The organism is Brevibacterium otitidis (genome assembly GCF_042429315.1).
Classification (GTDB): Bacteria; Actinomycetota; Actinomycetes; order Actinomycetales; family Brevibacteriaceae; genus Brevibacterium; species Brevibacterium otitidis.
Genome location: NZ_JBHMAU010000025.1, coordinates 1 through 55,653, shown reverse-complemented (window position 1 = coordinate 55,653; position 55,653 = coordinate 1). Strand labels below are relative to the sequence as shown.

Sequence of the window (55,653 nt, the reverse complement as noted above, 5' to 3'; positions counted from 1 at the left end):
CCAGGGAGAGCGCATCGACTGGGTCATCGGCCCCGCGTCCGAGGCGGTGCAGCCGGCTGGCTGCGTCACGGGAGTCGGTGTCGGTCACCTAGACAGGATAACCGCGGCCGTACCGTGCCGTGTCCGCTGCAGGATTCCGTGTTTGCGCGCGGTGTGCACCAGGACGTCCAGCAAGCCGACAGGTGGGCCTCGTAGGCTGACATCGTCGATGTCCGGGCCGATGAGTATCGTGGAGATGTGATGACAACTCCGAACCCGCCGAGCGGCCCGTCCGCGGCCGCTTCAGCGGCGCCCCACCGGCATCCGCTCGCCTCGCTCGTCCCGCTCGGGCTCGAAGTCGGCGCGTGGATGCTGCTGCTGACCACCGGCGCGATCTCCTTCGGCCTCGCCGGCATCATGGGGTTCTTCGACACCGGCCTGCCGGCTGACCTCTACAGCGTCCAGCCGGTCTGGGACGTCGGCGAGTTCAGCATCCGCCACGGCGCCATCGCCCTGACCGTCCTCCTCGTCGTCGCAGCCGCCGGCCTGTTCCTGCCGACCTCGCTGCTCGGCTCGCGGCTGTCGACCATCGGCGGGATCGTGCTGTCCTCCTCGGCTGCCGCCGCCGGCGTCTCAGGACTGCTGCTGTTCTTCTCCCCCTCCGTCTGGCTCGCCTGGCTCACCGGCCTGCTGCTGGCCGTCATGGTCGCACTCCTCGTCCGCCAGGCACCGGGCGTGCACCGCAAACCGTGGCGCTCAGTCGGCGTGGCCGCCGGCCTCGGCCTGTTCGTCACCTACATCGCCCAGATCGCCTCCGGTGTGGCCGCCGGCGTGCCCGCCCAGCGCTGGCTGCTGCTGGCCGCTGCGGTCATCATGCTCGCCTCGGCGATCGCCTCCTTCGCACTGCCTGTCGCCGCTGATGCCGTCGACCCGACCACCGGCGCTTTCCCCGCCCAGCATCGCGGCCGCGGCGAAGCCCAGATCACCCGCCCGTGGGCCTGCTACGTGCTCTTCGGCGCCCTCGGCGTCATCGTCGCCCTGCCCCAGATCGTCGTCGCCGACCTCGCCTTCGGGCAGGCCGGCACGTACGCGATCCTGTGCGCCGCCCTCGTCGGCTGGGCCGCCGGCTTCGAAGCCGGCCCGACCTTCGCCCCGGGCATGACGCGCCCGCGCCTGACCGCCTTCGCCGTCCTCATCGTCGGCGTCCTCCTCGTGCTCATCGGCGCGCTCAAAGAACTCTCGGGCACCGCGATCCTCTCCGGCGCGGCCGCCTTCGTCGTCGGCGTCGGCGTACGCGCCCAGCCGTACGCGTTCTCCCGCCGCATCGGCTTCGGCATCGGCGCGTTCGTCGCCTTGCTGCTCACGTGGCTCGGCACCGCCCTCGACGTCCCGGTGACCGACTTCGCCGTCTGGGAGATCTCCACCACCGAAGTCGCCTACACCGTCCCCGGCCTGCTCACCATCATCGCCGGCATCATCGCGATCGTGACCTTCTCACCGCTGGGCGTGCGCGGCCTCGGCGTCGACCTCGTCCACGCTTTCCGCGCCCCGGCGGCCCGCACCACCACGCCTGAGGCGCCGGTTCCCGCTCCCGAGGCGGTGGTCGCCTCCCAGCCGCGCGGTGTCGATTCTGCCCGCAGGCTAGCCGAGAACGGTCTGTTCATCGCCTTCGAAGGCGGGGATGGGGTCGGCAAGACGACCCAGATCCGCAAGCTCGGCCAGCATCTGGCCGCCCGCGGATTCACCGATGTGCACACCACCCGAGAACCCGGCGGCACTGAGGCCGGCCAGCGGATCCGCGAGGTGCTGCTGGCCGATCGCGGAGTGGCAGAACGGGCCGAAGCACTGCTCTTCGCCGCTGATCGCGCCCACCATGTCGCCGATCGCATCGACCCGCTGCTCGCCGCAGGTGGTTTCGTCATGACCGATCGCTACATCGACTCCTCGCTGGCCTATCAGGCCGCCGGCCGGCAGCTGTCGGTCGACGAGGTCGGGGCGATCTCCCGCTGGGCGACCACCGGTCTCATCCCGCACCTGACGATCATCCTCGACATGGATCCGGCGGCAGCGAACGCACGCACCGAATCCCGCGGCGCGGCCAACCACCTCGACCAGGCCGGCCTCGAGTTCCATTCGCGGGTCCGGCAGGCCTTCCTCGACATGGCCGCGGCAGAACCGCAGCGCTACGTCGTCATCGACGCCGACCGCGACCCCGATGCTGTGGCCGCCGACATCGCCGCAGCCGTCGACCGGACGCTGGCAGCCCAGGGCATCCGCCCCCAGCCGCCGACAGTCAGTCAGTCCCCGGCGGTCAGTCAGCCCCCAGCGGTCAGTCAGCGCCCGGCTGGCGGCGAGCAGCAGGCAGCCAACCGGCCCGCGGCCGCCGCCGAGCCGGAAGCTGAGTCGTTAGCTCCCGACGAGGACGCCACCACGGTCCTGCCCTCAGCCAGCAGCGGAACCGGCAGCCACGCAACCGGCGAAGATGACGATGACTTGGCCACGACCGTGCTGACACCCCAGGGGGGAGCCGAACCGGATCCCGGTGACGCCGAGACGACAGTGATGCCGCGCCAACAGCTGCACAACTCCTCCCGCCAGAAGCTCCATGCTCAGGCGGAGATCGAACGCCAAGCCCGCGAACGCCTGCGCGAAACCCGCATGCGCGGCATGCGCCGAGGAGACCCGCAGTGACCGGCGTGTGGAGTGAGCTCGTCGGCCAGGAAGCGGCGATCGATCAGCTGCGCCGGGCGGCGCACGCTGCCGGGCAGATCGCAGCAGGCCAGACCCAGGGCACCGCTTCGATGACGCATGCCTGGCTCATCACCGGCCCACCCGGATCCGGCCGATCGAATGCCGCCCGCGCCTTCGCCGCCGCACTGTTCAGCCCCTCGCACGGGGATGAGCTCGACGCCGAATCCCATCGCGCGCTGGCCGGCACGCACGAGTCGATGACGGTGATGTCGACGCAGAAGTCACTCATCTCCATCGACGAGGTCCGTGATCTCGTCTCCCAGGCGCACTCCGCGCCGGTGAATGCGCCGTGGCGCGTCATGATCATCGAAGACGCCGACCGCATGGCCGAACGCACCTCGAATGTGCTGCTCAAAGCGATCGAGGAACCGCCGCCGGCCACCGTGTGGATCCTCTGCGCCCCGAGCGCCCAGGACGTGCTCACGACCATCCGCTCGCGGTGCCGCAATGTCAATCTGCGGATCCCACCGACCGAGGCGATCGCCGAACTGCTCATCACCCGCGACGGCGTCGACCCGGACAAGGCGACGTGGGCTGCGGCGGCCGCGCAGAACCACATCGGCCGCGCCAAGCGCTTCGCCCTCAACGAGGCCGCAGCAGCCGAACGGCAGCGCACCCTCGACATCCCCTCAAGGCTCACCTCGCTGGGCACCACCGTCCGGCTGGCCGGGCGGGTCGTCGACAGCGCTGCCGAGCGCGCCAAGGAGCGCACCGAAGAGCGCAATGCCGCCGAACGCGAGGAGCTGCTCACCACCCTCGGCGTCGAACCGGGCAAGGCGGTCCCGCCGGCCGTTCGCGCCCAGGTGCGCCGGCTCGAAGAGGAGCAGAAACGCAAGAACGTCCGCGCCCGCAACGACGAGATCGACTCGATGTTCCTAGAGCTGCTCTCGCTGTACCGCGACGTGCTGCTGTGCCAGCTCGGGCTCACTGACGGCTGGATCAACAAGGGTGAGGACAACCGCATCCGCGCACTCGCCGACGGCAACACCGCGACGAGCACGCTGCGCCGCATCGACATCCTCACCCAGGCACGCCAGCGGCTGGCGACGAACATGGCTCCGCTGCTCATCGTCGAAGCCGCTTTCATCGGGCTCGTGAACCCCTGGCTGCTCGACGACTAACATGCTGATCGAGTCTTCTAAGGATTGTCGGCGTCATTCGCCGCACTCTCCGACTAGATCGATCGAGTCTAGGCTGCGTCGGATCGATCTAGGGACTTTGTGAGTTGCGTCTCCTGTCTGACCGTAAGCGCTGAAATATGCGATAGTATTCCGAATGGACATGCAGTTGCGAACCCCTGATAGCAGGGTTGCCCTGGGGGATCAAGGAGAGCTTTTGATGAAGACTGGCATCGTTGGATTATTCGTCACGTTGGCGGTTCTTGTCGCGGGCATAGCTCCAGGCATTGGGGTGAGTGTTGCATCTGCTGTGCCAGTTGTTGACCGTTCATCCTCGAATGCGACTGTCTCCGATATTTCGTCCCCTGAATTCCGTGAAGACTTACTCGAGTCGGGTTATAGACCCGATACGCGGCTTAGTGAGTTGCAGGCCGAATTTGACTCAGCATGGGATCAAACTATATCCTCGTATTGTTCTACGCCGAAGTGGCTCAGCCCTCTTGCGAAAAGGCATAATCGGATATTTAATTCAGCCTGCAAGACCCATGATCGGTGTTATAGTGCGGCATCGCGCACGGATCGACGTACGTGCGACGCTCGCTTTAAACGAGATATGCGCGCGCTATGCGTGAAGAAGTACAATAACAAGACTCAGCATCGGTTGAGGGAGAGCTGTTTGGACGCATCGACATCGTATTATACCGGGGTGCGCATCTTTGGGGGGTCCCGGTATAAAGGGAAGGGTAAGAACAACTGATGGAAATCCAACGTACGATGAGTCATCGTGTCCTGCTTGCGATCACGATTGCGACTTTCATCTTTTCGGCAGTTCTTACGGCTGGAGCCCTGATCGCAGAGGATTCCTGGCGCAGCTACGCATATGTGGCGGTCCTGACGTACCCGCTACTGGCGATTCTGTTACTCATCACCGTTCTCGCCGAGGTTTCCTACCGACGGCTGCGAACGCAGGGGCGTTCCGGACGCTGATGCTTTCGGCCCTCGCTTAGTGGCGCGTCTGAGTGACTTTACGGTTGCGTGATGCAATTCGAGGATTGTGACTCGACTTCAGTGACCTACCGATGCACGTTGGGATCGGATTGACGGTTGATCGCCCGCCCCCACACGAGGAAAGCGCGGGAGTCCTTCTCTGACCTCTGTCGACCGATCGGGGGAATCGTCTCGAGGTGCTGGACGGCTACCGCGAGGCGTCATTCACCTTAGGCCTCCCAATCGCCGTGGCGGTGAGTCACCGAAACTGCAACGGCCTTGGCTGCTCTGCGTACACTCAGCAGTGAAGAAGCTTGGCGAGCTGATTTGGCGAACTGGACATCATGTCTCGGACGGACGTTGTGTTCAGCGCCTTCAACGCTTGGCTGGGTGGCGCATCAAACACGTCGTAAGCAACCTCAGCTGTCGAGCAGATCTTCGACGAGATCGCGGACGAGTTCGACGCGCCGGGGAATCCACGCCGCCACCGCATGCTCGCTGTCGGCGTGCGACCCGCCGCCGATCGTGCCGAGACCATCGAGGGTCGGTACACCGATCCCGGCGGTGAAGTTCCCATCCGAACCGCCGCCCACACCGATCGAACGCAGCGGCGGATGCCCGAGCCTGCCGGCGATGCGCTGGGCACGGGCATAGAGGTTCATCGAATGCTTCGTCTCGAACGGCGGCCGGTTGATGCCCCCGCGCAGCAGCAGCTTCGCGCCCGGATGCTTCGGCGTGAGCATCCGCAGCGCGGCATCGACCCGACGCTGCTCCTCGGCATTGGCCGCCCGCGAGTCGATGCCGACCTTCGCCGCCGCCGGCACCGTGTTCGTCGTCGTGCCTGAGTGCATGACCGTCGGCACCACCGAGGTCCCAGCCTTCCGGTCGCCGATGGTGAGGATGTCGAGCACCTGGGTGGCCACCTCGGCGGTGGCGTTGATGCCCTTCTCCGGTTCGACACCGGCATGCGCCGCCCGCCCGCGCACCTCGAGTTCATAGATCGCCACGCCCTTGCGCGCGATCTTCACAGCCCCGTCAGTGCCACCGGACTCGAAGACGAGAGCGGCCTTCGCACCTCGGGCCTCCTCCTCGATGAGCGAGCGCGAGGTGATCGATCCGAGCTCCTCATCACCGGTGATGAGCACCGAGACGCCGTCGAGATTCCCGCGGCGCTCCAGCAGCTGGCCGAGGGCGTGGAAGATGATGAGGTCCCCGCCCTTCATGTCATCGGTGCCGGGCCCGCGGATGATCCCGTCGATATGGGAGAACGGCAGCCGGCGGATCGTGCCCAGCGGCCACACCGTGTCATGGTGGCCGATGAGGACGACCTCGCGCGGTCCCGTGCCGAATCGCCAGAGTGCGTGGGTGGCCGTGTCGATGCGGATGAGTCGGGCACCGGTCCCGAGGTGGGAGGCGCCGATCTTCGAGACGAGCCGGGCGCTGCGGGCAACCGCATCCGGATCCGAGGACGGGGACTCGCATTCGATGAGCTCTTCGAACTCGCGCAGGAAGCGATCCATATCCACGGCCACGTTCTCTCCAGATCCTTTCGTCTCTCGCAGGGGCCAGTCAGCGGCAGCGGCGCTGACCAGCAGCGGTGTGCTGCATGGTTCACTGTATCGCGCCGGCTGCATGAGGCCGGGCAACGCGCTTTTGACGCTCCGCTTCGCCACCGGCTATCCTTGACCAGGTTGCCTCCTTAGCTCAGTCGGCAGAGCGTCTTACTCGTAATAAGAAGGTCGCCGGTTCGATTCCGGCAGGAGGCTCACAGGAGCCAAAGCCCCGTCGCCACCCCCAGGCGACGGGGCTTCGCCCGTTTCCAGCCAGTGCAGAGACACCCCAGTGCGCGACGACCAAGCGCGGAGAGTTAGTTGCCTCGGCTTCGACCTGCCGCCTTCGAGCGCGCTCACGGAGGTGCGCGAGATGCCGATCTCGCTTGCAAACTCGCGCTGCTCTAACCCCGTCAGCTCACGCGCAACCCGTAGCCGCTGTCCAATTGTCAGCTCGGGAACAATTCCCATATCAATACTTTGAGTCATGCCTCAATCTTCCCATGTGCAAAGTGTGAGAGCAACGCTGTCGCGCTAAACGATGCGTGTGCACAGTTGACATCGAATGACAAGCGTGTAACTCTTGCACCATGCAAAGTACGCGGTTTATGAACACTTCTGGCGCGGCCGAGCTGCTTGGCCTCACCCCAGCCGGTGTTCGCTATCTAGTCGAGATCGGTGAACTCACGGTCGAGCGGCTTGGGCCTCGCACTTGGGTATTCGATCGCTCTGAAGTCGAGCAACTTGCCGCCAGTCGCGCCGAAGCGAAGCGCGCAGCTGCTCGGGAGGTGTCGGCGTGATGTGTGAGCGTGTTGCGCCTCCGGAGGGGTTTGCTTACGAGTTCGGGGACGTGATTGAGGCGTTACGCGTGTTGGGGATTGATCCGCGCTATGTCACCCGTGTTGTGATCGAGCCGCGCGCTGTAACCGTGACCGAGCACGTGCCCGATCATGGTTACCGCGAGTGGACGGCTCGGCAGGTCAGGACTGGAAGCGGTGCTCGCCGCGACCGTAGTAGCTCTGCCACCGAATCAGGTAGGCGTCCGTCGCCGTCGCGAGGGTCGGAATGACGGTCACGATCTGTGAGTCCCCGTCTTTGAGCGCCCCGACTCGTTCGATCACCGTCTCATCTGGTGTCAGGTGCGGATCGGCGATGATCCGCACGTCTGTCGCGTCGACACCGGTGTTGTTGAGCACCTCGTATGTGTTTTTCGCGATTCGCTTGGCTTTCATTCTTGCTGCTTCCTTTCGTGGCGCTGTGCGTGCAGGAGCGCCTGACTGCGCTGGCACGAATGCGACTCGTGTCAGCGGTTCCGAGGGTAGCGGCAAGCACGGACACCCAGCTTCCGGTGTTCGTGCGCGGTGCGGCAGGCCGTCGATCCTGCCGCACCGCACCACTTCCGCCCCGCGTGAGGAGTCCCAATGACCAGTGATCCCACCGCTTCTGAGCGGATCACCCAAGCGTTCGCAGACCAGTCTGCTCACTCCCGGGATAGCGAGTTCCGCCGCCTGCGCGACATCCTCGATGCAGCTCCCGAGTGTGACCTCGGGTTCAGCGGTGACGTGCTGGCGCAGCTCCGCGCCGCTGACCGTCGTGCTCAGCGTCCTGCTGCTTGGCACCGTCGTCCTCGCCGCCCTTGGCCTGTGGTGGCGCTCATGAGCGCGGGTATCGTCACCGCCCGGGTGCGCACCACTGGCGAGCCTGTGCGCGTCATCGTGTTCGACGGCTCCCATCAGTCCATGATCGACGTGATCCGCGCCTGCGATGCTGCAGGCTGGTTCACCCTCGAATCCGGCATGACGCTGCGCTACTGCCTCCCAGGTGTCCCGACAGCTCGCCGCGCCGAGGTCGGCGAGGCGTTCGTCGTCGACGACGAGGGCAAGGCCCGCGACGTGCTCGCAGCGGGCTACTTCGCCCGGCACTACGAGGTCGACGCCGATGACTGACCTCAACCGGGCTGCCTGCCGCGCGGTGCCCCTCGACACCGCAGACGCGATGTTCTTCGACCCGTGCAACGAGGCTGCTGCACTGACCGTCTGCCATGCCTGCCCACTCATTGACGCTTGCCGCTCGGCTGCCCTCGACGTGGAGGGCAGCACCTCGGTCTATCACCGCTTCGGTGTCGTCGGCGGCATGACACCGCTCGACCGCGCACTGGCTGCTGGCGTGCTCCGGCACGGCACCGCCGCCGCATGGCGTGCAGGCTGCATGGCGTGCAGGCTGCATGTGCAGTACGTGTGAGGCGGCGAAGCCCGAGGGTGCTCGCCGCCAGCGCCGACCCTCTCAGACTTCCAACGCCGCTGCTGTCGAGGCAGGTGAGGCCATGGCCTGACCCCTGGCAGTACACGCGCGCCGCAGCGTGGCACCAATGCGGCCCCGGTGGAGCCAATACGCGCGACCGGGTCACCAACTCAGCGGCCCGATGAACCCCCGCCGTAGCGGGCGGGTGCCCTGCTCGGGAGGGGATACCGCACAGCGAAGCCTGATCAGCCGCCTGTGACGGTCTACGGCTAGCCGCGTCTCCACTTGGAGGCGGGGCTATGAGTCGTGGCTGTCTCGGCAGATCGTGGCACCGAGGGCGAATCGCTGTGGGGAGAGGGCACCGCGCGGGAAACCGTGCGCGTAGCGCTCCGCACGGGGACACCCAGCCACAAGCACACCCAACAATCGAACGAGAGGTAACCACCATGACACCCGAGCAGCGGCTCGCCGACGCTCTACACCACATCACCAAGCAACTCACCGAGAACCTCGCCGCCCACCGGCTCACCCCTGTCGAGCGAGTCCACCTGTCCATCCTCCACCAGGATGGGCACTCGCTCACTGCCACGGCGTCACCCTCGACGGATGGCACCGAACTCATCTGGATGGCGCAGACCCGCTCCGCTTCGATCGAGGGTGGCCCCGCTGTTGAGGGTGGCCGGTCATGAGTGCCCCGCCCCCGACGAAGCCGGTGCCCCTTTGGACTCCCGCCCAGGTAGCCGAGTACCTGGCCGTGCCCGAGGACAGGCTGGCGCGCTGGCGGTGCGACCGAGTTGGCCCGCCGTTCGTGAAGATCGGCCGCAGTGTCCGCTACCACCCGAGGCAGGTGGCCCGGTGGCTGCAGGGACAGACGAGGAAGACCAATGAGTGACTACACATCGCTGAGCTCACGCAAGCGCAGGCAGCTGCTCGACGCGTCGATCGCTGCTCATGGCTGGACGTGCTGCATCTGCGCGACCGCGATCGAACCAGGTGACGAGTCGCTGCAGCATGTGATATCGCGATCGAAAGGCGGAACAGACGAGCTCACCAACCTCCGACCGGCGCATAAGCGGTGTAACTATGCGCTCGGCGATCGGGAGCTTGACGAGCGGTTCATCGTCGTCGGCGGCGAGTCGTTTTTCTGTCAGTGACCGCCCGGCCACCCCGCGGCCCCATGGACTTCTCTCCCCCGAACGCGAGCAAAAACACCCCCAGGAGGGCGGGACAAAACCGCCCGGCCCACACCCCCGAATCGACCCCGGAAAGGAGGCCCCAAAATGGCCGAAATGCTCCCAGGTTTGGATGACTTTCGCGCGAAACCCAAGGAAGTCGGCCCGTTGGAGGCGTCGACGACCAAAACGATCGACAAGCTGCGTGCCGGTGGCTGGATCACCGACGAGAACGAACACCTCGCCGCCCTGGCGATCGGCACCGCCCGCGACTACGACCACATGGAGCGCACCAAGGCCTACGGCGTCGCTCAGATGACTCAGGCAGTCGCCAAAGTGTTCGAGATGCTGCCCGCGCCCGAGGCTGCCGGTGCCTCGTCTGAGTTCGACAAGCTGCTTGAGACCATGAGTGGGATCGACGGTGATGCCTGACGCGCCGCCGCCTGGCATCCGGCCAGGAGTCCCGACCTACGCGACGCCCAGGGATCCGGCATGGCGCACCGAGGGCGGCAAGATCGCCGCTATCGCCAAGGCCCTCGGCAAACCGCTCATGCCTCATCAGCGGCACATCGTCAACGTCGCAGGCGAGTACGACGAGCACGGATACCGGTACCAGACGATCGTCGTCACCGTGCCACGGCAGTCCGGCAAGACCACTCTCGTCGGCCCGGTGCAGGCCACCCGCGCGCTCATCCACCCTGGCCGCGAGCTGTTCTTCACCGCTCAGACCGGCAAGGACGCCCGCCGCCGCTTCGCCGACTTCACCAAGCTCTGGGTCAACTCCCCGCTAGCCCCGATCGGCAAGGTGCGCCGCAGCGCGGGCAGCGAGGGCCTGATCCTCCCCGAGAACGGCAGCGCCGTCAACGTGTTCGCCCCCACCGACACCGCCCTGCATGGCGAGACCCCGTTCACCGTGACCGTCGATGAGTTCTGGTCACTCGACGAAGCCGAGGGCAACACGCTCAAGGGCGCGATCGAACCCGGCCAGATCAGCCTCGGCAGGTGGTGTCAAACATGGTGGATCAGCACAGTCGGCACCGAATCGTCGACGTTCATGAACCAGATGATCGAGACCGGACGCGCCGGTGCAGACCCCAGCATGGCGTACTTCGAGTGGTCGCTGCCTGACGGCCTCGACCCCTGGGACGAAACAAACTGGTGGTTCCACCCCGCGCTGGGCCACACGATCACAATCGACGCGCTGCGCAGACAGGCCGACCGCATGGCTAACGCGCCCGCCGAGTGGGAACGGGCGTTCATGAACCGCCGCCCGAAGCACGAGGACACACCACTGATCCCGGACTTCGACACCCTGAGAACCGACCAGAAGCCACCCGGCGGCCAGCCGGTCGCCCTCGGGTTCGACATCGCTATCGGCGACGCCTACTCCGCGATCGTGGCTGCCTGGATCGACGAGGACGAGAACTCGAACATCCGCGTGGTCAAACAGGCACCCGGTTCATGGTGGCTGCCTGGCGAGGTCGAGCGCCTCGCCGAGGTGCTCCGGCCCGCCGTGATCGTCGCCGACAACGGCGGCCCCACGAAATCGGCGATCGACGCGCTCGAACGCCGCGCCCGAATCGAGCTGACAACCCTGAGCATGTACGACCGCTCCGTCGCCGACATGGACTTGATCCACGCCGGGCGGATCACCCGCGACCTCATCCACGACGGCACCGACGCCCTCGCCCACGCGTTCGCCCTGGCCCGCTCCCGCACCACGAACGGCGTCGAGACGATCAACCGCGATAAATCACCCGGCCCGATCCCCGCCGTCATCGCATCCTCGGCAGCACTGTGGGCCGTCAAGCACCTCGACACCCGACCCAAACTGCAAATGTGGTGACATCCAACAGCACCTCATGACACCGACCAGGCTGCCCGGCTTCACACTCCGCCCGCTGCTGGTCTGTCATGGCTGCATGAGCTTCACACAGTGGATCATCGACCGGATCGCAGGCGGCGCACTCACCCGCGCTGCCGAATCGGTCGCCACACCGCCCGGCGTGCTGCCACCGCCGCGCAGGGCTGCAGGCTCCACCGTCACATCAGCCGAAGCCACGAGCGTGCCCGCCGTCTACCGGGCCGTACAAATCCTGGCCACCAGCGCAGGCCAGCTGTCCCTCGACGTGGAACGGCGCGGCTCCGTCATCGCCGAGACGACCTCGCTCGTGCGCCGCCCCAACGTCGACATGAGCCGTGCCGAGTTCATCGAATCTGTCGTGATCAGCCTCGCCCTGACCGGTAACGCCTACCTCATGCGCCACACCCACGCAGGCGAGACGATCAACCTCGAACCGCTCAACCCGCACCACGTACACGTCACCGTCGACGATCACAAGCGCGTCACCTACCACTACGAGGGCAAGACCTACGACCGCACCCGTATCCAACACCTCAAGCTGCTGCCGGGGCTGCCTGGCACCCTGACCGGCCTCGGCCCGATCCAGGCCGCGCAGTCCACGCTGCGTTCGACCCTCGACATGCGCGAGCACCTCAGCCGGTGGTTCGTCGACACCGGCCAGCCGTCTGGCATCCTCACGTCAGATCAGGCGATCACCGGTGACGAGGCAGCCGCGATCCGCAACCGGTGGAACGGCCTCGACGACGACGGCCAGCCCCTCGACCAGACCGCCAACCCGACCGGCATCAAAACCCTCGGCAAGGGCTTCGACTACAAGCCGATCCTGCTCACCCCCAAGGACGCGCTCTGGATCGACGCCCAGGCGTTCTCCGTGACCGAGGTCGCCAGACTGTTCGGCGTGCCCTCGTCGCTCATGCTCGTCACCCTCGACGGCAACTCCCAGACCTACAGCAACGTCGAACAGGACTGGCTGGCGTTCGTCCGCTTCACCCTCATGGCCTATCTCCGCCGCATCGAGGACGCCCTGACCGAGTTCACCCCCCGCGGTCAGACCGTGCGCTTCAACATCGAAACACTGCTGCGCTCGGACACCAAAACCCGATACGAAGCCCACCAGCTCGCCCTCACCGCAGGGTTCATGACCGTCGACGAGGTGCGCGCGATCGAGAACCTGCCCACCCTCGACCCCGCCGACCTGCCGACCGCAAAGGACATCAGCAATGCCTGACACCCTCACCCGCGACCAGATCGGCGCACGCCGCGACATGGACGTCCACATCCGCGCCAAGGCTGACGGGCGCGGCTTCACCGGCATCGGCGTGCCCTACGGCGAAGAAATCGAGCTGTGGGGACTGCGTGAACGCTTCGAACCAGGCTGCGTCGAACTCGACATGGACGGCGTGCCCTCCCTCGTCCTGTGGCGGCACGACGAACCCATCGGCAAGATCACCGCAGGCCGCGACACCGAGACTGGCTTCGAGATCGAGGCCAGCCTGTCGGCCACCGAGCGAGGCCGCGAAGCCGCGATGCTGCTCGACGACGGCGTGATCACTCGCTTGTCGATCGGGTTCGTGCCGATCGAGTGGCGCATCGAGCACGACGAGGACGCCGACACCGACGTGATCGTCCACACCAAGGTAAGGGCGCTTGAGTTCTCACTGGTGCCATTCCCCGCCTACGCCGGTGCCACCGTTCAATCCGTCCGCCACCGCCCCACACCACCCGAACAGTCTGAGAGGACATCCGCAATGCCCGAGACACTCACCCGCGACGACATGACCGCAGCCCTCACCCCACTCACCGAGGGCCTCGACGACCTCGAACGCCAGCTCAACCTGCTCGCCGCAGGTGGCAGCTCGGCCCCGAACCCAGGCCGCAACTGGCGATCCATGGGAGAGTTCCTCAAGGCCCTCGCCTCCGGTGACGAGTCCGCTGCCGAGTTCCACCGCGCATTCACCGGCGCGACGACCGCCGACGACCTGACCAAGGACAACTTCGTCGGCAACTTCATCAAGTTCGTCGACGAGCGCCGCAAGCTCATCAACACGTTCGCCCGCGACACCCTGCCAGCCCAGGGCATGACCGTCGACTTCGTGCGCCTCGAGGGAGACACCCTCAAGGCGGGCAAGCAGACCAAGGAGGGCGCAGACCTGCCCGGCCCCGGCAAGGTCAACCTCAAGGCCGACAACGAGGCGATCGACACGTTCGGCGGCTGGACTGAGCTGTCCCGGCAGCTCATCGAACGCTCGACGGTCAACTACCTCAACCTCGTGCTCAAGGCCCTCGGCATCAAGTACGCCAAGGCCACCGAGGAGGCGTTCCGCGCCAAGCTCACCGAGGTCATGACCGCCCGCGACTCGGACGCGCTCACCCTGCCCGCCAAGGCCGACTACACCGACTGGCTGACCTCGATCGTCGACGCGGGCCAGGCCTACGAAGAATCGGGAATGGAGCTGCAGGGCCTGCTCATGTCCCCGGACTGGTTCAAAGAACTCATGACCGTCGAGGCTGCCGACGGCCGCCCGATCATGAGCGTCTACGGCCAGGGCACGAACGTGATCGGCCAGGTCGACCTGCCCAAGGGAGAGGGCAACCTGACCAGCGTGCCAGTCAAGGTGCTGTGGGGAGAGACCGGCAAGGCCACGTTCTTCGACTCCGCTGCCCTGCAGACCATGGAATCGCCCGGCGCTCCGGCACAGCTGCAGGACGAGAACATCGTCAACCTCACCAAACAGTTCTCGATCTACGGATACGCCGCGTTCATCGACCCGTTCCCGCAGGGCATCGTCCCGGTCAAGAAGACCTCAGCGGGCGTCCCATGATCACCGCTGACCGGCTGCTAACCCACGTCAACGCCTCGGCAGGCGAACACGCGTTCGCCGCCGAGTGCGTCGACCAGGCTGCAGCACTCGTCGACGCCCGCGTCCGGGACTATCCAGTCCCGGAAGCGGTCGCCGACCGCGCCCGCCTAGAGGTGGCAGCCGACCTGTTCTACCGGCGCACCGCCCGCAACGGCATCACGTCGTTCGATCAGGCAGACGGCCCGGCCTCGACCGTGCGGATCAACCGCGACCCCATGGCTGCAGCTAACCCGATCCTCCGTCCCTACCTGCCACCGGCGATCGGCTAACGCATGGACTCCCACGCCGCAGCCGAACTCGCCACCGAAGCCGCCGACGCCCTCGACGACACGGTGACCGTGACCACCGACTTCACCGTCGCATCGAACACGGTCACCGCAGGCGGCACCGCCGTGCTCATCGACCCGCCACAGATCGAGTTCCCCACGACCTCGGCAGCCGAAACCACATGGACGCTCTGGATCGCCTCGGGACGGGCCGACCACGCCGAGGCATGGCAAGACACCGCCGACACCCTCACCGCTCTCGTCAAGGCCCTCGGCATCGACGACGCACGCCCCGGCACGTTCAAACCGAACCACGGCCCCGGCGTCACCGCCTGGGCAGCCACCCTAACCCGGTCATACGACCTCATCTGAAAGGACAACCATCATGGCAGTCAAGGCAGACCAGCTCGGCCCCGGCATCCTCAAGTTCGGCACCACCGGCAGCGAGGGCGAGTTCTCAAGCCAGGTCACCAAGGTCGAACTCGCCCCCGAGTTCGACCAGGACGACAACATCCCCGTACTCTCCGGCGAGGAGGTCGCCGGTGACTCCACCGAGTCCTACACCCTCACTGGCGAGTTCCTGCAGGACTACTCCGGCATGACCTCGCTGCTCGTCTGGTGCAAGAAGCACGCCGGGAAGCAGATGAAGTTCGAATACGTGCCCTCCAAGTCCGGCGGCCTCAAGATCACCGGTGAATGCGTCATCCGCCCCGTCAAGATCGGCGGCGACGTCAAGAAGCGCAACACCACCGAGTTCGAGTTCAAAGGCGTCGGCGACTGGACCCCGGCAGCCTACACCGGCGACTCCAAGCCAGAATAATGGCTGGCACCCCGCCCCTCGTCAAGGTCGAGGGCGCGCGTCGCCTACGCGCCACGCTCAGGCGTGCAGGCGACGACTTCAAAGACCTCAAGGACGCCCACGCCAAGGCTGCCGCGATCGCCGCCGACGCCTCAGCCGCGCTGGCCCCGGTGCGCGAGGGCACGCTGCGCGAGACGATCCGATCGTCTGGCACCAAGACGGCAGGCATCATCCGCGCCGGTTACGCCAGCGTGCCATACGCCCCGCCGATCCACTGGGGCTGGCCCGCCCGCTCCATCACCGCCCAACCGTTCCTGTCGGACGGCGCGCGCGACTCCGAGGGCCGCTGGCTCCCGGTCTACATGCGCACCGTCGACGGCATCATCAACCGAGTCGAAGGACTCTGAAAGGACACACCATGCAGAAGGTCTACAGCGTCGTCGAGCTACAGGACGGCTCGATCCTCCCACCCGAACGCATCACCCTGCCCGATCGCATCCGCTACGAAACCGCCGCCCGCGCCAACGGCTGGAACGCCGAGACCACCCCGGTGACCGCTCAGGCGTTCCTCGCCTGGGCCGCAACCGAGCGCGCCGGTCACCACACGCTGCCCTGGGACGAGTTCATCACCACGGCAGTCGAAGCCACCGCCACCCAGGACGAGGAACAGCCGACCGTCCCCCCTACGCATCCGGCACCTATCGCCGGTTCCTGATCGCGCTCATGCTGCGCACCGGCCTGCCGCTGCGCGAGCTTGAGACGCTCGACGACGCCACCATCGCCACGATCGAACAGCTGCTAGAGGAGGAAGCCGAGGAATGAGCAAAACCGCGATCCTCGCCGTTCGGATCATCGGCGACGCCAAGGGCGCAACCCAGGCGACCCAGGCCACCTCCGCGGCCATGGACAAAATGAAGATCGTCGCCGCTGCTGCAGCGGCGGCGATCGGCGTCATGACCAAGAAAGCGATCGACAACGCTGGCGACCTCGAACAGTCCACCGGCGCAGTCGAGGCCGTATTCAAAGATCACGCCGACGCCGTCAAGGGCTGGGCATCCGAGGCCGCCACATCACTCGGGATCACCCGCAACGAGTACCAAGAACTCGGCACGCTCATCGGCTCCCAGCTCAAGAACGCGGGCGTGGCCATGGACGAGCTAGGCCCCAAAACGAACGAACTCATCGGCCTCGGCGGTGACCTGGCAGCGATGTTCGGCGGCACCACCCGCGAGGCCGTCGAGTCGATCAGCTCGGCCCTCAAGGGTGAACGTGACCCGATCGAGAAGTACGGTGTCAGCCTGAAACAGGCCGGGATCGACGCCAAGGCAGCCGAACTCGGGTTCAAAAAGGTCGGCGGTGCGTTCGACCAAGAGGCGCAAGCGGCGGCGACGCTGGCGCTCATCATGGAACAGACCGGCGACGCACACGGCGCGTTCGCCCGCGAGACCGACACCTACGCCACCCGCGTGCAAATCCTCAAGGCCCAGATCGGAGATCTATCGGCAGCCTACGGCCAACTACTGCTGCCCGCCGCGACCGCAGTCGTCGGCTACATCTCCGAACAGATGATCCCCGCCCTGCAGCGCCTCGTCGACGCCGCAGCCCTACTCCAAGACGGCGCATCCACAACCGACATTGTGGCCGCCCTCGGCCTGTCCGACACCTCACCGATCGGCGCTGCCGTCGCCGGTATCGTCGACTGGCTGCGCGGCCTCGGCGACACGATCAGCAATCTCACCGGCGGCCAGATCGGCGGCCTGGTTGCGGTCATCGCTGGCCTCGTGCTGCGCTTCACCCCACTGTCCGGGATGCTCGCCGGGTTCGCCGGTGCCCTAGCCGGTCTGCTGACGCCCGTGAACCTCATCATCGGTGGCCTAGCCGCGCTGTACCTCGGCTCCGAGACGTTCCGGGACTCCGTGAACGACCTCGCAGGCGTACTCGGCGGCGTCATCGGAGACCTCGCCACCCAGCTCGGCCCCATCGTCGCCGACCTCGCCACCCAGCTCGGCCCCGTGCTCTCCGGTATCCTCGGAGGCCTCGGCGACGCCCTGGCCGGGCTGCTCGACCAGATCGCGCCCGTCGTCTCCGAGCTAGCCGGCACCCTCGGCCCAGCCCTGGCTGAACTCGCCTCGACCGCGCTGCCGCCGCTGCTCGACGCACTCACCACCCTCGCCCCCGTCATCGGGGAAGTGCTCGGCACCGCCCTATCTGCAATCGGCGACATCATCACCACCCTCGCCCCGGTCATCGGCGAACTCGCATCTGCCCTGGCCCCTCTCATCGGCCAATTCGTCGAACAGCTCGCCCCGGTACTCACCGACCTCGCATCGGAACTGCTACCGGTCGTCTCCCAGCTGCTCCAAGGACTCGCCCCTGTCGTCTCCGAGCTGCTCACCGCGATCGCCCCGCTCGTGACCGAACTCATCGACGCGCTGGCCCCGGTCCTCGAACAGCTCGCCCCGCTCGTGACCGAACTCATCGACGCGCTCACGCCGGTGGCCGAATCGGTCGTGCCCACCGTCATATCCGTCATCAGTGCGCTCGTGCCGATCGTCGCCGCCCTGGCCCAGCGCTTCATCACGATCGTCGAGGTGCTGGCCAGCCTGCTCGTGCCCGCCCTGCAGATCGTCGTCGGTGCCGTGCAGGTCGTCGCCGGTGTCCTCACCGGAGACTGGGCTATGGCCTGGGAGGGCGCAAAGGGCATCGTCACCGGTGCCGTCGACCTGATCAAGAACCTCGTCGTGGGCCTCGTGCGCCTGTTCATCGCCGAGGCCAGGCTGCTGCTCACCCCGATCGCCGACGCTCTGCGCAACGGCTGGCAGCGCGGCGTCGACGCCACCCGCACCGGCATCGCCCGCGTACTCGACTTCGTGACCGGGCTGCCCGGACGCATCACCTCGGGACTCGCCCACATCGGCAGCGTCATGGCAGGCATCGGCCGCGACCTCATCGACGGACTCACCGGCGGAATCCAAGACATGGCCCAACGCGCCGTCGACGCCGTCTCCGGCGTCGTCGGCGACGCGATCACCAGTGCGAAGAACCTACTCGGCATCGCCTCGCCCTCACGCGTATTCGCCACGATCGGCAACCAGACCGCCGCAGGCTACATCAAGGGCATCACCGGGATGACAGGCCGCGTGCAAAGCGCAATGGCCGACATGATCGCCCCACCAACCCCGGCAGCAATCAAGCTGCCTGCCGTCACCACCCCGGCCACCCGGCAAGGACAGGCAGCCGCAACGAGTGGCCCAACCGTTGTGTTCGAGCCAGGCGCGATCACCGTCACCGGCGCGTTCGACCCCGAAGAAACCGGCAGGCAGCTCGTCGACACCCTCGACGTGTTCTTCCGCAGGCGCGGGATCGCATGGAGGCCAGCATGATCTGGCCGAACATCACCCTCGGCGGGCAAGCATTCTCATACGCAGCCAGTAGCACCCGCCCCTACGCGATCGGCCCGATGACACTCACCGTCAACAACGGCACCGCGATCGGCGCAGTCCGAGACCTCACCGCCACGTTCAGCTTCATCGACGAACGCGGCGCTCAAGACTGGCTCCACGAAGGCGCCGCCGCTGCCGTGGATGTGCAGATGCCCGGACACACGGTGCAAGCGCTGAGAGGCACCATCACCGAAATCACCGTCACGCGCGCCCCGGCCACCCGCCGCAACCCGCAGCGCCGAGGCATCCGCGCGACCGTGAGCTGCTCAGTAGGATCGCCAGCGATCCGCCACATGCACAGCAACGGAGAAATCGCAGCGCTGCCCCTCGGATTCTCCGGCGCAGCCTCGAATGTCCGAGCGATCATCGCCCGGATCACCGGCCAGTCCTGGTCGCTCTCAATGCCATCGAAACCGCTCATGGATCACGGCATCCTGGCCAGCCAGCTCTCAGACGGGCAGACGCTTCACGAGCTCATCAGCTTCGTCGCCGAGGCCAACGGACACCGCGCCTGGGTTCAGGTCACCCCGACCAGCCGCCGAATCGGGTTCATGCTCGCCCGCGCCAACGCCCCGGCATCGCACCGAATCCCGGCGAAATACGTCGAGGACGCTGGCGAGATGTTCACCAACAAGCAACGCACCACCCCGAACATCGTCACCGTGACACACGTCAACGACCAGCCCAGCGGTGACCCGAACGACAACGGCACCAAAGTCCACGAAGTGCGCTTCGAGGACGGCCCCGCTGTCAAAAAATACGGCGCGATCGTCGAGAACCACGCCGTGCGCCTGTTCGGACGCAAATCAGCAACCTCACTTGCCGGTCAGCTCATCCAGCGCCCGCGCATCCGGTGGACACTCGACAAGATCAAGGTGCTGCTCGATCCCGCCCTCGACGCAGGCGAACCCGTGCACACATGGCTCAAGGCCATCTTCGCATTCGGCCACGAGCTGCCAACATTCCACGTCGCCGGTATCCCGTCCCTGGCCGGGCTGCCGACACTCGTCGGCGGAATCGCCGACAAAGCGGTGCTGACGATCAACCCTTCCCCGACACGCTCAGGCCCCCGCCGCGCCGTCCTCGAACTCGACCTCGGAACCGGCGACGTCTTCCCTACACCCGGCAACTTCCCGCCCGAACCTGAACCGCCACCCGCCTCGACCTGGGCACGGCACACCGGCACCTGGCAAGCGACAACAACCGAGTGGAGAAACTCATGAGTGGAACAATCGGCACCGTGCCCTACGTCGAGGGCACTGACAAGATCAGCGCCTATCCTGCGCTATCCAAGACAATCGCTGAACGCATCAACAGCTCAATCACTGCCGCCACCAAGGCGCAAAGCGAAGCATCTAGCGCCGCCAGAGTTGCCGGTCATGCAGCACTCAGAGTCAAGAATCTTGAGCCAGTCGATTCGCAAGGAGTTTTCGGAGCCGCGTTCGATCTTGACTCCGTGACCGAACCCGGTGAGCGGTTCGGCGGCGTCGCAAAGAGTGCCAAGCTCGCAACTCAGGTCGCCATGTGGACGCTACGCACATATCGCGGGCATGACTTCACGATCCAAGTGCTTGACGGCATCCCATACTCAGGCACCGGGCAGTCCTCTGGCAGGCCGAAGCGGTGGCACCGCTTCGTCGTCGCAAGCACTGGCATCGCCGCCGCGACCTGGCAAGAGTTCGTCTGAAAGAGGAGAAAAGAACATGGCATGGCACCTAGCTCCATCCCTCGCCCAGCTGCGCGCCGAGGTCAACGCCCGCTGGCCGAACCGCTCCAAAGCCAGCGACGGCACCATCGGAGACCGAGCACATGCAGCCCGCAAGTCGGATCACAACCCCAACAGCCGGGGGAGCGTGAACGCGATCGACATCACCGCCAAGGGAATCGACACCGGCGCGCTCATCGCCGCCGCCAAACGTCACCCCAGCGTCCGCTACATCATCTTCGACCGGCAGATCATGAACCGCGACATCGGCAACTGGCGGCCGCGCCGCTACAGCGGATCGAATCCGCATACGCAGCACGTCCACATCTCGATCTATCAGCGTGCCTCGGCCGAGAATGACCGCCGCAGCTGGGGAATCGCCGACGCCGAGGCACCGCAGCCTCAGCCGAAGCCGCGGCCGAAGCCCGCGGGGACAGCCCCGGCGTTCCCGCTGCCACGCGGCCACTGGTTCGGCGTCGAATCCCGCGACCCCCGCAACCATAGCGGCTACTATGCCCGCGACCGGGACGGCATCAGGCAGCTCCAGCAACGCCTCAAAGACCGTGGCTGGCGCATCAGCGTGGACGGACGCTACGGCCCCGCCACCCGCGACGTGGTGCGGAAGTTCCAGCACGAGAAGCGGCTGCGCGTCGACGGCGGTGTCGGCGCCCAGACCTGGGCAGCCCTGTGGGAGGCACCGATCACGTGACAGCGACGATCGACGATGTGACCGCGCTGCTCACGGCGCTCGGACTGCTCATCGGCGCACTGTCCGCCACCGCCGGGCGGGCCGCACAGTGCCTCTCGGACATCCGCCGCCAGAACGCCCGCCTGCAGTCCACCGCGACCAAGACGGAGCGCCGCCAGGTCGACGTGAACCAGAAGATCGACCGACTCAATGAGCTATTGCTCGACCACATCACCATGACCGACAGCCGCGCCGGGCGCATCGTGACCCGGCTTGACCACCAAGACGCGCGGTTGACCCGCCTCGAGGAGGAGAACAGGAAATGAGAACCCCATCACGCACCGTCACGACCGGATCGACCGCAGGCGCGCTCACCGTCATCGTCGTGTGGGCAGTCACCGCGATCTGGCCGTCCCTCGACATACCGCCCGAGGTGTCCTCGGCGTTCACGCTGCTTGTCACCGCCGCCGCCGCGTGGATCGTGCCCGATCCCGAGCGCCGACCCGCGCACTAGGGCGCGGAAGTCGTCACCGGCCCCTAGACCGTGATCGGCGCGCGCCCGCGCGTGACCATCGATTGCGCGGAGACGCAACTGTGGAAAGCTACAAAGAAAATCCGACTAGCACACGTGTCAAAGTGTGATTCCATACAATTAGATGAAACATCAACCACCGCGTTCGGTGCAGCGTGCTCGTCGTGGTCTCGGCAGCGGGGATGACCTCGGGGATGACCTCGGGAACACGACAAGGCCCCGGCTCATTGAGCCGGGGCCTTGTCGTGTGGGATCAGGCAGCTGTCGGTAGTCGCAGTGCGTCGATGCCCGCTTGCCGTGCGGCGGATGACACACGTGTATAGCGCACCGTCGATTGGATTGACTCATGGCGCATCAGCTCTTGAACGATGCGCAGATCGACTCCGGCGTCAAGCAGACTCGTGCCGTACCAGTGCCGGAGCTGGTGGGCGGTGCCCTCAATCCCGGCGCGCTGCATCGCGCGGCCGATGAGCGTGCCGACCGACCCCGCCCGCACATGTCCGCCGGACGCAGACGGGAACCACCATCCGCGCGCCGGGAAGTCATGAATGTGTGCGTGCTCTGAGATCGCCTCATGCACCGGGATCATGGCCGTCTGGTTGCCCTTGCCGGTGACGATGAGCGTCCCAGCCGCCAGGTCGACGTCCTGACCGCGCACCTGCGCGATCTCATGCACACGCAGCCCAGCTGCCGCAGCAAGCAGAATCATCATGCGGGTGCGAGGCCGCTGCGCAGCGGCGATGAGCTTCGGCAGCTGGTGATCTGCCAAGGGCCTGGCCTCCGCTTTCGGGCGGCGCGGTGAGGGCACCGACCGCATCGGGTTCGAGGTGCGAAGTTCGACGGTTTGCAGCCAGTCGAAGAACGCTTTGAGGTGGCCGAAGTATGTGGCGCGGCTGGCGGCTGAAACGTCGAGGTCGGCCAGCCAGCGGACGATCTCATCTGCGGTAATGCCGTGCCACGTGGACGCAGTGGCACTGAGGCAGGCAGTCGTTCGGTCTACACGCTCTTGGATCGTCCGTGGCGATAGTGAGCGTGCCGTCATCCACGCGGCCCACATCGTCATGACTGAGTGTAACTTGAGGTCTGACATGGGGCGATGCTATGCCGCGCGATGATGGAGCTGGGGACGAGCGTCCAACTTGTAATAAGAAGGTCGCCGGTTCGATTCCGGCAGGAGGCTCGAAATAAGGCCCCTGACCAGTGGAAATGCTGATCAGGGGCCTTCGTGTTGATGCTCAGCAGGACTGCGACTCTGCTGATGTTGACTGTGACACAGTCGGAATATTTCGGCGGTCGAGTCTGCTATGGTCATCACCGTCCGCAGTCACCGGACTCTCAGATGGTGCGGGACCGCCCGCACCCTGCTCACCACGCTCGTCAGAAGGGAGAACCGCCGCGATGTTCCGCCTGCACCTGTTCTCCCGCCGCGTCATCGATCTGATGTACGTGTGCACTTCCGGCTGTCGTTCCTGACATCTCTACGCCGCCCCGGCATGCCGGGCACCGCTGTGCCCGCCCCGGGCAGGATCCATCTGCCCTCCGTCGCCGCCCGCGGCTGTCTGTTGCGCCCCTGATGCGCTCTGTCAGCAACGCCGAATCACCTCAGCTCACACTCAGCCCACCGCCGCCGACTCCTCGGCGGCAACCGCTGTGCTGAGCTGCCTCCTGCGACGCTGCAGTGCCATCCGGTGACCGCGACACCGAATCCTCTCCCACTCCGCCGAACCGCCGGCCGCACATTCAGCAACGGCCGTACATGGCCGCACGCCACACTGGCCGCACATGCCCCGTGCGCCCGACAGACCAGGCCAGCTGGCGCCTCGGCAACGGATCAAAGGACTTTCATGATCATCACCGGACTCATCGTCGGCCTCGTGTTGGGCTTCGTGTTCCAGCGCGGCCGCTTCTGCGTCACCGGCGCCTTCCGCGACGTCTTCCTCGCCGGCAACACCCGCTGGTTCTCCGCGTTCATCCTGCTCATCGCCGTCCACGCCGTCGGCCTCATGACCCTCAACACCCTCGGCATCATCACCCTGGAATCGAGCCCGTTCCCGTGGGTGGGCTCGATCGTCGGCGGCTTCATCTTCGGCTCCGCCATCATCCTCGCTGGCGGCTGCGCCACCGGCACCTACTACCGCTCCGGCGAGGGGCTCGTCGGCAGCTGGTTCGCCCTCATCTTCTACGCCCTCTTCTCCGCCATCATGAAGGGCGGCCCGCTGGCCGACTTCACCGAGCGGGTCCGCGACATCACGATCAAACCCGGCGGCCTGCCGCAGACCTTCGGCGTCTCCCCGTGGGTGTTCGCCATCCTGCTCGCCGCCGTCGCCGCGGTCCTCGTCGCCCACCACCAGCGCAAGTCCAAGACCCCGCTGGCCACCCTGCCGCCGCGCAAGACCGGCCTGGCCCACCTGCTGACCGAGAAGCGCTGGAACCCGTTCGCCACCGCCGCGGCCATCGGCGTCATCGCCACGATCGCCTGGCCGCTGTCGGCTGCCACCGGCCGCAATGCCGGCCTCGGCATCACGACCCCGTCGTCGAACCTCGTGCAGTACCTTGCGACCGGCGATGTCGAGCTCGTCGACTGGGGCGTCATGCTCATCCTCGGCATCCTCGGCGGCTCCTTCATCGCCGCGAAGGCCTCCGGTGAGTTCCGGCTGCGGGTGCCCGACGCGCCCACGGTGCTCAAGTCGATCGGCGGCGGTGCACTCATGGGCGTCGGCGCTGCCCTCGCCGGCGGCTGCACCGTCGGCAACGCGATGGTCGAAACAGCCCAGTTCAGCTACCAGGGATGGGTCTCGCTCATCTTCATGATGCTCGGGACCGGGCTGGCAGCCAAGCTCACGATCAAGCCGGCCAGCGCCTCGGCCCCGGCTGCGACCGTCGCCGCCTGACCCGGCTGCGCAGTCTGCACCGGCCGCGAGGCCGCACCCACACACCTCAACCACACACTGACAACCACGCACCGACACAAGGAGAGAGAACCATGCAGCATGTGCTGGAGACCGACGGACTCGTCTGCCCGTTCCCGCTCGTCGAAGCCAAGGACGCGATGAGCGGCCTGAACGACGGCGATGAGCTCGTCATCAACTTCGACTGCACCCAGGCCACCGAGGCGATCCCGCAGTGGGCCGCCGACAACGGCTACCCGGTCACCAACTTCGACCGGACCGGGGATGCCAGCTGGACGATCACCGTCCAGAAGGCCTGAACCGCCTCGGGCCCGGCTGGGGCTGTCAGGTGCCGTGCGCTCACGCCACCTGACAGCCCCGCTGGCTGTCCGCTTGCCTCACCGACCAGCCCGCCCGCTAGCCCGCCCGCTCTGTCCGCCGGCGGTGCGACGCGGTAGGGTACGCAGTGAGTGAGTGAAACCGAGGCAGGTGCGATGCAGATCAACGGCGACATCATTGTCGGAGTCGACGGCTCCGAAACCTCATGCGAGGCTGCGGCCTGGGCGCTGAAGGAATCGCGCCGCTCCGGCCAGCCGCTGCGCCTGGTCTCCGTCGCCTCCGCCGCCCACCCCGCCTCCGCTGACCATGCCGCCGCCCGCACCGCCGCCGAGGAGGCGCTCGCCTCCACCGGTCAGCGGCTCACCGAGCTCATGGCCGGGCAGGAGCGCCCGGCCGCCTTCAGCACCGAAGTCCACGACGGCGACCCTGCCGAGGTGATGGCCGAGCTCAGCGAAGAGGCCGGCCTGCTCGTCATCGGCCACCACGGCTCCGACCAGCCGGCCACCGGACGGATCGGCACCGTGAGCGCCGGCGTGCCCGGTCATGCGCTCAGCCCCGTGCTCATCCACCGGGCCGTGCGCGGCAGCGAATTCGACTCCGTCGACGTCCACCCGCGCGGGGAGACCGGCGTCGTCGTCGGCCTCGACACCTCCGACTACTCCGGGGTGGCCGCCCTCAACGCGGCCAGCTATGCGGTGGACACGAACGCGAACCTGCACATCATCGTCGGCACCGCACCGCTCGACGGCGATGAGCTTGCCCGCGCGCAGACCGAGCTCGATATGACCTGGCTTCGTTCGCACTTCCCGGGTCTGCGCGTCGACGCCGCCTACCACGATGCCGAGCCGGTTGAGCTGCTCATCGAGCAGTCCCGGACCGCCGATATGCTCGTCATGGGCAAGCGCGGCCTGGGCCGCTTCGCCAGCATGCTCGCCCAGCTCGGCCGCACCACCTCCCGCGTGCTGCCGGCAGCGGAATGCTCGCTGCTCGTCGTGCCGTTCCGCGACGACCCCAAGCTCGCAGACCGCCGCATCGCCGACTGACGCCCCGCGCGGGCGGAGTAGCGAAACCGCGCGGACGGGCAGGAACCCGCCGCGCGCAGGCGGGCCCGCGGTAGTCTGGCCTCATGCTCACGAGCCTGCACCTGCCCAGCTCACTGACACCTCGGCGCCGGGAACCGGCACCCGGGCCGCTCGCAGCGAAGCTGCAGGCCGCCTACACTCGGCTCGCCTCGGGTCTGCCGGAGGAATACCCGGCCGAGGCGCTGGCCGAAGCCGAGGCGGCGGTCGCCGAACTCGGCGACGACCCCTTCGCCACCGGCCGCGACGGCATCACTGCAGAGCGCATCGACCTGCGCGAGATCCCCTTCGTCACGATCGACCCGAAGGGCGCGACCGACCTCGACCAGGCCATGCACCTGAGCGTGCTCGGCGCAGGTGCGCAGGCGCCCGCAGACGGCCCGGCGTTCCGGGTGCGCTATGCGATCGCCGATGTCGGACGGTTCATCACCCCTGGTGGGCGACTCGACCGGGAGACCCATGCGCGTGGGCAGACGATCTACCTGCCCGACCGGCGCATCCCGCTGCACCCGGAGATCATCTCCGAAGGCGCTGCCTCCCTGCTGCCCGGCGTCGACCGGGCTGCCTATGTCTTCACCGTCGAGCTCAACGCCGACGGCACGATCCACAGTCAGGAGCTCGTGCGCGCGGTTGTGCGCTCACGCACCCAGCTCGACTACGACGCCGTCCAGGCGGATCATGATGCCGGCCGAGCCCTGCCGGAGACGATCGCCTGGCTGCCCGAGATCGGCGCTGCGCTGCAGGCAGACGAAGCAGCCCGCGGCGGCATCGACCTCGCGATCCCGGACCAGGACGTCGTCGAGGCCGATGGTGACTATACGCTGACCTACCGGCCGCGGCAGGGCATCGAAGATGCGAACGCCCAGATCAGCCTGCTCGCCGGGCGGGTCGCGGCGAATCTCATGCTGGAGGCCGGGCAGGGCGTGCTGCGCACCATGCCGCGGCCCAAGGATGAGACGATCGCCGACTTCCTCGCGATCGTCGCCGGCCTCGGCTTCCCCGCTGATGCGCCGTATCAGGACGTCATCCGCAGCATCGGCCACCAGGAGCGCAATCCGCGCGCGCTCGCCGTGCACTACGCTTCGCCGTCCCTGTTCCGCGGTGCTGGTTACACGCTCATCAGCGAGGATGCTGCCGACAGCGAGCTGCTGCAGGCTGCTGTCGGGGCGCCGTATGCGCATACGACCGCGCCGCTGCGCCGGCTCATCGACCGCTATGTGCTGCCGCTCGCCGAGGCCGCCAGCCGCGGAGCCGAGCCGCCGGCCTGGGCGCTCGCCGGGCTCGAGGAGCTGCCGGAGGTGATGCAGAAGTCCGGGCAGCGCGCCAGCCAGATCGACCGGCAGGTCATCGAGTACACGGAGGCGATCCTGCTGGCGGAGCGGATCGGCGAGGCGTTCGACGGGGTGTTCGTCGGCTCGCGGACGACGAAGAGCGGCACCCGGCTCGTCGAAGTGCATGTGCCCGAACCTGCCGTCGTCGTGTGGGCTGAGGGCGAGGCGCCGGTCGGCGAGCCGGTGCGGATCCGGCTGCGCGCAGCCGAGCCCGAGGCGGGCAAGCTGTTCTTTGACGTCGTCTGACCTGCCGCCGGGTCAGGCGGAGCCCGCCAGCCCGAGTGCGGCGCGTGCGCCAGCGAGCAGCTGAGAGCGTACGACGGCGTGGTCGATGCGCCGGGCGACATACGGCGTCGAGTTGATCATGCCGAACACCGCATGCACGCGCACCGTCGCGGCCTCCGGGCTGAGATCCGGCTCCAGGCCGGTGAGCTGCTCGGCCCACAGCGTGACGTACTGACGCTGCAGCTGCCGCACGCGGTGCCGTGCCTCATCGGGCAGGGCCGTGAAGTCGCGATCCTGGATGCGGATGAGCTCAGGCTCGCGCACAGCGAAGTCGACATGGAAGTCGATGAGCCGGCCGATGAGATCCGCCGTGCCCGAGGCGCCGGTCGCCTCGGCGAGAAGCGCGCGCCCGCCAGCGTGCAGGTACTCGGAGATCCCGACGAGCAGCTCGGTGAGGATCGCTTCCTTCGAGGCGAAGTGCCGGTAGACCGCCGGACCGGAGATCCCCGCCCCGGTGCCGATGTCCTCGATGCCGACGGCGTGGAACCCGCGCCGGGCGAACAGCCCCTTGGCCGCCTGCAGGATCGCCTCCCGCCGCTGTGCCTTGGCAGCAGCGCGCGCACCTACGGCAGGGGAGGCGGCAGTCGGGACGGCCGAAGCATTCATGGCCGACAGCCTAACTCAGTGAGTCGCCGCTAACCGAATCGTTCCGGCGGGCCTGCTGCAGGCTGGCGAAGGTCGCCGCGTTGATGCGTCCGCGCTCCAGATCGATGCGCGCGCGGGCCTGCGGGCTCGGATGGGTGAGCGCGGCGCTGAGATCGAGGGCAGCATCGGTGCGGCGGCTGAGTCGGTGGAAGCCGATGACGAGCATGACGGCCGCGATGATAAGCGGCAGGGCCACCGCAATGATGCCGGCGATCGCCAGCACGGGATGTCCGGCGGTCATGAGCGTGGTCGCCACGAGCCCGCCGACCATCGCGATGATGACGGCGGTGGCGTAGTGCATCCGGGCGTCCCCGGTGCTCAGCGATGCGCTCGTCGGCAGCCCGTCGAGGCCGCGCTCCAAACGCCCGGGCTTCCGTGTGGCCCATTCGAGAGCGGCGGTGAGGACGACGCGCTGCCAGCGGGCGGTGCCCCACACTGCGGCTACCCGGATGACGGCGGCCAGCATGAGCAGGCAGAAGCCCACGGCGACCGCCGCGCCGCCGAGCATCCGCGTCTCCACCGCAAAGAGGAACGGCGGCACCTCGGGAAGGTAATGCTCCATGAGCGCGAGGGACACGGCGCCCGCCATGAGCAGACACCAGAGGATCGCGACGCCGCCGAACGTGCGGCGCAGGAGGCGGCTGCGGCGCTCGTGCCTGCCGGCGACGGCGGCGAGCACGGCCTGCAGCTGGCGCGCCTCCGCCTCGCGCAGGTCATCCGGACTCGGCGCGGCCGCCTCGGCGCGGCGCGCCTGCGCCAGCTCGGCGACGGCACGCGTTCGGTCGGTATGGCCGAATGCGCGCAGCAGCTGAGCGTCGCTGAGAGCGGCGACGACCAGCTGTGCATCGGCGTGGAAGATGTCCATGGCTCCACACTATGGCGCACCGGCAGTGTCAGCGGATGCACCCCTGTGGCAGGACTGTCACAGAGCGCCGCCGCCCGGTTTCCGCGCGGGTCAGGGTGCGGCGGTCAGGGGTGTCAGCTCGACGATGCGGTCGGCGCAGGCGGTGATGAGCTCGCTGTCGTGGGTGATGACGATGACGGTGCGCCCGGTGTCGGCGAGGCTGCGCAGCACGCCGGCGACGCGCTCCATATTGCGCAGATCCAGACCTGAGCTCGGTTCGTCGAGGATGATGACGGAGCGGTCCTCGGCGACGGCCTGGGCGATCGCCAGCCGCTGCATCTGCCCGCCGGACAGCGACTGCGGGTGCCGCTGCGCATAGTCTTCGAGACCGAACTCGGCTAGCGCGGCATGCGCCCGCTGCTCATCGGCGCCGAGGGTGAGCTCCTCGGCCGCCGAGGAGGTCAGCAGCTGACGGTGGACTTCCTGCATCACGAGTGCGGTGCGGGCGCGCCGCCGCCGAGGCGGTTGCACCTGGCCGTCGATGCGCACCGTGGCACCGCGGGTGCGCAGCAGCCCGCACACAGCGTGTGCGAACGTCGTCTTGCCGGCGCCGTTGGGTCCGACGAGCGCGTGGACGCGCCCGGGCGCGAAGTGTGCGTGAGCGATGTCGAGGACGCGCCGACCGCCTCGGGACAGGCGCAGATTCTCCACCTCCAGGCCGCCAGGCTGCTGGCCGCCAGGCTGCCGGTCACGGGTAGTGGCAGGCGGCTGCGCTGCAGCCGGTGCGTGCAGCCGGGCGCGGGGCAGGTCCGGCAGGGTCGGTGACGTCAGCGTGCGCAGCCCGAGGCGGCGGCGCTGCGTCGTGTCCTGCGCCCAGAACTGCTCTGCTGTCATCTGCTCGATGATCTGGCCGTGGTCGACGACGAGGACGCGGTCGATGAGCCCGCGCAGGAAGTGCACCCGATGCTCGGCGATGAGGAAGGTCTGCCCGCGGGCGCGCAGGCGGCGCAGGTGCTCGGTGAAGCGCTCGATCGCCAGCGGGGAGAGGTTCGACGTCGGTTCGTCGAAGCACTGGACTGCCGGGGATTCGACGAGGGCGGCCGCGCAGCACACGAGCTGCTTCTCACCGCCGGAGAGCTCAGCGGTGCGGCGCTCGAGCAGGTCGGAGATGCCCGACTCCGCGGCTGCGGCCACGACGTCGTGGCGCAGCTGGTCGGCCGGCCGGCCCTGATTCTCACCGGCGAAGGCGAGTTCGGAGGCGACTTCGGTGGAGAAGAACTGCGCGCGCGGGTTCTGGAACACCGTGGCGACATGGGCGGCGGTCTCATACAGCGGGCGCTGGGAGACGTCATGGCCGTCGACGGTGACCTCGCCGGTGAAGCGTCCGGAGTGGAACTGCGGGATGAGACCGCTGAGCGTGCGCAGCAGGCTGCTCTTGCCCCCACCGGAGGGGCCGCAGATGAGCACGCCCTCCCCGGCCTGGATGGTCTCGCTGATGCCGTTCAGGCACGCGACGTCCTCTGAATGCGCAGCGCTGGCAGGTGCGTCGTCGGTGAGCTCAGCGTAGGCGAACGACACATCCTTCCACACCACCGCCTCGGGGTCGGAAGGCGAGTGCGCATGTGTGCCGGCAGCGCCGTGCTCGGGGACGCTGGGAGGGGGCGGCGAGGCGCTGATGGCGAGTTCCTTTCAGTCGGTGCGCTCAGACGGTGAGCATGAGTGCGGCGGGGATGAGCCCGAGTCCGGCCCACAGGAGGTCGGCGCCGGTGAAGCCGATCGGCGCGATGCTCGTCGGACGCACCGCCGTACCGTCGGCCGGCCGGCGGGCGCCGAGGCCGCGGGTCAGCGATGCGGCGGTGAGCTCGTCGCCGATGCGCAGCACGGAGGTGATGAGGGGAGCGAGGACGTATTCGAGTGCGGTGAGCGGGCCGAGGCGGCTGCCGCCGCGGAGCCGGATCGCGGCGATGATCGCCCGGCCCTCGGCGGCCACGGTCGGGATGAACCGGTAGGTGACGGCCACCGGCAGCACGAGCGCCTCCGGCAGCCGGAGTGCGCGCAGTCCTGCGATGAGCTCGCTGCCGCGGGTGGAGGCGTAGAAGACGAGCGCGAGCCCGACCGGCAGCGTGTACTTCGCCGCGACGAGCAGCCCAACTCCGATGGTCGTGGCGACCGGATGGGCGAGCAGCACGAGCCCGGCACCGGCTGCGCTGAGACCGATGTACGCCGCCGTGAGGCCTGCGAGCATGCCCCAGCTGCGGAACCAGGCGAGCCCGGCCGCGCACAGGACGAAGATCGCCGCGGCCACGGCAGCCGGTCCCGGCATGAGCGCGAGGATGCCGAGGACCATGAGCAGACCGAGCTTGGTGCGCGGATCCGCATTGCCCAGGCGGCGCTGCATCAGGCCACGACGCCGGCGCGGCGGAAGTGCTTGCGGGTCATGCGCACACCGAGCCAGCCGCCGAGCAGCGCACAGACGAACATGAGCCCGGCCAGCGCGGCGACCATCGGAGCCGAGAACAGCTCGCGCATGCCCGCAGCGTACTCCGGGCCCATCTGCGCGGAGATCTCATCGAAGTACGACTGCGAGTTCCACACGATCGGCAGCAGTGCGCCGTCGTTGAACTGGCTGAAGACCCCGGCTGAGACGATGACGCCGGCCGTGCTTGAGTACTTCGTCGCGTACATGATCGCCTCGCAGATGACGGCCACGACCACAGATGAGGCGAGCGTGAGCGCCGAGTGCCCGGAGATGAACATCAGCAGCCCGAGGACCATGACGAGGATCGAGATGAGTCCGGGACCGTGCACGCGGGCGAGGAAGACCGCGAAGATCAGGCCGTTGGCGATGGCCATCAGCGGCAGCGAGACGAACATCGCAGCAGGTGAGAACACGCCGAGCATGCCGATGCCGAAGGAGCTGACGAGCAACAGGGCAGCGAAGATGCCGACCGAGATGAGGTCGCGGGGGTGGAACGACACTATGAATCCTTACGCATATTAATTGATAGGTGAGTCTTACCTTAGCACCGCAGATGCCGGTGGCCTCGTCGGGGTCCAGGGCTGGCTGTTGTGTTGTCCCTCACGTCCAAGGTTCGCTACCATAAGACTCGGTTAACGATCATTAACTGAACTGTCGGGAGATCACATATGCCAGTCATCGGCTCACCGGTCAATCCCGCCACCGCAGAGGCCAACGCGTCCGCCCACGCCGAGCTCATCGCCGAGCTGCGCCAGCGGATCGAGGCCACTGCCCGCGGCGGCTCTGAGAAGTCACGCGAGAAGCACCTCGCGCGCGGCAAGCTGCTGCCGCGTGACCGCGTCGAGAACCTCCTCGACCCCGGCTCGCCGTTCCTGGAGCTCTCCCCACTGGCCGCCGGCGGCATGTACGACGATGCGAGCCCGGGGGCGGGCATCATCACCGGCATCGGCCGGGTCGCCGGCCGCGAATGCGTCATCGTCGCCAATGACGCCACTGTCAAGGGCGGCACCTACTACCCGATGACGGTCAAGAAGCACCTGCGCGCCCAGGACATCGCCCGCGAGAACAGGCTGCCCTGCATCTACCTCGTCGACTCGGGTGGTGCGAACCTGCCGAACCAGGACGACGTGTTCCCCGACCGTGAGCACTTCGGGCGGATCTTCTACAACCAGGCGACCCTCTCGGCCGCCGGAATCCCGCAGCTGGCCGCCGTCATGGGCTCGTGCACCGCCGGCGGCGCCTACGTCCCGGCGATGGCCGATGAGTCGATCATCGTCCACGAGCAGGGCACGATCTTCCTCGGCGGCCCGCCCCTGGTCAAGGCCGCCACCGGCGAGGTCGTCAGCGCCGAAGAGCTCGGCGGCGGCGCCCTGCACTCGCGCACCTCCGGTGTCACCGACCACCTGGCCGCCAACGACTCCCACGCCCTGGAGATCATGCGCGACATCGTCTCCACCCTCGGGCCCAAGGACGCCCCGGCCTGGCAGCGCACCGCGCCCGAGGCGCCGGTTCACGACCCAGCCGAACTCACCTCCATCGTGCCGACCGACTCGAAGGTCCCCTACGACGTCCACGAGGTCATCGCCCGGATCGTCGACGGCTCGAAGTTCCACGAGTTCAAGGCCGAATACGGCACCACCCTCATCACCGGCTTCGCCCGCATCGACGGCCACCCCGTCGGCATCATCGCCAACAACGGCGTGCTGTTCGGCGAATCGGCGATGAAGGGCGCCCACTTCATCGAACTGTGCGACCAGCGCGACACTCCGCTGCTGTTCCTGCAGAACATCTCCGGGTTCATGGTCGGCCGCGACTACGAAGCCGCCGGCATCGCCAAGCACGGCGCCAAGATGGTCAACGCCGTGGCCACCGCCCGCGTGCCGAAGTTCACCGTCGTCATCGGCGGCTCCTACGGTGCCGGCAACTACTCGATGTGCGGGCGCGCCTACAGCCCGCGGTTCCTGTGGATGTGGCCCAACGCCCGCATCTCCGTGATGGGCGGTGAGCAGGCCGCCAGCGTGTTGGCCACCGTCCGCCGCGACGCCCTCGAAGCCCGCGGCGAGGAGTGGCCGGCCGAGGCCGAAGCCGAGTTCAAGGCCCCGATCCTCGACCAGTACGAAGCCCAGGGCAACCCGTACTACTCGACGGCCCGCCTGTGGGACGACGGCATCATCGAACCCGCCGACACCCGCCAGGTGCTGGCCCTCGCCCTCGAAGCCTGCCGGTATGCGCCCCTTGCCCGCCCGATCGACGCGCCGGGCTACGGCGTGTTCAGGATGTGATGACCGTGAAGCTCTTCGACACAATCCTCATCGCCAACCGCGGCGAGATCGCCCTGCGCGTCATCCGCACCTGCCGGAAGCTCGGCATCCGCACGGTCGCCGTGTACTCAGATGCCGACGCCGAGGCGGCGCACACCCGGGCGGCCGATGTCGCCGTGCGACTGGGCCCGGCTGCCGCCAGCGAGTCCTACCTCGTCATCGACAAGGTCATCGCTGCAGCCCAGGCCACCGGCGCGCAGGCGATCCATCCCGGCTACGGATTCCTGTCAGAGAACGCGAAGTTCGCCCGCGCCTGCGAGGAGGCTGGCATCGTGTTCCTCGGCCCGACCGCTGAGGCGATCGAGACGATGGGGGATAAGATCACCGCCAAGCAGGCCGTGGCCAGCCACAATGTGCCGCTCGTGCCCGGCGTCTCCGAAGGCGGGCTGAGCAACGATGAGCTCGCTGCCGAGGCGGTGAAGATCGGCTTCCCGGTCCTCATCAAGCCCTCGGCCGGAGGCGGCGGCAAGGGCATGCACGCCGTGTTCGAGGAATCCGAACTGGCCGACAGGCTCGTAGCCGCCCGCCGTGAGGCGGCCAGCTCGTTCGGCGATGACACCCTGTTCCTTGAGCGCCTCGTCGCCACTCCGCGCCACATCGAGGTGCAGGTGCTCGCCGATGAGCACGGCAACGTCATCCACCTGGGCGAACGCGAATGCTCCCTGCAGCGCCGCCACCAGAAGGTCATCGAGGAAGCGCCCTCGGCGCTGCTCGACGAGACCACCCGCGCCCGGATCGGCGAGGCGGCCTGCAACACCGCCCGCTCGGTCGGCTACCGCGGTGCCGGCACGGTTGAGTTCATCGTCGCGGCCGATCAGCCCGATGAGTTCTTCTTCATGGAGATGAACACCCGCCTGCAGGTCGAGCACCCGGTGACCGAGGAAGTCACCGGCATCGACCTCGTCGAATGGCAGATCCGGATCGGCGCCGGCGAGGAGCTGACCCTCAGCCAGGAGGACATCAGCCTGGGCGGCCACGCGATCGAGGCCCGCATCTATGCTGAGGATCCCTCCCGCGGGTTCCTGCCCACCGGCGGGAAGGCGATCGACGTCGTCTTCCCGGAAGGGGAGGGCATCCGCGTCGATGCCGGCCTGGAGGCCGGGCAGTTCATCGCCTCGGACTACGACCCGATGATCGCCAAGCTCATCGTCCACTCCCCGGACCGCACGAGTGCCGTGCAGAAGCTCTATGACGCCCTCGGCCGCACAGCGGTGCCCGGGATCGTGACGAACATCGACTTCCTGCGCACCCTCATGAGCCGCGAGGACGTCAAGAACGGTGACCTCGACACCGGGCTCATCGACCGGATGAGCGATGAGGAACTCGCCCACGCCCCGGCAGAACTCGATCTGCTCTTCGCAGCCGTGGCGATCATCGACCGTGCCCAGCGGGCGGCCACCGCTGCCGGGGCGGCGACCGTCGACGGTGCCGACCCAGCCGGCGCCTCGGCGTGGGACCGGCCCACCGGCTGGCGCACCTCGCGCCCGGTCGAGGTCACGGTGCCGCTCGTGCACGCCGGAACCGACTACGAGGCGATCTGGCGCGGCGAGCAGGCGCGCTGGTCTGCAGACGGCGAGTGCCGCCTCGTGAGCGGCGGGCAGACCCACCGCGGGCGGGTCGCCACCGCCGGGGACACCGTATGGGTGATGAGCGAACGCGGCATCTTCGTTTTCACCCGACCGCAGGCCGACACCGCGCTCGATCCCGGTGCCGCCGGGGCGGACATCACCGCCCCGATGCCGGGCGCGGTCATCGATGTGCGCGCCGCTGACGGTGACGAGGTGTCCGCCGGCACCCCGGTCGTCGTCGTCGAGGCGATGAAGATGGAGCATGTGCTCACCGCCCCCGCCGACGGGATCGTGCATTTGAAGACCCAGGTCGGCGCCCAGGTCGCACTCGACGAGGTGCTTGCCACCATCGTCGACGCCGAAGCAGAAGAAGACAGCCAGGCAGAGAAGTAAGGATTCATCATGACGCAGACATTCACCCCCGGCATGCTGCCCGAGGAGTATGAGGACCTGCGCCTGCAGGTCGCCAAGTTCACCGACAATGAGGTCGCGCCCGTCAGCGCCGAGCTGGATGAGAAGCGCGAGTTTCCGTACGCGCTGGTGAAGAAGATGGGCCAGATGGGCCTGTTCGGCCTGCCGTTCGACGAGGAGTACGGCGGCATGGGTGGCGACTACTTCGCCCTGTGCCTGGCGATCGAGGAGATCGCCCGTGAGAACCAGTCGCTGGCCATCACGCTCGAAGCCGGCGTGTCACTCGGCGCGATGCCGATCTACCGGTTCGGCACCGAAGAGCAGAAGCGCGAATGGCTCCCGCAGCTCACCGACGGCTCCGGCCTGGCCGCCTTCGGCCTGACCGAGCCCGAGGCCGGCTCGGACGCCGGCGGCACGAAGACGAAGGCGACGCTGGCCGACGGCGAGTGGACGATCAACGGCGGCAAGTGCTTCATCACCAACTCCGGCACCGACATCACCCGGCTCGTGACCGCCACTGCGGTCACCGGCACCCGCACCGGCCGCGACGGCACGGAGAAGCCGGAGATCTCGACGATCATCATCCCGTCGGGCACCCCGGGCTTCACCGTCGAGCCGAAGTACGACAAGGTCGGCTGGAACTCCTCTGACACCCACCCGCTGACGTTCGAGAACGTCAAGGTCCCGGAGGAGAACCTGCTCGGCGAGCGCGGCCGCGGTTACGCGAACTTCCTGCGCATCCTCGATGAGGGCCGCATCGCTGTCGCTGCACTGTCGACAGGTGCCGCGCAGGGATGTGTCGACGAGTCGGTCAAGTACGCCAAGGAGCGCACCTCCTTCGGCAAGCCGATCTCCGAATACCAGGGCATCTCCTTCAAGATCGCCCGCATGGAAGCCCGTGTTGTCGCCGCCCGTGCTGCCTACTACCTGGCCGCCTCGCGGATGATCGCCGGCCTGCCGTTCAAGAAGGAAGCCGCGATCGCGAAGATGATCGCCGGTGACGCCGCGATGGACAACGCCCGCGACGCCACCCAGATCCACGGCGGCTACGGCTTCATGAACGAATACCTCGTCGCCCGCCACTACCGCGACTCGAAGATCCTCGAAGTCGGCGAAGGCACTACTGAAGTCCAGCTCATGCTCATCGCCCGCGATCTGGGGCTGTGAGTCTGACAGGTCAGTGAAGCAGGCAGGCTGCGGCTGAAGCCCAGCAGACAAGCGGGGTCGCGACGAATCGTCGCGGCCCCGCTTCGTCGTGTCAGCGCTACGCGGAGCGGGTGGAGTCCGTACTGGCATGGGCGGAGGTTGTCAGTGCATCGTACGAAGCTTGAGGAAAGAGGGTTGAAAGAGAAACGCTTTACTACAGGAGGAGGCGGACATGGCTGTCCAATCACTCGCTCACCCGAACGGAACTCTCAGGCAGCGGCTCGACGAGATCGACACCGCGGTGTCGATGGTCGTCGTCTACGACATCGTCAAGGAAGCTGGCGATTGTTTGGCCGGTTACTGCTCTCGCCGTGGACTGTGGCATACCGATGATGAGCGTGAGAAGGAATACTGGACTGCTCGGTATCTGCTTGTGTGTGCTCAGATTGACCGCCTCGACCCGAACGACCGCCTGGGCCTCATTGTTCAAGGCGACGCGTGGCTGGATGAGCTGGCGGAACTGCAACGGCAGTTCCGAAGCTGAAATTTACTCAGCAGCGACAAACTAAACCCGTGAGCGAAGAAGCTCGCGGAGCTCAGGGATGTCCTACCGATCTTGTTCCATTCCTTGAGGAGATGAGTATATGAGTACTATGCCCGGATCGATCAAGGCGATCACCATCGGCTTGCTTGCAACAGTTGGGCTTCTGGTAGCGCTCTACGCTGCGGGAGCGCCGGTGTGGGGACAGATCGTGCTCTTGGTGTTTGCGGCGGTCCAAGCCATCGCATTGTTGCTGTGGATGAATGATCAACGACGGAGGCGGACACGATGACCGAGCGCTATCTGTGAGCTCGTCGAGAAGCTGACAGCCGGCGGCGACGTGCGGTTAGCAGGCGATGAGGCGACGCCGGCCGAGGACCGCTTCGGGCGCCGACTGGCCTATGTGGAGGCTGGCGGGAAGGATCTCGGCGCCGAGCTGCTGAAGGCAGGTCTCGCTGAGGTGTATGAGGCCGAGGACGATATTGCGCGGTTTGATCAGTACCGCGAGCTGCGCGCGGCGGCGCCGCTGCCGCCGTGCGCTCAGTAGTAGATCAAGGGAGGGAAACAGGAGATGTCGAGTCGGAACGAAGATCTGATGGCCGAATGGGCGCGTACTGCTAGGACAGGGTTGCCAGGCGGCACCGGACATCGCCCGGTTCGCGGAGTATGAGCAGATCCGTAAGAGCGTCCCGCAGCCTGAATGGGCTCGATAAAATGAAGCAACGACAGGAAGGTGAAATGCCATGACTGAGTATCTGGATATTGAGGCACGATGGCCGGAGCTGTTCGAACAGCTCACTGACGTGCAGCGCGAGAGCGTGGTTCAAGCGTTCGCTGATGCGTGGCATGAGGGGTGGGAACCGAACCGAGAGGACGTGGAGAACCTGACGGATCGGGCACGCGGGGCCATCGACCGTGACGAGTATCTGCGACGAGCTGATGAGGCGGCTGAACGCCACCGGAAGGCGAGGGCAGCGGCGAGCTGATGGCAGCACAATTCGATACGTGGGAATCATACTTCTACCCCGAGACCTATGACCCCGTCGCCGGTCAGGGGACACTGAAGAATCTCCTGGGTGAACGCGCCCCGAGCGTCCTTCGACAAAAGGAGTACGCGCGGGTCGCTGACCGTGCACGAGAATTGCGGGCCGGCGCCGTCCAGATTGAGCGCACGTTCGATGCCGAGCACGTCAAGGCGCTACACCGGCACCTGTTCCAAGACGTCTACGAATGGGCTGGACAGTACCGGAGCGTGGACTTGGTCAAGGGAACCCCGTTCGCATTCGTTGACGACGGTTCGATTGGCCGGCACTTGGAGACGGTGAAGGATCTTGTGGCCGGCTCTCAGTGTGAGAAGCTTGGTCAGACTGATTTCGCACTTCGTGCTGCCGAAGTGTTCACGCATTTGAACCAGGCCCACCCGTTCCGTGAGGGCAATGGGAGAACGGCGAAGGCTTTCATGCACCATGTGGCCGATCAGTCGCCGTTCACGCTGGACTTCAAGAAGACGACCCCGGATATTTGGAATGACATGTCGGCACGGTCTCGGATGCCGTCGGCGGCCGGCGACGTTGATCCTCGGCCGATGTTCTATGTGTTCAACGAGATTGCTGTTGAGCGCAAGGGACCGATCCCGAGCTTGGGGCAGCCAAGAGATCGAGCGGCGCAGCAGAAGCAGATTCGGGAGCGCGTGGCGGAGAAGCTGCGTGAGAACAAGTTGCGTCCGCCTGGGCAAGGGCCGCCTACTCAGTCGGGGCCGAAGCTGTAGTTATCGACTGTGACATGAGCGTGTGGTGTACTGGAGATCAAGTCACACACCAGAGGAGCTGCCATGTGGATCTTGGGAATCATCGCCGCGAGCATCGCGACCGCGCTGATCATCATGCTCCTCAAAGGCGGCATCCGACTCGTGTTCAAAGTGGTTGGAACGGTCGTGTCGAGCATCTTTTGGGCGATTGTATATATTGCCGGAGCGGCGCTGTCGGGCACCCTGTGGCTCCTCGGAGAGGCTGTAAAACTCGGCAAGTCTCTCCACGCAAAGCTGACGACTCGGGAGACTGACGTCGACGAGTTCACGACGTATTCGTGGATGAAGGATTCCGAGATTCGCGACGACTGATCGGATGTGACGAAGGGCCTCCACCAGCGCTGGTGGAGGCCCTTCGTGCGTGCCGGTCCAGTACGTTGCCGCTGCACCGGTGAATGACTGCTCCGGCGCGGTCTCCGCTTCGCACTTCGCCGCCGGTTTGCGGGGCGGCATCAGTGCTCGCTTCTCCTGGGAGGTCAGCTCGAAAGTCGTGGTGACATCGGCTCGTGAGAGCCCGTCGTGGGTAAGGACGTCCTCGATGGCTGAGCGGACCTCTTCGATGCTCTGCCGCGCCGCCGCGACCTTCTTGGCGAGGTTCTGCAGGCGCGAGCGCTTGGCCTTGAGCGCTTCTTCATCCGTCAGCGAAGTCGCGGAACTTTTAGAGGTGCAGCCCGCGACTCTCTCGCGGTACAAGCTGCCAGAACCCGATGCACTGATCGGCCGCACCCGCGGCTGGCGACGAGAGACGATCGTCGAATGGAATGCGTCCCGGCCCGGTCGAGGCTGGCGCAAGGGACAGCCCGACAGCCAATAACCGGCCGCAGTTTTTAGCGGTCTGGAGAGTAACTACCTCCGGCGCTGGAGGCCCAGGGCCTGATGTCGGAACTTCTGTTGTCCTGCGTGCTCAACCCCAGAACACGAAGGCCTCACCATGGTCGATACAGCGCGGCGCCGCGTTGATGTCTGTGCTGGGCGTGAAGAGGTCGTAGTAACGCCAGCGCAGGTTCATGCCCATCCAGTAGATCGACCATTCGCCGCGGCTGGCGGTGTACCGCAGGCGCGCAAACGTCTCTTCTATCCAGTCGGGGTCCTTGCCTGATCTGCCGGGCCATAGATTCCATAGGCTGATGGTGACGTGGAGACGTGAGACGGTGCAGGTGACGTATGTCTGCTGCCGCAACTCCTCCGGAGAGTGCCCGCGGCACCACTCCTCAATGCGACGGACATCCCGTTCCGGTATCGCCATGCTGTCACGGCAGCAGGCTGGCGCGGTTGAACGCTGATGGCGAGCCGGTCAGGAGCCCTTGAGATAGCCGACGAGCAGCGCGGCGGTTCCGTGTGCGTGCTCGAGTGCGGCGGTCTCGGCCGCCATCGGATCCCCGCCCATCACAGCGTCGAGAATCGTGTGGTGCTGTTCATTGGAGTGCGCAAGGTTCGTCGTGATCATCGGGATGCGATCGAGCATCGCGTTGACCCGGTCGCGCACCTCGGCGGTCGCCTTGTGCAATGACGGGATGCCTGTCAGCTCAGCGATTGCGAGGTGGAATCGAGAATCGAGCTGGCGATACTGGCCCGGCTCGGCTGTGTCGCAGGCATCGCAAGCTTCGCGCAGGTGCCGACGCTGCTCGCCGGTCAGCGGCGCCTCCGCGGCAAGTCGAGCGGCCGCGGCATCCAACACTGCTCGGAACTGCAGTGCATCGTTGAGCTCGGATTCGTCGATCGGTCGATGCAGTTCATGGTCTGCTGGCAGCCCAATAACGAATGCACCACCGTAGCGTCCGCGCTTGATGTCAAGGACACCTGTCTCCTGCAGCTCGTGGAGGACGTCGCGCAGCGTAGCTCGTGAGACTCCAAGGCTTTCAGCAAGCTCCCGTTCGGCAGGGAGCTTTTCACCCACCATGTATTGGCCGAGGCTGATGGCGCGCAGTAGGTGGGAGAGCGTCTCCTCGAAGACGTTGCCGGTGCGTACCGTGCGGATGCTGCTCACCTATGTCTGCCCCTCTTCCGACGTGTCTGCCTCTCAATGAAAGTATACGGAACCCTTGACACCGGTACGTGATCGGGATTACATTCTCATCAGTTCAATGGTTTGTAAACAGACCAATAAAAGCATTTTTGGGCAGGGGTCCTGATGAAGCAAAGAGTTGAGTACGGCAGCGTCGCCGACAACTACATGGAGAAGCGCCAGCTGCGCAGCGGAGCAGCCGGATGGATCCTGCTGGCAGGTCTGGGGGTCGCATATGTGATCTCCGGTGACTTCTCCGGCTGGAACCTGGGCCTGGCCGAAGGAGGCTGGGGCGGTCTGGCCATCGCGTTCTGCCTCATGGGCCTCATGTACGTGTGCATGACCCTTGGACTGGCAGAACTGTCTTCCACGCTGCCGACTGCGGGGGCAGGTTACGGCTTCGCGCGGAGGGCCCTTGGTCCACTTGGAGGTTTCGCAACCGGAACCGCGATCCTCATCGAATACACGATGGCACCTGCGGCCATCTCCACGTTCATCGCAGGCTACGTGCAAGCCCTCGGAATCCTCCCGGAAAGCGTCGCCAACTGGATCATCTACCTCGTCGCCTATCTCGTCTTCGTCGGCATCCACCTGTGGGGAGTGGGCGAAGCGCTGCGGCTGATGTTCGTCATCACCGCTATTGCGGTCATCGCCCTCCTCGCCTTCGTTTTCGGCATGATCTGGCACGTAGAACCGGCCAACATGTTCAACATCGCCCCTGACGGATCACTCGGATCCAGCGAGTTCCTGCCCTTCGGAGTCTCCGGGGTGCTGGCATCGCTGGTCTTCGGCATCTGGTTCTTCCTTGCCGTTGAAGGTGTACCGCTGGCCGCCGAGGAGTCCGCCAACCCCAAGCGCGACATGCCGCGGGGCATCCTCACCGCGATGGGACTGCTCGTCGTCTTCGGTGCGCTCATGCTCATCATCGTCCCCGGCACGGCTGGCGCAGACGCGATGGCCGTGTCCGATAACCCGCTGCCGGAAGCAGTGCGGACCGTGTACGGAGAGAACTCGGCGCTGGCCACGTTCGTCAACTGGGCCGGCCTTGCGGGTCTGATCGCCAGCTTCTTCTCGATCATCTTCGCCTATTCGCGTCAGCTCTTCGCTCTTTCGCGCGCTGGCTATCTGCCGAAGTTCCTCTCCCTGACTGGTAAGCGCAAGACGCCCTACATGGCGCTCATCATCCCGGGCACCATCGGGTTCGCTCTCGCTGTCGCGACCGGTGGCGATGGCGGAATCCTGCTGAATGTGGCGGTGTTCGGTGCCACGGTCTCCTACGTCCTGCTCAACCTCTCCCACGTTGTCCTGCGATTCAAGGAACCGCATCTTGAGCGGGGATACCGCACACCCGGCGGAGCAGTCACCACGACCATCGCACTGGTTCTGGCTTCCGTCGCTGTCGTCGCAACCTTCTTCGTCGACATCGTCGCTGCGGGAATCGCTGCCGCCGTATTCCTCGTCTTCCTCGCATACTTCTGGTTCTACTCGCGCCACCACCTCGTGGCGAAAGCTCCGGAAGAGGAATTCGCCCAGATCGCCGAAGCCGAATCGGGTCTGCACTGACGATCGGCACACCTCGACACACTGACCAACCCACGGAAGGATCTCAATGACCGCGCCCACAGGATTCGGGGACCCGCAGCGGGTCACCACCGGTTCGAACCCAGCACCAGCCCTCACACGCGAGGACCTCATCAGCCTCGTCGACGAAGGAACGATCGACACCGTCGTCGTCGCGTTCACCGACGTCCAGGGGCGGCTGCAGGGAAAGCGGCTTGGAGCGCGCTTCTTCGTCGACGATGCCATCGACCACGGCTCCGAGGGGTGCAACTATCTGCTGGCCGTCGACGTCGACATGAACACTGTCGATGGCTACGAGATGTCGTCGTGGAGCACCGGCTACGGAGACCTCGTCATGAAACCAGACCTCTCGACACTGCGGCTCATTCCGTGGCAGCCGGGAACCGCGCTCGTCACCTGCGACATCGAATGGACCACCGGCGAGCCCGTCGTCGCCAGCCCGCGGCAGATCCTCGCAGCCCAGGTCAAGCGACTCGAAGAGCGCGGTCTCACGGCGTTCGCCGGTACTGAGCTGGAGTTCGTCACCTTCGACACCAGTTACGAGGAGTCCTACAACCGCGCCTACCGCGACCTCACCCCGTCGAACCAGTACAACGTCGACTACTCCCTGCTGGGCACCGCCCGCATCGAACCGCTGCTGCGTGATATCCGCAACTCGATGGCAGGGGCCGGCATGTATGTCGAAAGCGCCAAGGGCGAATGCAACCTCGGCCAGCACGAGATCACCTTCAAGTACGACGAGGCGATCCGGTCGTGCGACAATCATGCCGTGTACAAGAACGGGGCGAAGGAGATCGCCTCCCAGCACGGCAAGGCCATCACCTTCATGGCGAAGTTCAACGAACTGGAAGGGTCCTCCTGCCATGTGCACCTGTCCTTCCGCGGACTCGACGGCGAGCTCGCCATGGCCGGTGACGACGAGCACGGGTTCTCTCCGCTCATGGGCCAGTTCATCGCCGGCCAGCTCGCCTGCATCGAGGACTTCATTTACTTCCATGCCCCCAACATCAATTCCTACAAGCGCTTCGTCGAAGGCTCCTTCGCCCCGACAGCAGTGGCCTGGGGCTTCGACAACCGGTCGTGCGCCTTCCGCGTCGTCGGCTCAGGCCCGTCGCTGCGCGTCGAGTGCCGCGTCGGCGGCGCTGACCTCAACCCGTACCTCGCCGTCGCCTCGCTCATCGCCGCTGGCATCTACGGCATCGACAACGAACTTGAACTGCCACCCATGACAGACGGCAATGCCTACGCCTCGGATGCCCGCCGGCTGCCGACGACGCTGCGCGACGCCCGCGACCGCCTCGCGGAATCCGAGATCGCACGCGAGGCATTCGGCGAGGACGTCATCAAGCACTATGTCAACGCTGCGAATGTCGAGCTCATGCAGTTCGAGGCAGCCGTCACAGACTGGGAGCGCTTCCGTGGCTTCGAACGGCTCTGACGCGCCCGAGGCGGTCGTCCCGCCGCGGATCGGAATCACGACGTACATGCAGCCAGCTGACTGGAGTCACTGGCGCGGCGTCGAGGCAGCGCTCATCCCGGCGGAGTACGTGCGCATGGTCACCGCTGCCGGGGGAGTGCCGATCCTGCTGCCGCCGCATGGCACCCACCCGACGATGCTCGACGCGGTCGACGGGCTGCTCATCTCCGGCGGAGCAGACGTCGGCCCGGACACCTACGGGGCTGACGCCCACCCGACGACCGCAGCCCAGCCGTGGCGGGACGAACATGAGTTCGCTCTGCTGAAAGAGGCCCGCGAGCGGGGCATGCCGGTGCTCGGCATCTGCCGCGGAATGCAGGTCATCAACGCGGCATTCGGCGGCACACTGCACCAGCACCTGCCAGAGATTCTCGGCCACTCCGACTATCAGCCTGCCCCGGGCGTCTACGGCGAGGTGACCGTTCAGATCGAACCGGGCTCCACGGCTGCCGCGCTGCTCGGAACCGAGACGACGGCACCATGCTTCCACCACCAAGCCGTCGACCGCCTCGCCCCCGGACTGCACGTCACCGGGCGGGCCGCCGACGGGACGATCGAGATCCTCGAGCCGGCCGCCGCCTCGGGAACGGGGGAGCAGGCAGAGCAGGCCACGTTGCCCGGCAGCGGCTGGCTGCTCGCCGTGCAGTGGCACCCCGAACACAACAGCGCCGACGCGCGCGTCGTCACAGGACTCGTCGCCGCCGCCCGCAGCTACCGAACCCACCCGTCCGGAGGAGGACAATGAGCACCTACGAGGTCATCAACCCCGCCACAGCCGAAGCGATCCGCACCGTCGAACTGGCCGATGTCGCAGCCGTCGACGATGCGATCGAACGCGCCCAGCGGGCGTTCGAGCAGTGGCGGGCCGTCGCGCCGAGCGACCGCGCCCGCCTATTGCGCCGCTTCGCCGCCGTGGTCGACGAGCACATCGACGAACTCGCCGAACTCGAAGTGGCCAACTCCGGGCACACGATCTCCAACGCCACCTGGGAAGCCGGCAACGTACGCGACGTGCTGGAATACTCCGCCGCCGCCCCCGAACGCCTCTTCGGCCGGCAGATCCCGGTCGACGGCGGCATCAACATCACCTTCGCCGAGCCTCTCGGCGTCGTCGGCGTCATCGTGCCGTGGAATTTCCCGATGCCGATCGCCGCATGGGGATTCGGCCCAGCGCTGGCCGCCGGCAACACCGTCGTGCTCAAGCCCGCCGAGGTGACCCCGCTGACGGCTATGCGGATCGGTGAGCTCGCACGCGAAGCCGGCATCCCCGAGGGCGTGCTCACGATCCTGCCGGGCAAGGGCTCGGTCGTCGGCGAGCGGTTCGTCACCCATCCCGGCGTGCGCAAGGTCGTCTTCACCGGGTCGACCGAAGTCGGCAAGCGGATCATGGCCGGCTGCGCCGACCAGGTGAAGAACCTGACCCTGGAACTCGGCGGCAAGAACGCCAATATCGTCTTCCCCGACGCCGATCTCTCAGCTGCAGCCGCCGCAGCACCCGGCGGTGTGTTCGACAACGCCGGCCAGGACTGCTGCTCCCGCTCCCGGCTGCTTGTCCACGCGGACGTGTTCGACGACTTCCTCAGCGAGCTCAAGGACGCTGTCAGCGGGTTCCGGTGCACTGACCCGACAGACCCGGACGCGGACATGGGGCCGCTTGTCACCGCCGCCCACCGCGATTCCGTCGCAGCCTATGTCGACGGTGCCGAGGTGGCGTTCCAGGGTGAGTGCCCGACCGGCCCGGGCTTCTGGTTTCCGCCGACGGTCATCACCCCCGATGACATCACCGCCCGTGACTTCAACGAGGAGATCTTCGGCCCCGTGCTGTCTGTGGTGCCGTTCCGCTCAGAGTCCGAGGCAGTCTCGATCGCGAACAACACCGAGTACGGACTCTCCGGTTCGATCTGGACTCGTGATCTCGACCGGGCGATCCGCGTCTCCCGGTCCGTCGAAGCCGGCAACCTGTCGGTCAACTCCCACTCATCGGTGCGGTACTGGACGCCGTTCGGCGGCTACAAGCAGTCCGGCCTCGGCCGGGAGCTCGGCCCCGATGCGGTCGCCGCCTTCACCGAGACGAAGAACGTCTTCATCGCAGTCGGCCCAGCCGCGGACTGACGGCGCTGACCTGATCCCAACAGCATTCCCTGACAGAAGGAGAACTCCGTGAACACACCAGTCGCCGGCCGGATGGACGGCAAGGTCTGCGTCATCACCGGCGGAGCCTCAGGCATCGGTCTGGCCAGCGCTCGCCGGCTGGCCTCCGAGGGCGCCACCGTCGTCATCGCCGACCTCGATGAGACCCGCGGCCCGGAGGTCGCCGAGGAGCTCGGCGGCCTGTTCGTCCGCACGAACGTCGCCGACGAGGGCAGCGTCAAGGCACTGTTCGAGCAGACAGTCGCCGAGTACGGCCGCGTGGACGTGGCCTTCAACAACGCTGGCATCAACCCGACCGAGGACAACTCGATCCTCACCACCGGGATCGAGGCGTGGGCGAAGGTGCAGACCGTCAACCTCACCTCGGTCTACCTGTGCTGCAAGTACGCCCTCGAGCACATGGTCAAGCAGAAGTCCGGCTCGATCATCAACACTGCCTCCTTCGTCGCCCTGCTCGGCGCGGCGACCTCGCAGATCTCGTACTCCGCCTCGAAGGGCGGCGTGCTGTCGATGAGCCGCGAACTCGGCGTGCAGTTCGCCAAGGAGGGCATCCGCGTCAACGCGCTGTGCCCCGGCCCGGTCAACACCCCGCTGCTCGAAGAGCTCTTCGCCAAGGACCCCGAGCAGGCGCAGCGCCGCCTCGTCCACGTCCCGCGCGGACGCTTCGGCGAGCCCGAGGAGATCGCCGCGGCTGTGGCGTTCCTCGCCAGCGACGACGCCTCCTTCGTCAACGCCGCGACGTTCACCGTCGACGGCGGAATCTCCGCAGCATACGTCACCGCTGAGTGACGCACCGGCACGCGCCCGCCGCCTGGGAGCACACCGCTGCCGAGGCGGCGGGCGCGTCTGCGTGTCGGGCCGCCTCTCGGCGGGCGACCGGCGCCTCGGGCCCGGTGGCCGGTCGTGCTTGAATGGTGACGATGACTGCCACGCTGCTCCTCCTCGCCGGGCTCGCGCTGCTCGATGCCACGAGCATCGGCACACTCGGCATTCCGCTGTGGATGCTGCTGGCCCAAAGGGTGCGCATCAGTCTCGTCTTCGTCTACCTGGCGGTTCTTGCCGGGTTCTACTGGCTGGTCGGCATCGCGCTGTACTACGGCGGGCTCGCGGCCTTCAGCTGGATCGGCGAATGGTCAGCCATCCCGTGGATCGAGCTCGTGCTCGGCGTCATCTGCCTCGCCTCGGCATTCCTGCCCCGCAGGCTGTGGGAGGGCCAGGTGGGCTTCGCGAACCGGTTCCAGGACAAGGTGGCTGTCACCGGCACCTTCGCCACCGCCTCGGTCCTGGCGCTCATCGCCGGTCTCATCGAGATCACCGGCATGTACCCCTACCTGGCCGGCATCGGCGTCATCATCAACAAGGGCCTGCCCGGCGTTCTGACGCTGGCCGTCTACGCGGTGGTCATGGTGCTGCCGGCGCTCATCCTCACGATCATCCGGCTGCTCGTCCACGAGCGGATCGAGCCTGCGCTCGCGGGCTTCCGCGCCTGGATCGAACGCAACACCGGCACCGTCACGGCGGTGACCTTCTTCGTCATCGGTGTGCTGCTCATCTTCGACGCGGTGGTCAATCGGTTCGGGTGGATCGGATGACCGGCAGATCGAACTGCGAGACGCTGCGTTATGTATATTGACCCTTTTGTGATGGCATCCGTAGAGTGATGAGCACTCGCGAATGTATTCTCACGCGCGATGCTGTGACAGCAGACACAACGATGTGATCTGGAGTCGCGGAGCGACTCGGAACGGAGGCGACCGTGATCCACCTTGCCCAGTCGCGCGACATCGGCGCGATCGCGAATCTGCCGCTGCTATGGGTTCTCGCGCTCTGCGTCTTCGGCGTCATCATCCTGCAGTCGACGATCTATATGCGTGCCGTCAAGCGCAACGCCGAATCCGCGGACATGAGCAAGGTCGAGGTGCGAGCAGCGTTCCGCGCGGGCGGAGTCGGGCACCTGGCTGGTGTCGATCACGCCGGATTCCATCACCGAGGTTGCGCGCATCTACATCCTGCCGGCGATCCTCGGTGGAGTCACTGTTCAGCTGATCGGAACGCTCAAGCAGATCAAAGGCACGATCATCGCGCTGGGTGTTGCCGCTGTCATCATCCTCGTTGCCGTACCGCTGTTCCCTGTCATCTCTCCGGGTGGCACGGCTATCGCCGTACTGCTCACCATCGTCCTCACCTGGGTGCTGCGCGACCGGCACACCCGGCCTACCGATCCGCAGAACATGACGTCGATCAACTGACCGACCCGACTCACTGGAGGAACCTTGACGCCTGAATCCCGTGCGAGCCACACCGCTGGCGGTGGACTGAGCAACGCAGCCGTGGCCGACCAGCTGGAAGCGATGCTGCCGCAGCTAGAATCCGACTACCGCGAGTTCCACGCACATCCGGAACTGTCGATGCAGGAGACCTGGACTGCGGGCCGTATCGAAGAGCACCTGCGCGAACTCGACCTCGAACCGCAGCGCTTCGGCGGCACCGGCGTCGTCGCCGTCGTGGAGAACGGAGACGGCCCCGTCGTCGCCTACCGCGCGGATACGGACGGCCTGCCGATCCATGAGGACACCGGTCTCGAGTACGCCTCCACGGCTCGCGGGACGCTGGCCGACGGCACCGAGACGCCCGTGATGCACGGCTGCGGGCACGACACCCACATCACAGTGGCACTCGGCATCGCCAGGCTGCTGACCAGCAACCGGGAGGCATGGTCGGGCACCGTCATCATGATCTTCCAGCCGGGAGAGGAAACCGGTGAAGGCGCGCTTGCCATGCTCGAAGACGGACTGTGGGAGAAGCTGCCGAAACCGCAGGCTGTCTACGGCCAGCACGTCTGGCCGAACCTTGCCGGGCAGGTCAGCCTGTCAGCAGGTACGGCGATGGCCATGTCGGACTGCCTGCGGGTGACGGTTCGCGGCAAGCAGGCCCACGGCTCCCAGCCCGAGGCTGCGATCGACCCGATTGTGCTCGCAGCCTTCATGGTCACGCGCCTGCAGACGGTCGTCTCACGTGAGATCTCCGCCCGCGAGGCGGTCGTCGTGACGGTCGCGACGATCCGCGGCGGACTGAAGGAGAACATCATCCCTGACTCCGCGGAGTTCACGATGAATATCCGCACGTTCAGTGAGGAGGTGCGCGCAGACGTTCTCGCCGCGATCGAACGGATCATCTACGCCGAAGCTGAAGCCTCTGGCGCTCCGAAGCCGAGCATCGAAGAAATGTACCGATTTCCGCGCTGCTACAACAGCCCCCAGCACGCCGAGGAGCTCGAGAGCGTCTTCGCATCGGCGATCGGTGAGGACAACGTCGCGCTCACCGAGCCGGCCACCGGCTCAGAGGATGTCGGCCGGTTCGGCGACTCCATCGGCGTTCCGTACGTGTACTGGTTCTTCGGGGCCTACTCAGAAGAGAAGATGGCGACTCCAGGCGGGCCAGCGGGAAATCACTCGCCGTTCTTCGCTCCTGATGAGGTCGCCAAGACCTTGAGCACGGGTGTGCGCACCGGGATCGCTGCGATCCTGCACGAGCTGCAGCGATGAGGGAATAGTCGGCGGCGCGGACTGCTGGCCGCGGTGGGTCAGATGTGCGATTCTTGCAGGTGAGACCGTTTGATCGAGTGTCGCGCTGAGGAGGCAACATGTATTTCATCGTCGTCAAGTTCTCCGTCAAGGATGAGAGCGTCGAGCAGTGGCCGGAGATCGTCCGCGAGTTCACCGAGGCGACCCGCGCTGAACCCGGCAACCTGTGGTTCGAATGGTCGCGCAGCCTCGACAACCCCAACGAATTCATCCTGTGCGAGGCGTTCACCGACGAGGGCGCGGAACCGCACGTCACCAGCGACCACTTCGCCAAGGGACTCGAAGCGATGAAACCGCACATCACGGCGACGCCGAAGATCCTGTCGCGTCAGGTCGACGGCGATGGCTGGGACGAGATGGGTGAGTTGCAGGTGTGAGGAGCCACCTCACGGGCTTCGCCGAGTCCAGCATCGTCTGAATCCCCAGAAGTGAATGCGATCTGACCACTCTCTGGGTATCGTTGCAGGTCAATTAGTATGCTCCCCGCGCACGCGGGGATGAGCCGTAAGCTCGCGTGACGCGACCCGTGCTGCCAGAATGCTCCCCGCGCACGCGGGGATGAGCCCTGTTTTCGAAGTCGAATGTGAGAGCTTCAGGGATGCTCCCCGCGCACGCGGGGATGAGCCCCACACGTCCCCATCCAGATCGACATACAAGTCATGCTCCCCGCGCACGCGGGGATGAGCCCCACACGCGTGTCCTTGGCCTGCCCGCCAACACATGCTCCCCGCGCACGCGGGGATGAGCCCTAGACCGTTTGTCGATCTTCTGGTGTTTTTCCATGCTCCCCGCGCACGCGGGGATGAGCCCACCCGCGAGTCATATCTCTGTCCTCCAAGCGCATGCTCCCCGCGCACGCGGGGATGAGCCGACGCTAAGGACAAAGCCAGCGAGTTGGAGGGCATGCTCCCCGCGCACGCGGGGATGAGCCCCGTGTCGCGCTGCTGGCTGGAGAAGCGGGCGCATGCTCCCCGCGCACGCGGGGATGAGCCCCGTCCACGACATGGCCAGCCTGGTCATAGACCATGCTCCCCGCGCACGCGGGGATGAGCCCGGGTAGGAGGGGGTGAACCCGTCGCCTGGCATATGCTCCCCGCGCACGCGGGGATGAGCCCACTACCTCCCCCTGTGGGATGTGGAGCGCAACATGCTCCCCGCGCACGCGGGGATGAGCCGATGACCTCGGCGTTGTGGGTGTCGAAGAACGTATGCTCCCCGCGCACGCGGGGATGAGCCCTTCCCGCCAGTGTCCAAGAAAACCGTCTACCAATGCTCCCCGCGCACGCGGGGATGAGCCCCGGGCGGGGTTGGTGGGGTGAGGGGCGCGGCAATGCTCCCCGCGCACGCGGGGATGAGCCGGTGAAGCGGACGAACGCCAGCCAGTCCTGTTCGATGCTCCCCGCGCACGCGGGGATGAGCCCGGACGGAACTACTACTACACCGGCGCTGTCCGATGCTCCCCGCGCACGCGGGGATGAGCCCGGAAGCGTCAAGATCACGGGCGTGCTCGTCACATGCTCCCCGCGCACGCGGGGATGAGCCCTCCGGCCTCGTCACCACCCTTGCCGTTGTCCTATGCTCCCCGCGCACGCGGGGATGAGCCCGGCGTATCAGGGAGGGCGAAATCCACCCGGTAATGCTCCCCGCGCACGCGGGGATGAGCCCATGATCGGCGGCGTGCTGACTGAGGCTGTGGGATGCTCCCCGCGCACGCGGGGATGAGCCAGCGCGGGGCCAGGGCGGCGACGATCGGCACGAGATGCTCCCCGCGCACGCGGGGATGAGCCCCGTCGAACACGATGCAGCGCACCGGCTCGCCAATGCTCCCCGCGCACGCGGGGATGAGCCGCGGTGGCACCGATACGTCGCCGCAAGCACTGGATGCTCCCCGCGCACGCGGGGATGAGCCGACCTCTCCCAGCGGGCACGCTCGACCGCTAACATGCTCCCCGCGCACGCGGGGATGAGCCCCGCTCCAAAGCCAGTGACGGCACCATCGGAGAATGCTCCCCGCGCACGCGGGGATGAGCCGGTTAACGAAGCGCTGAAGCCCGTGATGGAGCGATGCTCCCCGCGCACGCGGGGATGAGCCCCGTGCGGAGGGTGGAGCATGGCCAGGAAATACATGCTCCCCGCGCACGCGGGGATGAGCCCGCGACGTCGGCAAGCTCGGCGCTTCCATCGTCATGCTCCCCGCGCACGCGGGGATGAGCCCTCCGCCTCCGGGGCACAGCAGATCGCCAACGCATGCTCCCCGCGCACGCGGGGATGAGCCGAACGAGTACTCCGAGCTGGCCAGCGTCCTCGGATGCTCCCCGCGCACGCGGGGATGAGCCGCCGGGTCACGATGCGCCCGGCCCGGCTGTCGGATGCTCCCCGCGCACGCGGGGATGAGCCGCTCTACGCCGACCTCGGCGACGAACTCGGGCTATGCTCCCCGCGCACGCGGGGATGAGCCTGGTCCTCCACGCTTGCCCGGCGATCTGCGAGGATGCTCCCCGCGCACGCGGGGATGAGCCCCGAGGAGGGACAGCATCGGGAACAGGTCGTCAATGCTCCCCGCGCACGCGGGGATGAGCCGCTGATGAGCTCGTGAAGCGTCTGCCCGTCTGAATGCTCCCCGCGCACGCGGGGATGAGCCCTTCGCCCAGTTCATCCCAGCAACAAGGTTTGCATGCTCCCCGCGCACGCGGGGATGAGCCCCAAGCAACAGGCCGACTCAACCAGCGTGTGCGATGCTCCCCGCGCACGTGGGGATGAGCCCGAGGCGATCGACACGTTCGGCGGCTGGACTGAATGCTCCCCGCGCACGCGGGGATGAGCCCCCGGCGATCACCTGCATGGCGTGTTCGATGAGATGCTCCCCGCGCACGCGGGGATGAGCCGTGAGGAACCCGGGGTTGGCCGCGCAGAATCAGATGCTCCCCGCGCACGCGGGGATGAGCCCCGCTGAGCGCAGAAGTCATCCTGCGCCTCGGGATGCTCCCCACGCACGCGGGGATGAGCCCCCGATCGACAAGCGAGTGATCACGCCGTCGTCATGCTCCCCGCGCACGCGGGGATGAGCCCCTCATCGGTTTCGAGTGCCTGCAGGGTGACACATGCTCCCCGCGCACGCGGGGATGAGCCCTGGCCGCGGATGAAAATCCGTTCGCCGGTGTCATGCTCCCCGCGCACGCGGGGATGAGCCGCCCGCCCGTCCAGGTGCGGGTCGTCGGGATTGATGCTCCCCGCGCACGCGGGGATGAGCCCGTGCCGCCCAGAGTGATAGCCGTGTCCCGGATATGCTCCCCGCGCACGCGGGGATGAGCCCCTCGTCGCCGGCCTCCCACGCCGCAGTCGAGAATGCTCCCCGCGCACGCGGGGATGAGCCGCGCGCTGCCGTCAACCGCGCTCAGCCAGATCAATGCTCCCCGCGCACGCGGGGATGAGCCGCACTCGACGCGATCGCCTCCTCCGAGGCGCTGATGCTCCCCGCGCACGCGGGGATGAGCCGCCAACCGGATCGGGCAGATCGTCACCGAAGGGATGCTCCCCGCGCACGCGGGGATGAGCCGCCGTGCAAACCGCAGCACAGTGGGCCAACAACATGCTCCCCGCGCACGCGGGGATGAGCCCCCGTCGTTGCGCTCCAAGCTTTCTGCCGCCGAATGCTCCCCGCGCACGCGGGGATGAGCCGGAATATAAACCATGCAGAAGGTCTACAGCGTCATGCTCCCCGCGCACGCGGGGATGAGCCGTTGCCGACGAAGTTGTCCTTGGTCAGGTCGTCATGCTCCCCGCGCACGCGGGGATGAGCCGTCACCATACCGGTGTGACTAAGCAACCTCCCAATGCTCCCCGCGCACGCGGGGATGAGCCCTCGTCGTGCTCGACCTGGCAGGCGTAGCCGTCATGCTCCCCGCGCACGCGGGGATGAGCCGTCCCGGATCACCTGTTCGACTTCCAGCGGATGATGCTCCCCGCGCACGCGGGGATGAGCCGCACATCACCCGAATCCGCAAGAACATCTCCCTATGCTCCCCGCGCACGCGGGGATGAGCCCATCACCTACACGACCTCGGACCCATGGCCCACATGCTCCCCGCGCACGCGGGGATGAGCCGCGTTGGTGGCTGTGCCGGCGGATGGTGTGCGGATGCTCCCCGCGCACGCGGGGATGAGCCCAGTCCACCGGCGCAGTCGAGGCCGTATTCAAAATGCTCCCCGCGCACGCGGGGATGAGCCGCCGCACTCGACGAGACCACCGGCGGCGCATCCATGCTCCCCGCGCACGCGGGGATGAGCCCTTAGGCATCGCTCATCCTCTCAAACATGGATGATGCTCCCCGCGCACGCGGGGATGAGCCCTGCTGGATCATGTCGTCCCTCCCGGTGCAGGCATGCTCCCCGCGCACGCGGGGATGAGCCACGGATTGCTGTCACGCCCTCGGGCACGGTAGTATGCTCCCCGCGCACGCGGGGATGAGCCCAGTGTTTCGACCTGGTCTGTGGAGGCGAACGGATGCTCCCCGCGCACGCGGGGATGAGCCCTGCATATCGACAACCGAATAACCCTGCCGCGTATGCTCCCCGCGCACGCGGGGATGAGCCGCCACCCCGACGGCACCATCGACCGACTGATATGATGCTCCCCGCGCACGCGGGGATGAGCCGAACTGTTCCCGAACACCGCGGTGATGAACCTCATGCTCCCCGCGCACGCGGGGATGAGCCGCGAGTTTCGACCCCGAGGCCGGCGGATCGGATATGCTCCCCGCGCACGCGGGGATGAGCCCTCCTCCGAGGTCATACCCGCTGTCTCGGCAAAATGCTCCCCGCGCACGCGGGGATGAGCCCCCCCGCCGCAGCACAGCAGGCACTCGGCAAGACATGCTCCCCGCGCACGCGGGGATGAGCCCGTGACGCGCCGCACGCCTACGGGTGATGTGTCATGCTCCCCGCGCACGCGGGGATGAGCCCAGCAGTGCCAGCCCGAGGGTGATGACGGCGAGCTGCTCCCCGCGCACGCGGGGATGAGCCCTGGTGGCGCAACAACTACGGTGCCCATCTCGCATGCTCCCCGCGCACGCGGGGATGAGCCCTCGACCTCGGACCTGGCGACGTCTACCCCGTTACATTTATTGGTAGGTCCTCACCAGAGGATCTGGTCGCTGGCCCTGGTATGGCTGTCTTGCCCTGTCATCGATGATCCGGGGGGTGTTGCCGCCAGGGG

58 protein-coding genes, 1 tRNA gene, 1 pseudogene and 1 CRISPR repeat array (1 of these 61 only partly in view) are annotated in these 55,653 nt (G+C 66.8%); of the genes and pseudogenes, 48 read left to right on the top strand and 12 right to left on the bottom strand.

What is annotated here, in order from left to right; genetic code table 11:
- Positions 1-88, bottom strand: the beginning of a protein-coding gene (locus ACFFN1_RS03075) for a lipoate--protein ligase family protein (protein ID WP_376838488.1). Its footprint begins 683 nt before the window's first position; only the first 88 of its 771 coding nucleotides appear in the window; the start codon lies at positions 86-88; its stop codon lies beyond the left edge, outside the window.
- Between the two features lie 152 nt (positions 89-240).
- Here ACFFN1_RS03075 and tmk point away from each other — a divergent pair, with 152 nt between their 5' ends.
- Both tmk and ACFFN1_RS03065 read left to right on the top strand, forming a co-directional pair.
- Entirely contained in the window at positions 241-2,670 is a 2,430-nt protein-coding gene (gene tmk / locus ACFFN1_RS03070; RefSeq protein ID WP_376838486.1) for a dTMP kinase, read from the top strand.
- Entirely contained in the window at positions 2,667-3,851 is a 1,185-nt protein-coding gene (locus tag ACFFN1_RS03065; RefSeq protein ID WP_376838484.1) for a DNA polymerase III subunit delta', read from the top strand. Before tmk ends, ACFFN1_RS03065 begins: the two co-directional genes overlap by 4 nt.
- A 1,403-nt stretch (positions 3,852-5,254) precedes the next feature.
- Here ACFFN1_RS03065 and ACFFN1_RS03060 read toward each other — a convergent pair.
- Entirely contained in the window at positions 5,255-6,355 is a 1,101-nt protein-coding gene (locus tag ACFFN1_RS03060) for a M20 family metallopeptidase (protein ID WP_376838604.1), read from the bottom strand.
- Between the two features lie 173 nt (positions 6,356-6,528).
- Between ACFFN1_RS03060 and ACFFN1_RS03055 the strand changes: the two genes are divergently transcribed.
- Positions 6,529-6,601 (top strand) — tRNA-Thr (locus ACFFN1_RS03055).
- On the opposite strand, the gene ACFFN1_RS03050 is transcribed toward ACFFN1_RS03055, so the two are convergent.
- Positions 6,557-6,856 (bottom strand): helix-turn-helix domain-containing protein, encoded by a 300-nt coding sequence (locus ACFFN1_RS03050; RefSeq protein WP_376838602.1) that lies wholly within the window; start codon positions 6,854-6,856, stop codon positions 6,557-6,559. The genes ACFFN1_RS03055 and ACFFN1_RS03050 overlap by 45 nt on opposite strands.
- Before the next feature lie 119 nt (positions 6,857-6,975).
- Between ACFFN1_RS03050 and ACFFN1_RS16880 the strand changes: the two genes are divergently transcribed.
- Entirely contained in the window at positions 6,976-7,185 is a 210-nt protein-coding gene (locus ACFFN1_RS16880; protein ID WP_465251189.1) for a helix-turn-helix transcriptional regulator, read from the top strand.
- A gap of 180 nt (positions 7,186-7,365) precedes the next feature.
- Here ACFFN1_RS16880 and ACFFN1_RS03045 read toward each other — a convergent pair whose 3' ends face one another.
- On the bottom strand, positions 7,366-7,617 hold the full coding sequence (locus tag ACFFN1_RS03045; protein WP_376838482.1) for a hypothetical protein: 252 nt from the start codon (positions 7,615-7,617) through the stop codon (positions 7,366-7,368).
- A gap of 189 nt (positions 7,618-7,806) precedes the next feature.
- Between ACFFN1_RS03045 and ACFFN1_RS03040 the strand changes: the two genes are divergently transcribed.
- The 20 genes from ACFFN1_RS03040 (at position 7,807) to ACFFN1_RS02945 (ending at position 21,938) form a co-directional block, all read left to right on the top strand.
- Positions 7,807-8,331 carry a hypothetical protein gene (locus ACFFN1_RS03040; protein WP_376838481.1) on the top strand — a complete coding sequence of 175 codons (525 nt, stop codon included), beginning with the start codon at positions 7,807-7,809 and terminating at the stop codon, positions 8,329-8,331.
- Positions 8,324-8,626: a WhiB family transcriptional regulator gene (locus ACFFN1_RS03035; RefSeq protein WP_376838479.1), complete on the top strand. Its 303-nt coding sequence runs from the start codon at positions 8,324-8,326 to the stop codon at positions 8,624-8,626. Before ACFFN1_RS03040 ends, ACFFN1_RS03035 begins: the two co-directional genes overlap by 8 nt.
- A 446-nt stretch (positions 8,627-9,072) precedes the next feature.
- Positions 9,073-9,315, top strand: a complete 243-nt coding sequence (locus ACFFN1_RS03030) for a hypothetical protein (protein WP_376838477.1) — start codon at positions 9,073-9,075, stop codon at positions 9,313-9,315.
- Entirely contained in the window at positions 9,312-9,518 is a 207-nt protein-coding gene (locus ACFFN1_RS03025) for a helix-turn-helix domain-containing protein (RefSeq protein ID WP_376838476.1), read from the top strand. The genes ACFFN1_RS03030 and ACFFN1_RS03025 overlap by 4 nt, the downstream gene beginning before the upstream one ends.
- Positions 9,511-9,780 (top strand): HNH endonuclease, encoded by a 270-nt coding sequence (locus ACFFN1_RS03020; protein WP_376838475.1) that lies wholly within the window; start codon positions 9,511-9,513, stop codon positions 9,778-9,780. Before ACFFN1_RS03025 ends, ACFFN1_RS03020 begins: the two co-directional genes overlap by 8 nt.
- Before the next feature lie 126 nt (positions 9,781-9,906).
- Positions 9,907-10,230, top strand: a complete 324-nt coding sequence (locus tag ACFFN1_RS03015; RefSeq protein WP_376838473.1) for a hypothetical protein — start codon at positions 9,907-9,909, stop codon at positions 10,228-10,230.
- A complete protein-coding gene (locus ACFFN1_RS03010; RefSeq protein WP_376838471.1) occupies positions 10,223-11,644 on the top strand; it encodes a terminase large subunit domain-containing protein in 1,422 nt (473 codons plus the stop codon). Before ACFFN1_RS03015 ends, ACFFN1_RS03010 begins: the two co-directional genes overlap by 8 nt.
- A 76-nt stretch (positions 11,645-11,720) precedes the next feature.
- Positions 11,721-12,890 carry a phage portal protein gene (locus ACFFN1_RS03005; protein WP_376838470.1) on the top strand — a complete coding sequence of 390 codons (1,170 nt, stop codon included), beginning with the start codon at positions 11,721-11,723 and terminating at the stop codon, positions 12,888-12,890.
- The gene (locus ACFFN1_RS03000) at positions 12,883-14,484 is read left to right on the top strand and encodes a phage major capsid protein (protein WP_376838468.1); all 1,602 of its coding nucleotides are present in this window, start codon (positions 12,883-12,885) and stop codon (positions 14,482-14,484) included. Before ACFFN1_RS03005 ends, ACFFN1_RS03000 begins: the two co-directional genes overlap by 8 nt.
- On the top strand, positions 14,481-14,792 hold the full coding sequence (locus ACFFN1_RS02995) for a hypothetical protein (protein ID WP_376838466.1): 312 nt from the start codon (positions 14,481-14,483) through the stop codon (positions 14,790-14,792). The genes ACFFN1_RS03000 and ACFFN1_RS02995 overlap by 4 nt, the downstream gene beginning before the upstream one ends.
- Before the next feature lie 3 nt (positions 14,793-14,795).
- Positions 14,796-15,161 (top strand): hypothetical protein, encoded by a 366-nt coding sequence (locus ACFFN1_RS02990; RefSeq protein WP_376838464.1) that lies wholly within the window; start codon positions 14,796-14,798, stop codon positions 15,159-15,161.
- A 13-nt stretch (positions 15,162-15,174) separates the two neighbouring features.
- On the top strand, positions 15,175-15,609 hold the full coding sequence (locus ACFFN1_RS02985) for a hypothetical protein (RefSeq protein ID WP_376838462.1): 435 nt from the start codon (positions 15,175-15,177) through the stop codon (positions 15,607-15,609).
- Complete coding sequence (locus tag ACFFN1_RS02980) at positions 15,609-15,995, top strand: hypothetical protein (protein ID WP_376838460.1); 387 nt, start codon at positions 15,609-15,611, stop codon at positions 15,993-15,995. Before ACFFN1_RS02985 ends, ACFFN1_RS02980 begins: the two co-directional genes overlap by 1 nt.
- Before the next feature lie 11 nt (positions 15,996-16,006).
- A complete protein-coding gene (locus ACFFN1_RS02975) occupies positions 16,007-16,303 on the top strand; it encodes a hypothetical protein (RefSeq protein WP_376838459.1) in 297 nt (98 codons plus the stop codon).
- 103 nt (positions 16,304-16,406) lie between these two features.
- Positions 16,407-18,971: a phage tail protein gene (locus ACFFN1_RS02970; RefSeq protein WP_376838457.1), complete on the top strand. Its 2,565-nt coding sequence runs from the start codon at positions 16,407-16,409 to the stop codon at positions 18,969-18,971.
- The gene (locus ACFFN1_RS02965; RefSeq protein ID WP_376838455.1) at positions 18,968-20,254 is read left to right on the top strand and encodes a hypothetical protein; all 1,287 of its coding nucleotides are present in this window, start codon (positions 18,968-18,970) and stop codon (positions 20,252-20,254) included. The genes ACFFN1_RS02970 and ACFFN1_RS02965 overlap by 4 nt, the downstream gene beginning before the upstream one ends.
- On the top strand, positions 20,251-20,718 hold the full coding sequence (locus ACFFN1_RS02960; RefSeq protein WP_376838453.1) for a hypothetical protein: 468 nt from the start codon (positions 20,251-20,253) through the stop codon (positions 20,716-20,718). Before ACFFN1_RS02965 ends, ACFFN1_RS02960 begins: the two co-directional genes overlap by 4 nt.
- A 16-nt stretch (positions 20,719-20,734) precedes the next feature.
- Positions 20,735-21,445 carry a peptidoglycan-binding domain-containing protein gene (locus ACFFN1_RS02955; RefSeq protein WP_376838452.1) on the top strand — a complete coding sequence of 237 codons (711 nt, stop codon included), beginning with the start codon at positions 20,735-20,737 and terminating at the stop codon, positions 21,443-21,445.
- Between the two features lie 17 nt (positions 21,446-21,462).
- Positions 21,463-21,750: a hypothetical protein gene (locus ACFFN1_RS02950; protein WP_376838450.1), complete on the top strand. Its 288-nt coding sequence runs from the start codon at positions 21,463-21,465 to the stop codon at positions 21,748-21,750.
- Positions 21,747-21,938 carry a hypothetical protein gene (locus ACFFN1_RS02945; RefSeq protein WP_376838448.1) on the top strand — a complete coding sequence of 64 codons (192 nt, stop codon included), beginning with the start codon at positions 21,747-21,749 and terminating at the stop codon, positions 21,936-21,938. The genes ACFFN1_RS02950 and ACFFN1_RS02945 overlap by 4 nt, the downstream gene beginning before the upstream one ends.
- A 271-nt stretch (positions 21,939-22,209) precedes the next feature.
- On the opposite strand, the gene ACFFN1_RS02940 is transcribed toward ACFFN1_RS02945, so the two are convergent.
- On the bottom strand, positions 22,210-23,019 hold the full coding sequence (locus ACFFN1_RS02940) for a tyrosine-type recombinase/integrase (protein ID WP_376838446.1): 810 nt from the start codon (positions 23,017-23,019) through the stop codon (positions 22,210-22,212).
- Between the two features lie 781 nt (positions 23,020-23,800).
- Here ACFFN1_RS02940 and ACFFN1_RS02935 point away from each other — a divergent pair.
- The 4 genes from ACFFN1_RS02935 (at position 23,801) to ACFFN1_RS02920 (ending at position 27,839) form a co-directional block, all read left to right on the top strand.
- Positions 23,801-24,847: a YeeE/YedE family protein gene (locus ACFFN1_RS02935; RefSeq protein ID WP_376838444.1), complete on the top strand. Its 1,047-nt coding sequence runs from the start codon at positions 23,801-23,803 to the stop codon at positions 24,845-24,847.
- Positions 24,848-24,939: 92 nt separating this feature from the next.
- Positions 24,940-25,164, top strand: coding sequence for a sulfurtransferase TusA family protein (locus ACFFN1_RS02930; RefSeq protein WP_376838442.1), 225 nt, complete (start codon positions 24,940-24,942; stop codon positions 25,162-25,164).
- Positions 25,165-25,314: 150 nt separating this feature from the next.
- Positions 25,315-26,226, top strand: a complete 912-nt coding sequence (locus ACFFN1_RS02925) for a universal stress protein (protein WP_376838440.1) — start codon at positions 25,315-25,317, stop codon at positions 26,224-26,226.
- Between the two features lie 83 nt (positions 26,227-26,309).
- Positions 26,310-27,839, top strand: coding sequence for an RNB domain-containing ribonuclease (locus ACFFN1_RS02920; protein ID WP_376838438.1), 1,530 nt, complete (start codon positions 26,310-26,312; stop codon positions 27,837-27,839).
- A gap of 12 nt (positions 27,840-27,851) precedes the next feature.
- Here the strand turns inward: ACFFN1_RS02920 and ACFFN1_RS02915 are convergent, their stop codons facing one another.
- The 5 genes from ACFFN1_RS02915 to ACFFN1_RS02895 all read right to left on the bottom strand — a co-directional run bounded on the left by ACFFN1_RS02915 (position 27,852) and on the right by ACFFN1_RS02895 (position 32,346).
- Positions 27,852-28,484: a TetR/AcrR family transcriptional regulator gene (locus tag ACFFN1_RS02915; protein WP_376838436.1), complete on the bottom strand. Its 633-nt coding sequence runs from the start codon at positions 28,482-28,484 to the stop codon at positions 27,852-27,854.
- A gap of 10 nt (positions 28,485-28,494) precedes the next feature.
- On the bottom strand, positions 28,495-29,388 hold the full coding sequence (locus tag ACFFN1_RS02910; RefSeq protein WP_376838434.1) for a hypothetical protein: 894 nt from the start codon (positions 29,386-29,388) through the stop codon (positions 28,495-28,497).
- 90 nt (positions 29,389-29,478) lie between these two features.
- Entirely contained in the window at positions 29,479-30,945 is a 1,467-nt protein-coding gene (locus tag ACFFN1_RS02905; protein ID WP_376838432.1) for an ABC transporter ATP-binding protein, read from the bottom strand.
- A gap of 124 nt (positions 30,946-31,069) precedes the next feature.
- Positions 31,070-31,765 carry an energy-coupling factor transporter transmembrane component T gene (locus tag ACFFN1_RS02900; protein ID WP_376838430.1) on the bottom strand — a complete coding sequence of 232 codons (696 nt, stop codon included), beginning with the start codon at positions 31,763-31,765 and terminating at the stop codon, positions 31,070-31,072.
- Positions 31,765-32,346, bottom strand: a complete 582-nt coding sequence (locus ACFFN1_RS02895) for an MptD family putative ECF transporter S component (protein WP_376838428.1) — start codon at positions 32,344-32,346, stop codon at positions 31,765-31,767. Before ACFFN1_RS02895 ends, ACFFN1_RS02900 begins: the two co-directional genes overlap by 1 nt.
- 168 nt (positions 32,347-32,514) lie before the next feature.
- Between ACFFN1_RS02895 and ACFFN1_RS02890 the strand changes: the two genes are divergently transcribed.
- From ACFFN1_RS02890 to ACFFN1_RS02845, 10 genes are all read left to right on the top strand, one after another.
- The gene (locus tag ACFFN1_RS02890; protein WP_376838426.1) at positions 32,515-34,128 is read left to right on the top strand and encodes a carboxyl transferase domain-containing protein; all 1,614 of its coding nucleotides are present in this window, start codon (positions 32,515-32,517) and stop codon (positions 34,126-34,128) included.
- Entirely contained in the window at positions 34,128-36,128 is a 2,001-nt protein-coding gene (locus ACFFN1_RS02885) for an acetyl/propionyl/methylcrotonyl-CoA carboxylase subunit alpha (protein ID WP_376838424.1), read from the top strand. The genes ACFFN1_RS02890 and ACFFN1_RS02885 overlap by 1 nt, the downstream gene beginning before the upstream one ends.
- Before the next feature lie 9 nt (positions 36,129-36,137).
- Complete coding sequence (locus tag ACFFN1_RS02880; RefSeq protein WP_376838422.1) at positions 36,138-37,313, top strand: acyl-CoA dehydrogenase family protein; 1,176 nt, start codon at positions 36,138-36,140, stop codon at positions 37,311-37,313.
- Positions 37,314-37,524: 211 nt separating this feature from the next.
- Positions 37,525-37,836: a hypothetical protein gene (locus ACFFN1_RS02875; RefSeq protein ID WP_376838420.1), complete on the top strand. Its 312-nt coding sequence runs from the start codon at positions 37,525-37,527 to the stop codon at positions 37,834-37,836.
- Between the two features lie 100 nt (positions 37,837-37,936).
- Positions 37,937-38,125, top strand: coding sequence for a hypothetical protein (locus tag ACFFN1_RS02870; protein ID WP_376838418.1), 189 nt, complete (start codon positions 37,937-37,939; stop codon positions 38,123-38,125).
- Positions 38,126-38,134: 9 nt separating this feature from the next.
- The gene (locus tag ACFFN1_RS02865; protein WP_376838600.1) at positions 38,135-38,380 is read left to right on the top strand and encodes a thermonuclease family protein; all 246 of its coding nucleotides are present in this window, start codon (positions 38,135-38,137) and stop codon (positions 38,378-38,380) included.
- 196 nt (positions 38,381-38,576) lie between these two features.
- Entirely contained in the window at positions 38,577-38,819 is a 243-nt protein-coding gene (locus tag ACFFN1_RS02860; RefSeq protein ID WP_376838416.1) for an antitoxin VbhA family protein, read from the top strand.
- Complete coding sequence (locus ACFFN1_RS02855; protein WP_376838415.1) at positions 38,819-39,601, top strand: Fic/DOC family protein; 783 nt, start codon at positions 38,819-38,821, stop codon at positions 39,599-39,601. Before ACFFN1_RS02860 ends, ACFFN1_RS02855 begins: the two co-directional genes overlap by 1 nt.
- Positions 39,602-39,664: 63 nt before the next feature.
- The gene (locus tag ACFFN1_RS02850; RefSeq protein WP_376838413.1) at positions 39,665-39,952 is read left to right on the top strand and encodes a hypothetical protein; all 288 of its coding nucleotides are present in this window, start codon (positions 39,665-39,667) and stop codon (positions 39,950-39,952) included.
- A 226-nt stretch (positions 39,953-40,178) separates the two neighbouring features.
- On the top strand, positions 40,179-40,454 hold the full coding sequence (locus ACFFN1_RS02845) for a hypothetical protein (RefSeq protein WP_376838411.1): 276 nt from the start codon (positions 40,179-40,181) through the stop codon (positions 40,452-40,454).
- Positions 40,455-40,544: 90 nt separating this feature from the next.
- Here ACFFN1_RS02845 and ACFFN1_RS02840 read toward each other — a convergent pair whose 3' ends face one another.
- The gene (locus ACFFN1_RS02840; protein WP_376838409.1) at positions 40,545-40,886 is read right to left on the bottom strand and encodes a DUF3024 domain-containing protein; all 342 of its coding nucleotides are present in this window, start codon (positions 40,884-40,886) and stop codon (positions 40,545-40,547) included.
- A gap of 48 nt (positions 40,887-40,934) precedes the next feature.
- On the bottom strand, positions 40,935-41,627 hold the full coding sequence (locus tag ACFFN1_RS02835; protein ID WP_376838407.1) for a FadR/GntR family transcriptional regulator: 693 nt from the start codon (positions 41,625-41,627) through the stop codon (positions 40,935-40,937).
- Between the two features lie 144 nt (positions 41,628-41,771).
- On the opposite strand from ACFFN1_RS02835, the gene eat reads away from it, so the two are divergent.
- The 10 genes and pseudogenes from eat to ACFFN1_RS02785 all read left to right on the top strand — a co-directional run bounded on the left by eat (position 41,772) and on the right by ACFFN1_RS02785 (position 50,815).
- Positions 41,772-43,208, top strand: a complete 1,437-nt coding sequence (eat, locus tag ACFFN1_RS02830; RefSeq protein ID WP_376838405.1) for an ethanolamine permease — start codon at positions 41,772-41,774, stop codon at positions 43,206-43,208.
- Positions 43,209-43,254: 46 nt separating this feature from the next.
- Positions 43,255-44,664 carry a glutamine synthetase family protein gene (locus ACFFN1_RS02825; protein WP_376838404.1) on the top strand — a complete coding sequence of 470 codons (1,410 nt, stop codon included), beginning with the start codon at positions 43,255-43,257 and terminating at the stop codon, positions 44,662-44,664.
- Entirely contained in the window at positions 44,645-45,448 is an 804-nt protein-coding gene (locus ACFFN1_RS02820) for a gamma-glutamyl-gamma-aminobutyrate hydrolase family protein (protein ID WP_376838403.1), read from the top strand. The genes ACFFN1_RS02825 and ACFFN1_RS02820 overlap by 20 nt, the downstream gene beginning before the upstream one ends.
- The gene (locus tag ACFFN1_RS02815) at positions 45,445-46,815 is read left to right on the top strand and encodes an aldehyde dehydrogenase family protein (RefSeq protein ID WP_376838402.1); all 1,371 of its coding nucleotides are present in this window, start codon (positions 45,445-45,447) and stop codon (positions 46,813-46,815) included. The genes ACFFN1_RS02820 and ACFFN1_RS02815 overlap by 4 nt, the downstream gene beginning before the upstream one ends.
- Before the next feature lie 72 nt (positions 46,816-46,887).
- Positions 46,888-47,643 carry a 3-oxoacyl-ACP reductase gene (locus tag ACFFN1_RS02810; protein WP_376838598.1) on the top strand — a complete coding sequence of 252 codons (756 nt, stop codon included), beginning with the start codon at positions 46,888-46,890 and terminating at the stop codon, positions 47,641-47,643.
- A gap of 131 nt (positions 47,644-47,774) precedes the next feature.
- Positions 47,775-48,446 (top strand): GAP family protein, encoded by a 672-nt coding sequence (locus ACFFN1_RS02805; protein ID WP_376838400.1) that lies wholly within the window; start codon positions 47,775-47,777, stop codon positions 48,444-48,446.
- A gap of 164 nt (positions 48,447-48,610) precedes the next feature.
- Positions 48,611-48,742 (top strand): annotated as a pseudogene (locus ACFFN1_RS02800) (DUF5058 family protein); the annotation flags it as partial.
- 73 nt (positions 48,743-48,815) lie between these two features.
- A complete protein-coding gene (locus ACFFN1_RS02795; RefSeq protein WP_376838610.1) occupies positions 48,816-49,103 on the top strand; it encodes a hypothetical protein in 288 nt (95 codons plus the stop codon).
- A gap of 102 nt (positions 49,104-49,205) precedes the next feature.
- A complete protein-coding gene (locus ACFFN1_RS02790) occupies positions 49,206-50,399 on the top strand; it encodes an amidohydrolase (RefSeq protein WP_376838596.1) in 1,194 nt (397 codons plus the stop codon).
- 98 nt (positions 50,400-50,497) lie between these two features.
- Positions 50,498-50,815: a putative quinol monooxygenase gene (locus ACFFN1_RS02785; protein WP_376838399.1), complete on the top strand. Its 318-nt coding sequence runs from the start codon at positions 50,498-50,500 to the stop codon at positions 50,813-50,815.
- A gap of 99 nt (positions 50,816-50,914) precedes the next feature.
- A CRISPR array of direct repeats spans positions 50,915-55,521; the repeat unit is 28 nt; unit sequence ATGCTCCCCGCGCACGCGGGGATGAGCC.
- Positions 55,522-55,653 lie beyond the last annotated feature (132 nt).

Bases quoted from the DNA above. Each gene is read 5' to 3' on its own strand.
- ACFFN1_RS03010 (WP_376838471.1), top strand. From the start codon at position 10,223: ATGCCTGACGCGCCGCCGCCTGGCATCCGGCCAGGAGTCCCGACCTAC.
- ACFFN1_RS16880 (WP_465251189.1), top strand. From the start codon at position 6,976: ATGCAAAGTACGCGGTTTATGAACACTTCTGGCGCGGCCGAGCTGCTT.
- ACFFN1_RS02870 (WP_376838418.1), top strand. From the start codon at position 37,937: ATGAGTACTATGCCCGGATCGATCAAGGCGATCACCATCGGCTTGCTT.
- ACFFN1_RS02940 (WP_376838446.1), bottom strand. From the start codon at position 23,019: ATGACGATGTGGGCCGCGTGGATGACGGCACGCTCACTATCGCCACGG.
- ACFFN1_RS02885 (WP_376838424.1), top strand. From the start codon at position 34,128: ATGACCGTGAAGCTCTTCGACACAATCCTCATCGCCAACCGCGGCGAG.
- ACFFN1_RS02975 (WP_376838459.1), top strand. From the start codon at position 16,007: ATGCAGAAGGTCTACAGCGTCGTCGAGCTACAGGACGGCTCGATCCTC.
- ACFFN1_RS02970 (WP_376838457.1), top strand. From the start codon at position 16,407: ATGAGCAAAACCGCGATCCTCGCCGTTCGGATCATCGGCGACGCCAAG.
- ACFFN1_RS02890 (WP_376838426.1), top strand. From the start codon at position 32,515: ATGCCAGTCATCGGCTCACCGGTCAATCCCGCCACCGCAGAGGCCAAC.
- tmk (WP_376838486.1), top strand. From the start codon at position 241: ATGACAACTCCGAACCCGCCGAGCGGCCCGTCCGCGGCCGCTTCAGCG.
- ACFFN1_RS02910 (WP_376838434.1), bottom strand. From the start codon at position 29,388: ATGGACATCTTCCACGCCGATGCACAGCTGGTCGTCGCCGCTCTCAGC.
- ACFFN1_RS02920 (WP_376838438.1), top strand. From the start codon at position 26,310: ATGCTCACGAGCCTGCACCTGCCCAGCTCACTGACACCTCGGCGCCGG.
- ACFFN1_RS02840 (WP_376838409.1), bottom strand. From the start codon at position 40,886: ATGGCGATACCGGAACGGGATGTCCGTCGCATTGAGGAGTGGTGCCGC.
- ACFFN1_RS02815 (WP_376838402.1), top strand. From the start codon at position 45,445: ATGAGCACCTACGAGGTCATCAACCCCGCCACAGCCGAAGCGATCCGC.
- ACFFN1_RS02935 (WP_376838444.1), top strand. From the start codon at position 23,801: ATGATCATCACCGGACTCATCGTCGGCCTCGTGTTGGGCTTCGTGTTC.
- ACFFN1_RS02850 (WP_376838413.1), top strand. From the start codon at position 39,665: ATGTGGATCTTGGGAATCATCGCCGCGAGCATCGCGACCGCGCTGATC.
- ACFFN1_RS03045 (WP_376838482.1), bottom strand. From the start codon at position 7,617: ATGAAAGCCAAGCGAATCGCGAAAAACACATACGAGGTGCTCAACAAC.
- ACFFN1_RS02900 (WP_376838430.1), bottom strand. From the start codon at position 31,765: ATGCAGCGCCGCCTGGGCAATGCGGATCCGCGCACCAAGCTCGGTCTG.
- ACFFN1_RS02990 (WP_376838464.1), top strand. From the start codon at position 14,796: ATGGACTCCCACGCCGCAGCCGAACTCGCCACCGAAGCCGCCGACGCC.
- ACFFN1_RS02985 (WP_376838462.1), top strand. From the start codon at position 15,175: ATGGCAGTCAAGGCAGACCAGCTCGGCCCCGGCATCCTCAAGTTCGGC.
- ACFFN1_RS03050 (WP_376838602.1), bottom strand. From the start codon at position 6,856: ATGGGAATTGTTCCCGAGCTGACAATTGGACAGCGGCTACGGGTTGCG.
- eat (WP_376838405.1), top strand. From the start codon at position 41,772: ATGAAGCAAAGAGTTGAGTACGGCAGCGTCGCCGACAACTACATGGAG.
- ACFFN1_RS03025 (WP_376838476.1), top strand. From the start codon at position 9,312: ATGAGTGCCCCGCCCCCGACGAAGCCGGTGCCCCTTTGGACTCCCGCC.
- ACFFN1_RS02825 (WP_376838404.1), top strand. From the start codon at position 43,255: ATGACCGCGCCCACAGGATTCGGGGACCCGCAGCGGGTCACCACCGGT.
- ACFFN1_RS02785 (WP_376838399.1), top strand. From the start codon at position 50,498: ATGTATTTCATCGTCGTCAAGTTCTCCGTCAAGGATGAGAGCGTCGAG.
- ACFFN1_RS02790 (WP_376838596.1), top strand. From the start codon at position 49,206: ATGCTGCCGCAGCTAGAATCCGACTACCGCGAGTTCCACGCACATCCG.
- ACFFN1_RS02930 (WP_376838442.1), top strand. From the start codon at position 24,940: ATGCAGCATGTGCTGGAGACCGACGGACTCGTCTGCCCGTTCCCGCTC.
- ACFFN1_RS02995 (WP_376838466.1), top strand. From the start codon at position 14,481: ATGATCACCGCTGACCGGCTGCTAACCCACGTCAACGCCTCGGCAGGC.
- ACFFN1_RS02955 (WP_376838452.1), top strand. From the start codon at position 20,735: ATGGCATGGCACCTAGCTCCATCCCTCGCCCAGCTGCGCGCCGAGGTC.
- ACFFN1_RS02880 (WP_376838422.1), top strand. From the start codon at position 36,138: ATGACGCAGACATTCACCCCCGGCATGCTGCCCGAGGAGTATGAGGAC.
- ACFFN1_RS02980 (WP_376838460.1), top strand. From the start codon at position 15,609: ATGGCTGGCACCCCGCCCCTCGTCAAGGTCGAGGGCGCGCGTCGCCTA.
- ACFFN1_RS03000 (WP_376838468.1), top strand. From the start codon at position 12,883: ATGCCTGACACCCTCACCCGCGACCAGATCGGCGCACGCCGCGACATG.
- ACFFN1_RS03030 (WP_376838477.1), top strand. From the start codon at position 9,073: ATGACACCCGAGCAGCGGCTCGCCGACGCTCTACACCACATCACCAAG.
- ACFFN1_RS03040 (WP_376838481.1), top strand. From the start codon at position 7,807: ATGACCAGTGATCCCACCGCTTCTGAGCGGATCACCCAAGCGTTCGCA.
- ACFFN1_RS02965 (WP_376838455.1), top strand. From the start codon at position 18,968: ATGATCTGGCCGAACATCACCCTCGGCGGGCAAGCATTCTCATACGCA.
- ACFFN1_RS03020 (WP_376838475.1), top strand. From the start codon at position 9,511: ATGAGTGACTACACATCGCTGAGCTCACGCAAGCGCAGGCAGCTGCTC.
- ACFFN1_RS03035 (WP_376838479.1), top strand. From the start codon at position 8,324: ATGACTGACCTCAACCGGGCTGCCTGCCGCGCGGTGCCCCTCGACACC.
- ACFFN1_RS02860 (WP_376838416.1), top strand. From the start codon at position 38,577: ATGACTGAGTATCTGGATATTGAGGCACGATGGCCGGAGCTGTTCGAA.
- ACFFN1_RS02855 (WP_376838415.1), top strand. From the start codon at position 38,819: ATGGCAGCACAATTCGATACGTGGGAATCATACTTCTACCCCGAGACC.
- ACFFN1_RS03015 (WP_376838473.1), top strand. From the start codon at position 9,907: ATGGCCGAAATGCTCCCAGGTTTGGATGACTTTCGCGCGAAACCCAAG.
- ACFFN1_RS03060 (WP_376838604.1), bottom strand. From the start codon at position 6,355: ATGGATCGCTTCCTGCGCGAGTTCGAAGAGCTCATCGAATGCGAGTCC.
- ACFFN1_RS03005 (WP_376838470.1), top strand. From the start codon at position 11,721: ATGAGCTTCACACAGTGGATCATCGACCGGATCGCAGGCGGCGCACTC.
- ACFFN1_RS02945 (WP_376838448.1), top strand. From the start codon at position 21,747: ATGAGAACCCCATCACGCACCGTCACGACCGGATCGACCGCAGGCGCG.
- ACFFN1_RS02805 (WP_376838400.1), top strand. From the start codon at position 47,775: ATGACTGCCACGCTGCTCCTCCTCGCCGGGCTCGCGCTGCTCGATGCC.
- ACFFN1_RS02960 (WP_376838453.1), top strand. From the start codon at position 20,251: ATGAGTGGAACAATCGGCACCGTGCCCTACGTCGAGGGCACTGACAAG.
- ACFFN1_RS02845 (WP_376838411.1), top strand. From the start codon at position 40,179: ATGGCTGAGCGGACCTCTTCGATGCTCTGCCGCGCCGCCGCGACCTTC.
- ACFFN1_RS02915 (WP_376838436.1), bottom strand. From the start codon at position 28,484: ATGAATGCTTCGGCCGTCCCGACTGCCGCCTCCCCTGCCGTAGGTGCG.
- ACFFN1_RS02875 (WP_376838420.1), top strand. From the start codon at position 37,525: ATGGCTGTCCAATCACTCGCTCACCCGAACGGAACTCTCAGGCAGCGG.
- ACFFN1_RS02810 (WP_376838598.1), top strand. From the start codon at position 46,888: ATGGACGGCAAGGTCTGCGTCATCACCGGCGGAGCCTCAGGCATCGGT.